The organism is Chishuiella changwenlii (genome assembly GCF_900142565.1).
Classification (GTDB): Bacteria; Bacteroidota; Bacteroidia; order Flavobacteriales; family Weeksellaceae; genus Empedobacter; species Empedobacter changwenlii.
The window spans coordinates 230686-288356 of the sequence record NZ_FRBH01000004.1 but is presented as its reverse complement, the minus strand read 5'-3'; the positions used below and the strand labels follow the sequence as shown (position 1 = coordinate 288356).

The following is a 57671-nucleotide window of genomic DNA, read 5'->3' as shown; positions in this document are numbered from 1 at the left end:
TAAAAGAATTTACAAGAGCTTCAAAACCAATAAAATCTAAAGGAAGTACTTCTTTCAGCTTAAAAATGGCTTTGCCTGGAGCAAAAGTTGAAGAACAAGCAGAAGAAATTTTAAGAGATGATTTACCTCGAGAAAAATTTAATCTCGATCAGGTAAATGAAGGTTGGAAGAGATTCTTGGATCGTTTAAAAGTTGAACATAATATACCATCTTATAATGCTTTAATGACAACAAAATTAGAAGTAGTAGAAGATGAGATTATTTTCGAATTTAGTTCACATTCATCTGAACAAGAGTTTGACGAATATAGAGATCGAATTAGAAATAGTTTAAGAGCTCATTTAAAAAATCATTACTTTACTATTCAAATTAAGTTTTCCGAAAGAGAAGCAGAGAACCATATTTTATCAAAAAAGGAAAAATTTGAAAAATTATTAGAGAAAAATCCAATTTTGTTAAAATTAAAAGAAGATTTTGGGTTAGATTTGTTTGAATAATGAAAGTTTATGACTAAACTTGCATATAAATTTACTATAAATAATGAAAAGAGTTCTTTTAGGGATTTTTGTTGTGGCATCATTAGTGTCTTGTAACAAAGGAAAATCTGTAGACAAATTAGAAAATGATGATCAAAAAGCATCATATGCATTTGGTACTGGGCTTGGAGAGCAAATCAAAGGTCTTGGAGGGCGATTAGTTGAAACTGATAGTATCAACTACGATCAATTAGAAAAAGGGATTAGAGATTATTTAAAAGCAGGAAAAGAAAGTAGAGAATCTTATGCAATAGGTCAACAAGTTGGTCAACAGATAGAAACTGTGATTAATCAACAACAATTAGATCAAATGGACAAAGATATTATTGTTCAAGGGATTATGGATGTTGTTCGTCACAAGAAATTGTTGATTACACAAGAGGCTGGTATGGGAATCTTAGATACTTATGCAAAAAATCACCAACAAAATTTGGTAAAGAAAAATGCTGATGAGTCTAAAAAATTAGTTGAAGAGAAGAAAAAAACTTCTGGAGCTAAAGCGACATCAACAGGATTAGTTTATGTTGTAGAAAAAGAAGGAACAGGAGCTAAACCAAATATTAACAGTGTTGTAAAAGTAAAATATACTGGTAAAATCTTAGCTACAGGTAAAGTATTTGATAGTACAGATAAAAACCCTGAAGCAAAAGGAGGTGTAGAATTTCCTTTAAACCAAGTTATTCCAGGATGGTCTGAAGGTTTACAATTAATGTCTAAAGGAGCAAAATATAAATTTTATATTCCTGCTAACTTAGGATACGGAGAAAATGGTGCACCAGGAGGACAAATTGGTCCAAACCAAGCATTAGAATTCGAAGTAGAATTAGTAGACTTTAAAGAAGGTCAACCAGCTCCACAAGGAGGTCAGCCAGGTCAACAAGGACAAGGTTTAACTGAAGAGCAAATGAAAGAATTACAAAAACAATTCGAAGCACAAGCTCAACAACAACAAGGTAAATAATCTTAGGATTTTAAATATTAAAAAAGCGATTCAGAAACTGAATCGCTTTTTTTGTTATTGAAGTTTTTTAAATTAATTATTCTATTTAATTAGATTGAATAACTGATTTGCCTCTACAGATCCCATCTTTTTTGCAACAAAATTTTTATCCTTATCAAATAAATAAAATGTTGGGATAGATGTTGGTTGGAAAATTGGTGCAAATTCGTAATTAGAATCATAAAGTAATTCTACATTTTTATTATTTAAGAATATAGGAGCATTTTCTTTTAAGAATGGTACTACATCTTTTGCTTCATATTCAGAAACTAAAATTATTTGTACATTTTTTAAATGTTCATCATAATTATTATTAAAATGATTTAAAGCTAATTTGCAATGAATACATGTTGGAGAAAATAAAACAATTAGTGTTTGTTTTCCTTTTTTAATGTCTTTAGAGTTGAAAATTCCTTCTGATTGCATTTTAATGAAAGAGAACTCTGGAATAGATTTTAATGCATTATCTGTATTTTGAGCAAAAGAGAAAAATGTAAAAAATACAAAAGCAAAGGTTGTTAATATTGTTTTCATTTATATAAATTATTTTGAGTGAAGTTAAGCTAAATCTTCGAAATAATAAAAGTAGCAGTTGATAAAACCATCAATATTAGTAAAAATACTTTTTGATGAAAAACAATACAGTTTCTAGTCATAAAAAAGCCGTTAAATTAATTTAACGGCTTTTTTATTTCTAATTGTATAAAAATGAATTTACTCGAAAAATGTAAAATGAACATTTCCATATTTTTTGTGTTGTACAAAATTAGGATGTTCATCAAAAGAAATAGAATCTGGATGTTCTAATACAAAATTTCCTCCTTCTTCTAACCACCCATTTTTAAAAATATCATCAAGAATTTTTTGATACTTTTCGACTTCTAGGTCATATGGAGGATCAGCGAAAATAATATCATACTTTTTAACAGGTGTTTTATCTAAATATTTTAAAACATCACTTTTAACTGTTAAAATTGTTTCGTCTAAATTTAATGCTTTTGCAGTTTCATCTAAAAACTTTACACATCCATAGAAGTTATCTACAGAAGTTACTTTTTTAGCTCCTCTAGAAGCAAATTCTAATGAAATACTTCCTATTCCAGAAAATAAATCTAGAACAGTTACTTCATCAAAATACCATTCGTTGTTTAAAATGTTAAATAATGCTTCTTTAGCAAAATCTGTAGTGGGGCGCACCGGTAAATTAGTTGGTGCTGTAATTCTTTTACCTTTTAATGTTCCTGAAATAATTCGCATTCGAATAATTTATATAATGTAAAATATTGTCCAAGAGATTTGTCTTCTTCGTTGAATGTAATGTTTCTGACATATTTTTTTAATGTGTCATAATAATCTGGTGAATGTAATAAATCACCAAAAGCAACTAAAGAAACAGTATTTGGACTAATATTTAATTGATTTAATGCATATAAAATATAAAACAAAAAGTCTTCTTTCGTTTTTGTTTCAAATAAATTGTAAAAAATAAATTCTCCTTTGCTTAAAATACAAATTTCTAATTTTTGATGCATTAAGTTGATATAAATTTCATCGTCTTTAGAATTAATTTTACCATAATCTATCAAGAATTTTCCTGAATGATATAACCTTGCATTTTGCAAATTTGGTAAAGACAATAAAACATCTTTCAATGGATAATGAATATTATAAACAATTGATGCTTCTTCATTTTGTAAAGGACAATCAATTGCTAATTGTATAGGATTATAATTAGAAATTGACAATAAGTCTTCTAATGGATGTTGTATTAAATGATTAGGTACCACATTTATAGAATTCGATAAAAAACAAATATGCACATGATCATAATTTTGTAATAACGTTAAATTAGAGCGCAATTCGTGTTCAATCTCAATTTCTGTTTTATTCTGATTTGTAAAATCAACCGAATAGTCATAAACATCCGAAAAAGAAGTTGTTTCTCCTTCAGTTATTTTTGTAATATAACTTAACGTGTTATGCGATAATAATATCGCTAACGAACGAACGGTTGTGTTTGACATATACTTTTTTTATCCTTGAATTTTTAACTCGCTGATTAAGACATAAATCAGTCCTAATGAAATCAAAAGTAATAAAATTTTGAAAGCAATCTTCATCTAGAAAATTTATTTTGGTAAAGATACTATATTTATTTTGTCCATTATAAATGCATTTCAATTCAAAGTACACTATTTTTATCGAAATTTGTAAATAAAAATAAACGTGAAAAAAATAGCCGTAATACCAGCTCGTTATGCTGCATCTCGTTTTCCAGGAAAATTAATGGAACAATTAGGAAATAAAACAGTTATAAGAACAACTTATGAAAATGTAGTTGCGACAGGATTGTTTGATGATGTTTTTGTTGTAACAGATTCAGAATTAATTTTTGATGAAATAGTTAAGTACAATGGAAAAGCAATTATGAGCATTAAAAATCACGAAACAGGAAGTGACCGTATTGCAGAAGCTGTAGAAAACATAGAATGCGATATAGTGCTTAACGTACAAGGAGATGAACCTTTTGTTAACCATAAAGCTTTAGCGGATATATTATCATCATTTGATGGAGAAGAAGGTGAAAAAGTAGATGTGGCAACTTTAAAAGAACATATTACGGCAGAAGAAGATATTCTAAACCCTAATTTTGTAAAAGTTGTTTCAAATTTTCAAGATTTTGCATTGTATTTCTCAAGATCACCAATTCCTTTTGCTAGAGATACTAAATTTTTTCCAAAATATTTTCGTCATATAGGGATATATGCTTTTAGAAAAAATGCATTATTAAATTTCTCAAAATTAGCAATGCGACAAAACGAAACTGCCGAAAAATTGGAGCAACTACGTTATTTAGAATATGGAATGAAAATAAAGGTTATCCAAACTGAATCTATCGGGGTAGGGATTGATACTCCTGAAGACTTAATTAAGGCAAATATTTATATGTCAACGAAATGTTAAATGCTATACTTTAAGTATTTATGCTTTATATTTGTGCTCGAAATCGATAATACTTTTGTAGCAATATAGAAATATTGTTTTTTTTAAATTTTTATTTTAAAAAACAATGTTTCGGTATGAATGTTGTTATGAGGGGTGTACTAAAAGTTAAAATTGTGATTATGAGTGATTCATGGAGAGAATATGAAGCAGAAGGATTAATTGAAAAAAGATCCTTTCTAGTGTCAAAAGAAGGTTTTGTAAAAAAACTTTATACAGGGCAAGACAAACATAAAATCTTAGAAGGAGCAATCAATAATGGGTATCGTGCAATTTGGGTAACAAAAGCTGACGGAAAACGTACAGCGAAATATGTACACAAAATGGTAGCAGAAACATTTTTGCCAAATACTGAAAAGAAAGAATATGTTGTGCACTTAGACCATAATAAATTAAACAATCATGTTGATAATTTACAATGGGCAACATTAGATGAATGGAAAGAACATAATAAAGATTTGTTCAGAATGATGAAAGGACGCTCTCGTTTAGATAGTATTCCAAATAGTAAATTAACAGAAGCGCAAGTTATTCGTTTAAAAAAGAAATTAATAGACCCAAATCGTAAAGCAAAAATTGCTACTTTGGCGAAACAGTTTAATATCTCACAAGGACAAGTTTACCGTATCTTAAGAGGTGAAAACTGGTCACATATCGAAGTTAAAAAAGATTAAAATAAATTAATCATATCATAACTTTGATGAAGTTTTTATATCTTGCTTTTTAATTTATAAAAACTAAAAGTTTTCATGTTTAATTTTAAACTATCAATGTTATTTGGTTTATTTTCTCTGATGAGTTTTGCTCAAGATGCAGAAAAAATTATTGAATCACATATAAATAAAACAGGAGGAGAAGCGAATTGGAATAGCCTAAATAGTATTATTCTAAAAGGAGAAGCTATAATTAATGTAGGAGATTCTTATCCCATGATTGTATATCATCAAAGACCTTACAATAAAAGAGTTGTTTTTGTTATGAATGGCAAAGAAATTCTAAACGAAGGTTATGATGGTAAAATGGGATGGACATATAGTGAGGTAACAAAGAAAAATGTTGTTATTCCTAATTATAAGCCAGATGCATTTGATGCTGATGTTTTAAAATATAAACAAAAAGGATTTAAAGTAAAATATTTAGGTCTTGATAAATATGATCAAAACAATAGTTGTTATAAAGTAGAATTAACAAAAAATACGAATTCGACAGTTTATTGTTTTGATAAAAATACTTATGAAATTGTAATGGAAAAGAATAATGAGGAAACTCTTTATTATTCTAATTTCAAAAATTATAATGGATTGTCCTTTGCTACTAAAATAGTAGGAAAACCCAAAGAAGGAGGCGAATATATCATTCAGTTTAATGATATAAAAATAAATCCTGCAATAGACAAAAAGAAATTTAAATTCTAAAATAAAAAAGTGATTCTTATTTAAGAATCACTTTTTTATTCATAATAATATTAAGTACTTAGATAAAAATAAGTTTTTTACTTTTGTACTTTGAATGAAGAAATTAAAATATGGCATTAGACTCTATTTTTGATCAAAATAAAAAATACGAAAAAACCTTTTTCCTTCGATTAATGGAAGAGGCAAGAAAAGAATATCCAGATTCAATTTCATTCATTGACGACATGATTTCAACTCTTCAAGAAAACAAAACTTATCGCTCTATTTTTTGTGAACATTTATACAGAGTATTTGGTGAGATTAACATCGTTGGTTATTTAGTTGATAGTGGAATTCATCTTGAAGATAGCTTTTTATCGCTATTTAGAAAAAAAATTATAGATTTTGTTTTACCCGATATTGAAGATAATAACGAATTAACTTCTGTTGTTAATGAGCTTTTTTACAATAATAAAAATCTAGAGAGAATAAGAATTATTCCTATTGATCGCTGGAAGAAATTTTACGAAGTTTTATATCAAGATGCTGCAGAAGAAAATCTAAAAAAATCTGTTAATAACATACAAGGTCAGTTATTACAATCCATCTCTATTTTAACTGTAAGAATTACGGGAGGTTTTTCTGATAAAGAAATGATTCGTTATAGTACTGAGGTTAATTATTTAGATAATCCCTTTTCTAAACTCTCTTTACAAGTAAGTAATATAGTAGAAAATCCTACCGCTGGTTTTGATATGCTCGAATTAAAAGAAAGTATATCTATTTGCAGAAGCTTATTAAATGATATTTTAACTCAGAAAGATTATAAAGGAATTTCATTAAAAGTTGCAGCGAAAATAAACCGTCTACAACAACAATTAGTACGTTTACAAAGTATTTTAATCAGCTATAATGAGTTAAAAACAAATGGAATAATTTCATTTTACAGTTTAACAACAAAAAAATGGATTGAATTCTATGCGCCTAAAAACTTTATGAGTGATCAATTAAGTTCAACACTTTATTTGATTACCTTTTTAGTAACTTATCATAATGGAAAAACAGGAGAGAAGTATATAACACAAACAGCCAAAGAATATAATAAAATGTTCTGGACAGCTTGTGGTGGAGGTTTTATTGTTGCATTTTTATGTTTTATAAAAACAGGAATAGGAAATATACATGATACTTCTCCTTTATTTAAAGCTTTTTTCTTCAGTTTAAATTATGCTTTTGGATTCTGTACAATTTATCTAACACACATGACGCTTGCAACAAAGCAACCATCTATGACAGCTGCTAGGTTGGCACAATCTCTTGTTCCTACATCAGGATCAGAATTGCGTGTAAAAGATTTTACAACTCTTTTTGCTCAATTAACGCGTAGCCAAATGATTGCTTTTTTAGGAAATGTTGTAGCAGGTTTCTTAGTTTCACTGGGATTATTTTATTTATTAAATAATGTATTTGGTATTGAGGTTTTAAAATATTCTAAAGCCTACCATTATTGGGAAGAGGTTGTTGTTATGGATTGGCATATATTTTATTTTGGGGGAATAGCAGGTGTATTTTTGTTCCTTTCGGGATTGATATCTGGAATAACAATTAATAGCCAACGTTTTAATAATATACCAGAAAGAATTTATCATCATCCAATTCTTAAAAAATCTTTTTCAGAAAAGAGAAGAAGAAAAATTTCTAATTGGTTCGAGAAAAACATGGGAGGAGTTGTAGGAAATATTGCTTTTGGTTTTATGATGGGTTCTGCATTTTTGGTTGGAGACTTTGTTGGACAACCATTTGATATTCGACATATTACATTTGTATCTGGAAATTTTGGAATAGGAATAGGAGGAATGGGATATCATTTTGATATCGGACCAATGATTATTGGTTTTATTGCAATATTTTTAGTTGGATGGTGTAACTTTTTTGTAAGTTTTTCGTTATCATTGTTTATGGCGATGCGTTCTAACAATATACCGTTATACAAAGTATTTAATATGATTTTTCATACAATAAAAGCATTTTTTCGTAATCCTTTACCATTTTTTGTTCCACCAATTTGGACTAAAAAAAATGAACAAATTTAATTCTGTTTATGGATAGTAATCTAGAAAAACAATTAAGATACGATAAAGCGTATCTAAGAATGGCTTTTGAATGGGCGAATCTTTCCTATTGTGAAAGGAAAAAAGTTGGTGCAATTATTGTGAAAAATAGGATGATTATTTCTGATGGTTACAACGGAACACCAAGTGGTTTCGAGAATAATTGTGAAGATGAGGAAGGAAATACAAAATGGCATGTTTTACACGCAGAAGCAAATGCAATTTTAAAATGTGCTAAATCAACACAATCGGCAGAGGGAGCAACGTTGTATATTACACTTTCGCCATGTAAAGATTGTAGTAAATTAATTTTACAAGCAGGAATAAAGAGAATTGTTTACATTCAACAATACAAAGATATTTCTGGACTAGCTATTTTAGAAAAGTCAGGGATAGAAATTCAACAAATTTCAGAAGAAGAACTATATAATTAAATGAAAATATTTTTTAAAATTATTAATATCATTTTACTGGTTGTAATTATATTTTTAGTAGGCTTTTTAGTCGGTAAAAAATACGATTTTGCACTTGACTCTAATAAAGATATAATCAGTTTACAATATTCAGATAACGAACATAAAATTCGTCGTCTTGTATCATTAATTGATAATGAATATGTAAGTGATGTTAATTCTGATAGCTTAGTTGATGACGCTATCAATTATATGGTAGGAAAACTAGATCCACACAGTACTTACATTAATAAAGCTTCTGTAGAAAAAGCAGAAGAGCAATTAAAAGGAGAGTTTGTTGGGATAGGCGTTCAATTTCGTGTTGTAAACGACACTGTTATTGTAGAAAGAACAATTCCAGGAACACCTAATTATGATCAATTACAGTTTGGAGATCAATTGATTTCTGCTAATAATCAATCATTAGTTGGTGTAGATAATGCTACTATAGGAAAAATATTAAAAGGTAAAAGAGGAACAGACGTTTCAATCTCAATACTTCGAGATAAAAATCCAATGACAATTAACTTAAAACGTACAATAGTTCCAATTGCTGCAGTTACAGGAAAACACATGTTAACAAAAGACTTAGGTTATATTAAACTAACTCGTTTTTCTGAAAATTCTGCTAAAGAAGTTAATGAAGCACTGGATTATTTACTGAGTAAAGGAATGAAAAAATTGGTTTTTGATTTAAGAGGAAATCCAGGCGGACTAATGCATATTGCTGAAGAAATAGCCGATGAATTCTTAACAAAAGACGAATTAATAGTTTACACACAAGATAAACAAAAACGAAAAAAATACATCTACGGAACAAATAAAGGACTTTTTGAAAAAGGTAAAATTTATGTTCTAATGGATGAAAATTCTGCTTCTTCTAGTGAAATTGTGGCTGGAGCATTACAGGACTATGGAAGAGGAATTATAGTTGGTCGTAGATCATTTGGAAAAGGTTTAGTTCAGAGAGAGATTAATTTAGGAGATGGAACAAAAGTTAGACTAACTGTAGCTAATTATTTTACTCCTTCAGGTAGATCAATCCAAAAACCATTTGATAAGAAAACAGCTAAGTATAGTGATGATCTATATAAAAGATTAAAATCGGGAGAATTATATAGTAAAGACTCTATTAAAATTAATAAAAAATTAGAATTTACTGCGCCATCAGGTAAAAAAGTATATGGAGGTGGAGGTATTATACCAGATGAGTTTGTTGCTTTAGATACAAAATCGGTTGCAAACTGGTTATATTACAATCAAGATTCTAATTATTTTAATGATTTCTTATTTAAAAAAATATATTCAATTCACGACTTTTTCATGTTTCATAATGAAAAAGCTTATCTAAAATATTTTAGTGCTGGTATGTATCGTAACGAGTTTTTAGGAGTTTTAGGAATTCCTACAAATGAATTTGATTCAGTTTATTCAACAACTGTTGATAACTACATGAAAGCTGTTATAGCAGAAGATTTATATGGATCTCGTGCTTTTTACGAAGTTTGGTTACCAGAAGATGAAATGATAAAACGTATTTTTGAATTAGAAAAAAATGTAAAATAAATGCAGTGGAAAGATGCGTTGTACGACTACCAAATGTATCTCAAATTAGAGAAGCGTGTTTCTGCTAATACAATAGAAGGATATCTGCTTGACATACAGAAATTAATTAATTATTCTGACAAGCAACCGTTAGATTATACACAAGATGATTTAAGAGATTTTATACACACTTTTGCATCTAGTGATTACAGTATACGTTCTCAGGCGAGAGTAATATCGGGTTTAAAAAGCTTTTTTGGGTATTTACAATTAGAAGATTTCCGAGAAGATAATCCCACTTCTTTACTTGAGACTCCAAAAATTGGAATGAAACTTCCTGATGTTTTATCAGAAAAAGAAATCGATAAAATGATCGAGGTAATTGATTTGTCTAAACAAGAAGGGCAGCGTAACCGTGCAATTATTGAAGTGCTTTATGGTTGTGGTTTACGAGTTTCAGAATTAATTAATCTTAAAATTTCCGATTTATTTTTTGATGATGGTTTTATTCGTGTCATAGGAAAAGGTAACAAACAAAGATTAGTTCCTATAAGCGAGTATACAATAAAATATATTAATTTATATAAAGAAACTATACGTGTTCATGTTCCTATAAAAGAAGATTTTGAAGACTTTTTATTTCTTAATAGAAGAGGTAAAAGTCTTACACGTGTTATGATTTTTACTATTGTAAAAGAATTATCGATTATAGCAGGAATCAAAAAAACAATTAGCCCACATACATTCCGCCATTCCTTTGCAACACATCTCTTAAAAAATGGAGCAGATTTGCGAGCAATACAATTAATGTTGGGACATGAAAGTATTACGACAACAGAAATATACACGCATGTAGATCAGGAATTTATTCGTGATGCAATTATTAAATTTCATCCAAGAAATAAATAGTTATTTATAAAATTATTTGGCTAACTTTAACTTGACCAATAAACACATGAAACCTTATGATAAAATCTTTTAAATATTGTCCTAATTGTGGTAGTTCTATCGATCAATTTAATTTTAGGAGAATGTCTTGTTCAACTTGCGATTTAGTATATTATCAAAACGTAGCAGCCGCTGTCGCAGTAATCTTAAAAAAAGACGATAAAATTCTTTTTACAGTTCGTAATAAAGAACCAAAGAAAGGAATGTTAGATTTAGCTGGTGGTTTTACAGATCCAGACGAATCAGCAGAAAGAACTTGTCAACGTGAGATAGAAGAGGAATTAGGAATTACTATTCCGATAGAAAATTTCAATTATTTTCTTTCTCGACCAAATGATTATGAATATAAAGGGATTCCATATAAAACATGTGATTTAGCTTTTGTAGCAGATTTTCCAGACGAGGAAATAATATTAGAAAAGGAAGAAATTGCAGATGTGAAATGGATTTCTATAAAAGATATTAAGTTAGAAGAAATAGGTTTCGATTCACTGAGAAGTGTTGTAGAAAATTATATAAAAACCTTATAAAATGATGAAAAGAATATTTTTTTTAAGTGTTATCATCTTAACTATTGTTTCATGTAACACACAAAAAGTATCAGTAGATTATGATAGAAATTTTAATTTTGATACAAATAAATCTTACACGTTTTCTAAAACAGATCGTGTTAGATTAAATGACTTGGATTCTGCTCGATTATTTAAATCGATAGAAAAAGGAATGTTATTTAAAGGATTTCAGAAATCTGCGGAAAATAATTTAGTTATTCATGTCGTTCCAGAAGAATACGTATCTAAAAAACAAACATCTAATGTTGGTTTAGGATTAGGAACAGGCGGAATCGGATTTGGAGGAGGAGTTTCGGTAGGAATTCCAATTACTTCTCAAAAACTAAATCAGAACTATACAGTTTCTATGTTAAATGAAGGACGTTTAGTTTGGCAAGGAATATTAAAACTTGAAATGCCTTTAAATGCTTCCCCAGCAGTGCGTGAAGCTAGAGTAGATAGTGGAGTTATGAAATTACTAAAGAATTTCCCTCCTAAAGCAAAATAAAAAAAATAGCTGTTTAATTTTAAACAGCTATTTTTTTATAATTTATAAACTAACTCGTTATCTTCGCTTTTAGTCAATTTAGACTTTTGTAAAAGCTTTAATGTTTCTGGTTGGTTTGCATTTGCTTTAGCAGCAATTTTATCTAATTTTAATTCATTTTTTGCATAATCTACAATAACATTTAGAACTTCGGTTCCATATCCTTTGTTTTGAAATTTACGCTTTAAACGAATATTAATTATTGCACCATATTTTGTTTGGCGTAAACCACCCCAACCAACAAATCTTCCACTTTTTTTCTCATGAACACCCCATAAGCCAAAACCAAATTCTTGGTAATGTTTAATCATATTCTCTATAAAGAAGTTTGCCTCTTCTTCAGATTTGTATGGTTTCTCATTAACGATTCTCATTAATTCTTTATCCGAATTCATTTGAAATAATTCGTATGCATCAATTTCGAAGAATTCGCGTAAAACTAAATTCTTTGTTTCACAAATAACTTTCATTAAAACTTTTTACTTGCTACAAATTTAGTTTGATTTTATGGAAATAAAAAAAGTCCTATCTAAAGAGATAGGACTTTTATAAAAATTATTTTTTAGCTGGCGTTTTCTTCGCTGGTTCAGCTTTTGCTTCAGAAACTTTTTGATTAATTTCTAATGTTAAAATTTGTCTTTTAAGATTAAAAATTTCAGTGTCTTTTGCATCTATCTTTTCTTCAAAATCAGTTATTTTTTGAGATAACTCTGTTACTTGTTTCTCTTTTTCGTTTAACTGACTGTAGAATAATTTTGATTTTTCTCCAGAACTGTTTAATGCAGAATATAATTCTTGTAAATTAGTATCATGCTCTCTCTGAGAAGCTCTAATCATAGCTTGTGCACCAGATAAAGCAGTATCTTTTCTGTACAATTCATTTTTAGAATATTCTAGATTTTGTTCTAGATTTTCTATTTTCAAATTAGCTAACTTTAATTCTTTTGCTGTATTTGATTGCTCGTCTAAAGCTTTGTAATAGTTTCCTTCTAATTCTTGATATTGTTTTTGTGGAACACAACTTGTAATTGCGAATACAGTTAAACAACTAAGTACAATTTTTTTCATTTATCTAATCTTAAACGTCTAATTCTATTAATATAGGACAATGGTCCGAATGTTTTGCTTCTGGTAAAATAGTTGCTCGTTTCATTTTATCTTCTAATGATGAGCTTACCATATTATAATCTATTCGCCATCCTTTGTTATTATTACGAGCATTTGCTCTATATGACCACCATGAATAATGATGAGGTTCTTTTACAAAATAACGAAAAGAATCTATCATATTACATTCTTCTATGAACGAAGATAACCATTCTCTTTCAATTGGCAAAAATCCTGAAACTTTTGCATTCCTTATAGGATCATGAATATCAATTGCTTCGTGACAAATGTTATAATCTCCACAAATGACAAGATTAGGATGAGAAATTTTTAATTCCTTTATATAATTCTTAAAATCTTCGCAAAACTGTAATTTAAAATCTAATCGATCTATGTTTGTTCCGCTTGGTAAATAAAGACTAATAACAGAAACATTATCAAAATCTAATCTTACAACTCTTCCTTCGAAATCAATATAATCTATTCCCGTTCCAATTTGAACGTGATTTGGTTTTATTTTCGAAAAAATTGCAACACCACTGTATCCTTTTTTATCTGCAGAATGCCAATACGTTTGATAACCTAAATCTTCAAAAGGTTTTGTATCCACTTGTTCTTGCAATGCTTTAGTTTCTTGTAAGCAAAAAACGTCTGGTTGTGCTGCTTCAAGCCACTCAACTAAGCCTTTAGTCATTGCAGCTCGAATTCCATTTACATTATAACTGATGATTTTCATAGACAGCGAAATTAATAAATTTTTATGACGATAAGTTTATTATCTTAATAAACTGAAAAAATAGTGTAACTTTTTTTTAATTTATGCATCTAATAAATAAACACATATTATGAAATATCTTATTCTTCCAGTTTTAGTATTCGGTTCGTTAGGATTTGCGAGCTGCTCTGTAGATTTAAATACAAAATCATCTCCTTCTAATTATTTAGATAGAGTTGAAGCTAGTGACAATTCTAGTATTCAGAAAAGAACAATTTCTTCTTTTGAAGGTATAGATATTAGTAATGCGATTAATGTAACAGTTACTGAAGGTAATTATAACGGTGAAGTAACAGTTGAAGCTCCTGACAATATTTTAGATCGAATTGTAACAGAGGTTGAAAACGGAATTTTAAATGTAAAAATTAAAGGATCTATTAATCTGAAAAATGAACAAATAAAAGTAAGTTTTCCTCATCAAAAATTACGCTCTTTTGATGTTTCTGGAGCATCTGTTGTAACAGTAATTCCAACACAAAAAGTAGAAAAATTAGCTGTTGATTTATCTGGAGCAAGTAACTTAAAATTAGATGTCGTTTCTAATTCTATTGCGATTGATAATTCTGGAGCATCTAGTATGAAAATTACGGGGAATGTACAAGATTTGGCTATTTCAGTTTCTGGAGCATCTACTTTAACAGCAAAAGATTTAAAAGCATCTACAGTTACTGTTGAATGTTCTGGTGCTAGTTCTACAACTGTTTGGGCAGTTAATAAATTAGTTGCTGATAGTTCTGGAGCAAGTTCTATTCGCTATGTAGATGAGGTTAATTTACAAACGAAAGTAGAAACTTCTGGTATGTCATCTATTAAAAGAATAAATAAATAATTAGAATATTTTATTAATCTTGAGTTTTAAGAAATGATACAAAAAAAATCGGATGAAAACTTCATCCGATTTTTTTTATATGTTATATTTCTTAGTTAGTTTAAAATTGCCAACCTAATGTTAGTAAGAATAAACTATTATCTAATTTAACTTTTGGAGCATAAGAATCATTTAATGTTACATAATAATTCTCTCCATCAATGTAATCTGTATTACCAATTAAATTCTGATATTTTTGTGTTTGATATTGATAAGCAGCGTCTATATAGAATCCTCCGAAATCATATCCTAAACCAAAACTTACACGGTTAATATCTCCTGCAAATGCATTTTTGATTGGTTGATTTGCAATAGAATTATTATTCTGATCAACTAAATTACTCATGAATATATCTTTGTAAGGAGAAGTTACATAATTATAACCAGCTCTTAATTTAAGACGATCTATACGATATTCCCCTCCAACTCTTACTTCGCTAGAATTTTTTACAAAATCATTTATAAAATTGTTTGACGAAGCAAATGCACCTGAAGGTTTAAATTTAGTATCATTGTTCATGTGGTAAGTATAATCTGCTCCTAAAGAGAAATTTTTACCAATAACAAAACCTAAACTACCTACTAATCTTCCTCCACGAGTCATATTATAATCAGAAGAGTATAAGTAATAAGTGTCTACAGTTCTATTAGCTTCATTAAAACCATTAGCAGCATAATAATCTTCAGAAACATTATACCAAACAGGAGAATGGTAAGCAGCACCTAAACGAACATTATGGTTTACTTTATAAATAGCTCCTAATGATAAAGAGAATCCTTGACCAACTTCACTAGCAGGAAATCCATTTCTATTGTAAACAAACATTCTATTTTGATTGTCATTAATTTCTCCATATTGTTCATAAGAAGAAAAATTAGTTTCATGGAAATTTACCCCAGCACCTAAATATAATTTATCATCATAACTAGAACCAAAATTTACAGAGAATTTAGATTTATATCCGTCCATACTTTTTGTGTATCCACCAAATGTCCAAGTATCACCTGTTCCATTAGCAAATTTGATATTTGGATTTGTTCCAATATTAGAGAAGTTATTTAATCGTTGATTAAGATAAGCAACTCCAACAGTAAAACGATTCCATTTAGAACCAGGATTTTCGAAAACGAAAGTTCCACCAAACTGTTGAATATTAAAATCGCTATCAGATTCTTTAAGATTTGTACCAAAATTAGTTTTGTTACTAAAGTTAGATACTCCTAATGTTATTTGTACATCAGAATTAATAGCAACACCAAGTCCAGCTGGATTTTGTTCAATAGAATTAATATCACTTCCTAAAGCACCAACGGCACCTGCTACACCAGTATATTTAGCATTCCCTACATTCATGTCTTGTGAATATAAGTTTATACCATTTGTTGGATATAAATTATTATATTCCTGAGCAAAAGTCAATGTGCCAGTTAAGACACAAAGACTAGTTATTATTTTTTTCATTGTTTATTTATAAATCAATTATCTTCTTCCTCCACGAGATCCACCTCCCATGCTACCGCTGCTACCACGAGATCCACCTCCCATGCTTCCAGATCCCATACTACTTCCTCTACTTGGAGAAGGAGAAGAATAAGAAGGACGAGAATTCATATTACCTCTGCTGTTATTGTCATAACTTCTACTAGGTTGTTGATATTCTCTAGTAGGACGAGTATCATATGTAGGTCTTTGTTGTCCTTGAGTTGCGCTAGGTCTTACTTCTCTCGTAGGTCTAGTCATACTAGGACGATTATCTATTTGTCCTTGATTAGTAGTTGGTCTAACTTCTCTAACAGGACGAGTGTTCATTTGTCCTTGACTAGTAGTTGGTCTAGATTCTCTAACAGGACGAGTATTCATTTGTCCTTGATTAGTAGTTGGTCTAGATTCTCTTGTAGGACGATTATTCATTTGTCCTTGTCCCATAGTTGGACGAGAATCTCCTCTAGTAGGACGAGTACTCATTTGTCCTTGCGCACCACTTGGTCGATATCCATTAGATATTTGTCCACGGTTACCGAATCCAGAAATAGGTCTGTTAGACATAGCTGTGTTTCCTCTTTGCCCTGGTTGAGTGTAAATACCTCTAGGTCTGTTCCATCCCCAACCACCGCCGTAGCCATAGTAAGGATTTCCATACCAGTTATTCCAACCCCATCCACCTCCGTAGAAAGGTCTGTTCCAACCCCATCCAGAAGAGAAACCAAAGCCGAAACCACCACCATACCATGGATCGTAGAAACCACCATAGAAAGGACTATTCATTCCCCAACCGAAACCACCTCCGTACCATGGATCATAGAAACCAAAGCGATATGGATTGCCGTACCAGTTGTTCCAACCCCATCCTCCATACATCCATGGAGAATAATTGTTCCAAATATTAATCTCTACACCATCATTTCTTCCCCAGTTGTATGGAGAATTATTATTGTATGAAAGAGTGTAGTCATTATTTCCAAAATAATTTAATCCACCTAACCCGTACTGATTCACGGTAACTTTAGAAGTTGGTTGTTGGGTAGCATTATTTTGTGAATTATCTGTTTCGTCTTGATAGAAAAATTGTTCAGCACCATTTCCTTCTGCATCGAAGTAGGCACTACCAATTTTAATTTCGCCAGAATTTTCTTGTGAATTATCAATTTGAGGATGAGCTTGTTGGTAGGTTTTATCTGTTTTTGGATTGTAATAAACACCATCACTTTCGTAACCACTTGGCTGATAAGTTGAACAAGACGAAATTCCTAATACAACCACCATAAAAAGAGTGCTTGTAGAAATTTTGCTAGAAATTTGATAAACTTTGTTCATAATTAATAAATTTACGTCATTTGTAATCTTTAAATTTGCATAAATATCGAGGCAATTTTTATGCCAAGTAAAGATACTAAAAAATACAAAAAACTTATCAACAAATATAGAAGATTATGGCAAAATTAACAACTCGTACTGAAGATTATTCTAAATGGTACAACGAGCTTGTTGTAAAAGCGAATCTAGCTGAAAATTCGAAAGTTAGAGGAAGTATGGTAATTAAACCTTACGGATATGCTATTTGGGAAAAACTACAAGCAGAATTAGACAAAAGATTTAAAGAAACAGGTCATCAAAATGCTTATTTCCCCTTATTTGTTCCTAAAAGTTTATTTGAAGCTGAAGAAAAAAACGCAGAAGGTTTTGCTAAAGAGTGTGCGGTTGTTACACATTACAGATTAAAAAATGATCCAGATAATAAAGGAAAATTAATTGTAGATCCAGATGCAAAATTGGAGGAAGAATTAATTGTTCGTCCAACATCTGAAGCTATTATTTGGAGTACTTATAAAAACTGGATTCAATCTTACCGTGATTTACCAATTCTAATTAACCAATGGGCAAATGTTGTACGTTGGGAAATGCGAACGCGTTTATTTCTAAGAACAGCAGAATTTTTATGGCAAGAAGGACACACTGCTCACGAAACTAAACAAGAAGCAATTGCTGAAGCTCAACAAATGCAAGATGTTTATGCAGATGTGGTAGAAAACTTTATGGCTATTCCAGTTGTCAAAGGTAGAAAATCAGATTCTGAACGTTTTGCTGGTGCAGATGATACGTATACTATTGAAGCATTAATGCAAGATGGGAAAGCGTTACAAGCAGGTACATCTCACTTTTTAGGACAGAATTTTGCAAAAGCTTTTGACGTTAAATTTACAAGTAAAGAAGGTAAACAAGAATATGTTTGGGCAACATCTTGGGGAGTATCTACTCGTTTAATGGGTGCATTAATTATGACTCATTCAGATGATTTAGGATTAGTTTTACCTCCAAAATTGGCTCCAATACAAGTTGTAGTTGTTCCTATTTATAAAACAGATGAACAATTAGAGGAAATTAGAAAAGTAGTTGATACTTTTTCTTCTGAATTAAAAGCTAAAGGTGTTTCAATAAAATTTGATGATGATAGCCAAACAAAACCAGGTTGGAAATTTGCTGAATACGAATTAAAAGGAGTTCCTGTTCGTGTTGCAATTGGACCAAAAGATTTAGAAAAAGGTCATGTTGAGGTTGCGCGTCGCGATACTTTAGAAAAACAATTTATCACATTAGATAATGTTGCGGTTGAAATAGAAAAATTATTAGAAGACATTCAAATTAATTTATTTGAACGAGCTAAAAATTTCCGTGATAATCATATAACAGAAGTTTCTACTTTCGAAGAATTTAAAACTGTTTTAGAAGAAAAAGGTGGTTTTTTATCAGCTTTATGGGATGGAACAGAAGAAACAGAGGAGGCAATAAAAGACGCTACTAAAGCGACAATTCGTTGTATTCCTCAAGCATTTGAAATTCCTACAGAAGGAGTTGATGTTTTCTCAGGGAAACCTGCAAAATATAGAGTTTTATATGCTAAAGCATACTAAGATTTCTTAATTCGAAAGTTTTAAATAAGTAAAATTTTAAAGGTCAGAAAATTTATTTTCTGACTTTTTTATTTTCTAATTACCACTCATATTTGAAGATAAAAAAAAAGAGCTATTACATAGCTCCCTTTCTATTTTGGTGTTTTTTAGCACGCAACTCTTTTAATTTTGCTTTTTGTTCTGGTGTAAAAACATTGTCTATTTCGTCAAATTCTTTTTTACGAATTTCCTTCATTTTTTTCTTCAACTCAAGTTTTTCCTCTTTATAATTGTCTTCAATCTGTTTGATTTTTAAAACTTGTGCTTCAGTTAAGCTTAAATCTTTTTTTAATTCTTGTAATTTTTGATCTCTTGATACTTCGTTATTATTTTTATCTTGAGCATTTGCATTTATTGCAGTAAATGCAAACATTCCTAAAACCAAAAATTTTACTACATTATTTCTCATAATCTATCAATTTTAAAAATTAATTAATACAACCTTTTGACTTTAATTTTAGAAAAAGGTTTAAATACATAAAATGTTAAATTTTTTTACATGTTCATGTAACATAAAAATAGAAATTTCGACTTATAATTTTTTATTTAAAATATTTTAAACGACAATTAAACCTTTAATAAAAAGGATTGTCAAATAGATTGTAAAATTTATAGAACTACAAAAGAAAAATTAAACAAATGAGGTTAAGAAGTTTATTTGCTTTGATGTTTATTGTAATCTGTGCAGGTTTAAATGCGCAAGATTTATTAAAGGTTAAAGGAAAAGTCTTATCAAGTGATAATAAACCTGTAGAATTTACTACAATTTCGCTTGAGAGTGCAGAAGAAGGTCTTGTTGTTGAAGCAGCAACCGATGCAAAAGGAGAATTTAATATAGAGGCAAAAGCTGGAACATATATTCTAGTTGTAGAACCTTTAGGTTACGATATAATAGAAAAACAAATTGACTTAAAAACAACAACTGATTTAGGAGTTTTTACAGCAAAAACTTCACAAACAGTTTCTTTAGATGCAGCAGTCGTTACAGCAGAAAAACCAATTTATAAAGTAGAATTGGATAAAAAAGTTTACGACATGGCAAACGATCCAATGTCACAAGGTCAAACGTTATCAGATGCATTAGCTAATGTACCATCTGTAGCAGTTGATGCAGAAGGAAATGTATCATTAAGAGGAAATGATAATGTGAAATTTTTAATTGATGGAAAACCTTCAGGAATGTTAGGTGTTTCGGATATTGGAGAAGCATTAAAAAATATTCCTGCAGAAAATGTAGAGCGTATAGAATTAGTTACAAATCCATCTGCTCGTTATGAAGCATCTGGTTCTGCGGGTATTATAAACATTGTACTAAAAAAAGGATCAAACACTGGTTTTAATGGCTCTGTTACTTTAAATGGAGGTATTCCAGAAATGGCCGGAGGTAATGTTAACTTAAATTATAAAACAAAGAAATATAATTTGTTTGGAAATTTAGGTACTCGTTATTCTAACAGAAAAGGAGAAGGTAGTGCTTTTAGAACTAATTTTGATGAATTAGGAAATGTTAGAGATTATTTATCTACAAACCGTGATAACGATCGTTTAAGAAGAAACTACAACATTCGTCTTGGTGGAGAATATTATTTAGATGATAAAAATACATTAGGATTATCTGCTGGTTACCGTTATAACAATGGTAATAATAATTCTTTTGTAAACTACAATAATTACGATGCTTTGATGGCATTTACAACGAACGATTTTAATGTTCAGGATGAAAAAGAAATCGAAAATAACTTTGATGTAGATTTTAACTACAAACACGAGTTTGATAAAAAAGGACATGAATTCTCATTTACAGGACGTTTTTCTACACAAAAAGAAGACGAAAATGGAAATGTCTTAAATAATGTTACTTCTAAAGACGGAAGTAATGAAATTACTCAAACAACAAGAATTACAGATAACTTAGAAAAACAAAATACAGTTGTTTTAACAGCAGATTATGTTCGTCCAATTGGAGAAAAAGGAAAGTTTGAATTAGGAGCTCGTGCAGATTTTAATAATAATAAAACAAATAATAGAACATTTAATTCTGGAGAAAATGGATTAGTTCCAGACGACCGTTTCTTTGCAAACGTAGATAATCAACAAAATGTATTGGCTGCATACACACAATATGGAAATGCAATAGGTGAAAACTTCCAATATTTTGCAGGTTTACGTTTAGAGAGTTCAGATATGCAAATTGATAACCATACGAATGGACAAAGTATCTCTAAAAAATATACAGATTTATTTCCTACATTAACATTAAACTATAAGTTTACACAAAAGAACGAATTACAGTTTAGTTATTCTCGTCGTGTTCGTCGTCCAATGGGATTCATGTTAATGCCATTCTTTTCACCTACAGATGATAGAAATATACGAAATGGTAATCCAGATTTAGATCCAACATATACAAACTCTTTCGAGTTATCTTATATTACAACTGTTGGTAAATTGATGGTAACACCAAGCTTATTTTACCAAAAAACAACAAATACAATTAATCAATTTGTTCGTACAAGAAAAGATCAAAAAACAGATGAGTTAGGTAATATCTATTACCAAGATGCATTAATCTCAACGCCTATTAATGTTGGTGATGAAGATCGTTATGGTTTAGATTTAACGGCGACTTATCGTCCATTTAAATGGTGGAATTTAATGTTTAATGTGAATTTATTCGGATACAATAGAACTGGTTTTCATCAAGAAACAAACTTGTCTTACAATGAACAAACAGGACAAGAGGAAATGAAAGTAGATTCGCAAGATTTTTCTGGAAATGGATTTAGTTCTCGTGGACGTTTATCTTCTAACTTTGTTTTACCAGGAGACTTTAAAGTACAGTTAGCTGGTAATTATATGGGAGGTATCAAAACAGCTCAACAAAAGACTGAAGATAACTTATCTATGGATTTCTCTTTATCAAAAGATTTCTTTAATAAGAGAGCTACATTAACATTTAATATTCGTGACGTTTTTGATTCTAGAAGAAGAGAAATGACAACGTATGCTGCAGATTACACAAATTACGAGAATATGCGATGGATGGTAAGATCATTTAATTTAGCATTTACTTACCGTTTTAAAAATACAAATGAGAGAGAACGTAATAAGCGTCCAGATGGAGGTGAAGAAATGATGGGTGGAGAGGAAATGCAAATTCCTGCTGCTTAATTATTTGTTTTTAATTAAATTGAAAGACTTAAACTGCGAGGTTTAAGTCTTTTTTTATAGCTATATCATGTATGATTTTCTATTGAAATAACTCAATAATAGAATTTAAATTAAAAATGTTCTATACCAATACAAAAAAATAAGCTGCTCATAAATAATGAGCAGCTTATTTGATTTTATAATCTTAATGTTTAAGAATTTTAATCTAATATTTTTAGAACTGATGTTGTTCTTGTTCTTGATTCTTTTACTAACTCAGCATTAGATAAATCTTTTCCGTGAGAAGGAATCATTTCTTTAATTGGTTCTTGCCAATTATTTCTCATCAATTCAGGGAAACATTTTGTTAGTAAATTCAACATAGCACTAACAGATGTAGATGCTCCTGGAGATGCTCCTAATAAAGCAGACATAGATCCATCTTGAGAAGAAACGATTTCTGTACCGAATTTTAAAACACCTTTACCATTTTGTTCTTCGATAACTTGTACACGTTGTCCTGCAGTTTGCTCAAACCAGTCTTCTAATTTAGCTTCCGGAAAGTATTCTTGTAAAGATTCTACTTTCTTTGCTTTAGATAACATAACTTGTTCAATAAGATATTTAGTTAAATCGATATTGTTTAAACCACAATTCATTAAGAAACCTATGTTTTCAAAGTTTACAGATTTAAATAAATCTAAATGAGAACCTTGTTTTAAGAATTTTGTTGAGAATGTAGCAAACGGACCAAATAATAAAGATTTTTTACCATCTATAACACGAGTATCTAAATGTGGAACAGACATTGGTGGCGCTCCTAATTTAGCTTTACCGTATACTTTTGCTTGGTGTTTTTGTATTACCTCATCATTTTGACAAACTAACCATTGTCCACCAACAGGGAATCCACCGAATTTTTTAGCTTCTGGAATTCCAGATTTTTGCAACATTAAAATTGCTCCACCTCCAGCACCAATAAATACAAAATCGGCATTAACAGACTTATTGTTTCCAGATTTTAAATCTTTTACTTTAATAGCCCATTTTCCGTTACTTAAACGAGTTAAATCTTTTACTTCGTTTTCTGTTTCTAAAGTGATTTCGTTTTTATCTTGTAAACCTTTAAAAATTTGACGAGTTAATTCACCAAAGTTAACATCAGTACCAAGATTCATGTGTGTTGCAGCAACTTTCTCATTTCCTTGTCTTCCGTCAACAATTAATGGAGCCCATTCTTTAATTTTATTTAAATCTTCAGAATATTCCATATCACTAAACAACGGATGTTGAGATAGTTTCTCGTATCTTTTTCTTAAAAAAGAAACATCTTCATCACCCCAAACAAATGACATGTGAGGAGTTGGACGTAAAAATTTCTCTGGAGAAGAAACGTAATTATTTTCAACTAAGTAAGACCAAAATTCTTTTGAAGTTTCAAATTGTTTTGCAATATCAATCGCTTTATCAATATTAACAACTCCATTTTTATCCATTGGAGTATAGTTTAATTCACAAAAAGCTGAATGACCTGTTCCTGCATTGTTGAAAGCCTCAGAACTTTCAAACCCAATCTTATCTAATTTTTCAAAAACAGAAATCTTAATAGCCGGATTTATTTTTTTAAGAAGTATGCTTAGGGTAGCACTCATGATACCAGCACCAATTAACACTACCTCTTGAGGTTGTTTTTCCATTTCTCAAAAATATATTTAGATTGCAAAGGTATTAATAAATAGGGTTTTTAACGAAATTATGTATAGAAAAAACAATGATTTATTACATAAAATAGCTCTATCAGTCGATATTTACCTCAAAAAATATATTATTCAGTTCTTCCGATTTCGTCGATAGAATTATTTTTAAACATTTCTTCTTCGAATGCTCTTTTTCTAACAACAGTAGTTTTTGATATTTTATCATGCCATCCGTTTTCTCCTAAGAATGTAAATGCGTCAAATGGTATGATTCTACATAAATTACGAACAAAATAGTCTTTTGTAGTTGGCTCTGTACCATCTATCATAACAACTTTGGTTCCAGTTATTAATTTTCCTAAAGATCGTCCTTTTGTTACAAATTCTATTAAAAAATAGATAATAACAACTAGTACGTAGATAAATAAATCGAACAAGATACTCTCTTCAGATATAGTTAAACCTAATGCCTCTGATGTGAATGAAATAGTTATTAAAACAATGGCTAAAATAAATATAACAGCAACAAGGTCTATTAAATAGTTTAGAAATCTTAATCCTTTATTTGCTTTGTGTTCGCCTACAGCGTAATCTTGATACATAATTTTTAATTTTATACAATGATTACAACTTCCGAATTTAGATATTATTGCGTTATTGTTAATATTAAATTTTATCCTCTATCCAGCGACGAAGATTAATGTAATTCGTATTTCGCTTTAGTAGTTCCTGATTTTCAGAATCTTTTAAGAAAGAATCTAATTCTCTAAACGCTTTTACTTTTTCGTGTGGGTATAAATCATTCAGTTCGATAAAAAATAAACTAATTTTTCTTGTAATGATATTGCTATTCTTCATCTTTTTACAAAACTGATGCGTTTTGTAAGTATACGTATCTAATTCTTGATCATTTCCAGAATCATACAAATTCATCATGATTAAAACATACGTATAAAATTGTAAATCGTCTTGAATAGAAGCTTCACTTTTTAAAATCTTTTGACAATATTCGAATGAATTTATCCAATCTTTTTTCAAAAAATAATAAGCAGCAATCTTTAAATACAATACTAAAATATGATGCTGATCAATTTTATTTTGATGAATATTAATTTCGCGTAAAATATCTTTTATTAAGAATGGACTGATATTCTCTTTAGGATTAATGAAAAAATAATTCAACTTATTATTAAATTTATTTACAAACCAAAGCGCTTCTACATTGTCATTTTGAGGCAAGTTAGAAGAAGCTTTTTCAAGCAAATCATACCAATATTTAAATTCTTCCGAATTTTTTTTCAAGTATAATATTTTTAATAGATAAGTATTTCCTTTTAAAAACCAAACAGGATGATGCTGAACACGTTCTTTTTTCTCGTAAAAAAGTTCTACCCATTTTTTAGAGAACTCATAAGCATTATCCAAATTTTGAGTTAACATTGCCAACCAAACATTTGCTTTGTAAAACCATAGTTTCTCTTTAAATTTTAGTTCTTCAAAAACAATATAATTGGTTTCCTTCTCAAAGAAATTTTGTATTTCGTTAATCTCATTTTCATCTTTAGCATATCCATTCTCTAATAAAATACTGTATAATTTAAGAGAGAGATTAGACAATTTACTAGCAGCTAAATTTTGCAGACTTAATTCTTCCGATTGCTGAATTAATTGATCCGCTCGTCCAGAAATACTTCGTGTAATAAATTGAGATTCGATAATTTTTTCGAGCTCAAGAATATCATAAGCAATTGCTTTTTCGTCTAATTGCAACGCTTGAGATTTTGCTTTATCTAATATTTTTAAACTTTGTTTATGTAAACCTTTCTGATATAATATAGTCGCAAAATCAAATTGTTCTCTCATTTGCATTCTATTATTCTGTTGAGAAGGGTTCATTCTCAAACTTGTTAAAATCTGTTTGTATAAATGAGCTTTAAGATTTGATAGTTGCTGTTTAGTTGTTATTTTTTTCTTTAAAATAGCAGTTTCATCATATTCATCTAACTTATCTAATGTATCAAATAATAACAAAAATTTTGCGTCTGCATTAATCTGCAAACGATTTACATAAAGCTTAAATTGTCTTTTTTCAGAACGATTTAATGACTTTATTAAACTAAATAAAGAATCTTTATTATGATTTGACATTGTATTTATTTGTTATTTAAATGGTTGTTTTATAATATTTTAAATTGAATATTAAAGGTTTTAAGAATTGTAATTTCTCTTCACTTTATCAATCATAAAATTAATACAAAATTAATTTTACAGAACAATAATAAAGAAAACAAATTGCTATGAGTGCCGAAAAAATTCAAATTTTTGATACTACACTGAGAGATGGGGAGCAAGTACCAGGTTGCAAATTAAATAAAAAACAGAAATTAGAGATTGCTGCTAAGTTAGATGAATTAGGAGTTGATGTAATAGAAGCAGGTTTTCCAATTTCTAGTCCTGGAGATTTTGAAGCAGTGAATGCAATTTCAAAATTAGTAAAAAATGCTACAGTGTGTGGTTTAACTCGTGCAAATAAAAAAGATATAGAATCTGCAGCAAAAGCATTACAATATGCTGTGAAACCAAGAATACATACGGGAATAGGAACATCAGATTCTCATATTATTCATAAATTTAATTCTAATAGAGATGCTATTATAGAAAGAGCTGTAGAAGCAGTTGCTTATGCAAAATCTTTTGTAGATGATGTAGAGTTTTATGCAGAAGACGCAGGAAGAACAGATAATGCTTTTTTAGCACAAGTAATTCAAGAAGTTATAAATGCTGGTGCAACTGTGGTTAATATTCCAGATACAACAGGATATTGCTTACCACATGAGTATGGAGCAAAAATAAAATATTTAAAAGACAATGTAATTGGAATTGATGATGTTGTGATATCATGTCATAATCATAACGATCTAGGTCTTGCAACTGCGAATGCTATTGCAGGCGCAGTTAATGGAGCTAGACAAATAGAATGTACAATTAATGGAATAGGAGAGCGTGCAGGAAATACAGCGTTAGAAGAAGTTGTAATGGTTTTTAATCAACATAAGGAACTTAATTTCTATACAGATATTAATACACAAATGTTAACAGAATTAAGCCAATTAACGTCTGAAACTATGGGAATGTTTGTACAACCAAATAAAGCAATAGTTGGTTCGAATGCTTTTGCGCATAGTTCAGGGATTCATCAAGATGGAGTGATTAAGAATCGTGAAACATACGAAATTATCAATCCAGCAGATGTTGGTGTAAACGAATCATCTATTATTTTAACAGCAAGAAGTGGACGCTCTGCTTTAGCTTACAGGTTAAAAGGAATAGGATTTGACACAACAAAGAATGAACTAGATGTAATTTACAATCAATTTTTAGAGATCGCTGATTCTAAAAAAGAAGTAGTCAAAGAAGATTTAATTCGATTAATGAATCAATTTAGACAACCATCAGAAATTAAAATCGCATGAGAACATTATTTGATAAAGTCTGGGATGCACACGTTGTAAGCCAAGTAGAGAACGGACCACAAGTTGTATATATCGATAAACATCTTATTCACGAGGTAACAAGCCCACAAGCTTTTGCAGAATTAGAAGCTAGAAATATTCCAATTTTTAGACCAGAGCAGATTGTAGCAACTGCAGATCATAATGTACCTACAATTAATCAGGATCAACCAGTTCGTGATCCTTTATCTAAACAACAATTAGAACAATTAGCAATTAATTGCGAAAAAAATAATATTACATTTTATGGTTTAGGACATCCCTATCAAGGAATTGTTCATATCATTTCTCCCGAGTTAGGAATTACTCAACCAGGAATGAGTATGGTATGTGGAGATAGTCATACATCGACACATGGAGCATTTGGAGCAATAGCTTTCGGAATAGGAACAAGCCAAGTAGCACAGGTTTTTGCAAGTCAATGTTTATTGATGAATAAACCAAAATCTATGCGAATTAAAGTGAATGGGAAACTAAATGCAAATGTTCAACCTAAAGATGTTATTCTATACATTATTTCTAAAATAGGAACCAATGCTGGAACGGGATATTTTTGTGAATATGCAGGAGATGTTTTTGAGAACATGTCGATGGAAGGTAGAATGACCGTTTGTAACATGTCAATAGAAATGGGAGCTCGTGGTGGTATGATTGCACCAGACGAAACAACTTTTCAGTATTTAAAAGATAAACCATTTGCACCTAAAGGAGAAGAATGGGATAAAAAAGTAGCTTATTGGAAAACTTTACCAAGTGATACTGATGCTGTTTTTGATGAAGAAATAGAATTTGATGCTGCGGATATTTATCCAATGATTACGTTTGGTACAAATCCAGGAATGGGAATTTCTGTTAAAGAAACTATTCCATCTAAAGATTCATTAAACGAAAATGAGAAAGAATCTTTTGAGAAAGCATTAAAATACATGGGATTTAAAGATAATCAATCCATTGTTAACTATCCTATTGATTATGTTTTTATAGGGAGTTGTACAAATGCAAGAATCGAGGATTTAAGAGAAGTTGCGAATTATGTAAAAGGTAAACAACGAAATGAGAATGTTGTTGCTTGGATAGTTCCGGGATCTAAACAAGTAGAAAGACAAGCAATTGAAGAAGGCTTAGATAAAGTTTTTGAAGCTTCTGGTTTTAAATTAAGAGAACCAGGATGTTCGGCTTGTTTAGCAATGAATGAAGATAAAATACCAGAAGGAAAATATTGTGTATCAACATCTAATAGGAATTTTGAAGGTAGGCAAGGTCCTAATTCTCGTACACTTTTAGCAAGTCCTTTAATGGCAGCGGCAGCGGCAATTCATGGAAAAATTGTAGATGTTAATAAAAATTAAATGTAAAAATGGATTCTATTAATCATATAAAATCATCAGCAGTTCCAATTAAAATAGAGAACATTGATACAGATCAAATAATTCCTGCACGTTTTTTAAAAGCAATAAGCAGAGAAGGTTTTGGAGATAATTTATTTAGAGATTGGAGATTTAATCAGGATAATCAATTAATTGAAGATTTTCCATTAAATAATAAAAAATTTGAAGGAAAAATTTTAGTAGCTGGAAAAAACTTTGGTTGTGGAAGTAGCAGAGAACATGCTGCTTGGGCAATAAAAGATTACGGATTTGATGTTGTAATCAGTAGTTATTTTGCAGATATCTTTAAAGGAAATGCGTTAAACAATGGGATTTTACCAATTGTGGTTAGCGATGAAGTTTTAAATGAATTATTTAAATTAATTGATAATGATTCTTCAATAGAATTTGAAGTTAGTTTAGAAGATCAAACATTAAAAATTCAAGATAAAATTATTCAATTCGAAGTAGATAGCTATAAAAAAATCTGTTTACTTAATGGTTATGATGATATTGATTTTTTAATTAGTCAAAAAGAAGAAATAGAAAAATACGAACAACGATATAAATCTCTACACAATGAAAACGCATAAAATAGCTGTACTTTCTGGCGATGGAATAGGACCAGAAGTGGTTTTTGAAACTGTAAAAATCTTAAAAGTAATTGAAAAGGTTTTTGACTATAATTTTGCTTTTGAAGATGCTCTAATAGGTGCAATTGCAATTGATGAAACAGGAAACCCTTTACCAGATAATACATTACAATTATGTAAAGATGCAGATGCTGTTTTATTTGGTTCTATTGGAGATCCTAAATATGATAACGATCCAAATGCAAAAGTTCGTCCTGAACAAGGTCTATTAAAATTGAGAAAAGAGCTGGGTTTATTTGCGAATATTAGACCTATAAAAGCTTATAACTCTTTATTAAGTAGAAGTCCATTAAAAAAATCTCGTATAGAGGGAACTGATATGGTTATTTTCAGAGAGTTAATTAATGGAATTTACTTTGGTGAAAAATTTACTGCAGAAGACTTTTCTTATGCATATGATACATGCTCTTATAGTAGAGCAGATATAGAGCAAATAGCACATTTAGCTTTTCAAGAAGCTACTAAACGTCGTAAAAAAGTAACGTTAGTAGATAAAGCAAATGTATTAGATACTTCTCGTTTATGGAGAAAGGTGACAACGGAAATTAGTAAAGAATATCCAGATGTTGAATTAGATTTCTTATTTGTAGACAATGCCGCAATGCAATTGATTCTTAACCCAAAACAGTTTGATGTTATTTTAACAGAGAATATGTTTGGAGACATAATATCTGATGAAGGGAGTGTAATAGGAGGAAGTATAGGGTTGTTACCATCTGCCTCAATTGGATTAGAGAATGCTTTATTTGAACCAATTCATGGTTCATATCCTCAAGCAAAAGGTAAAGGAATTGCTAACCCAATGGCATCTATTTTAAGCGCTGCAATGATGTTACGTTATTTAGGATTAGAAGAAGGAGCAAAAGCAATTGAAGATGCAGTAGAAAATGCAATCAATAACTTGATCGTAACTTCTGATCTAGATGAAACTAGTGATTACTCAACATCTGTTGTTGCCAATTATGTGATTAAAATATTATTGAACGAACATGACCATGATTCATATTTCAATTTTGAAAATATTATGATGGGAAAATCGACAATTATATAGTTTTTTATTTTATGACAAATGAGAAAGCCATCTTTTTAAGATGGCTTTTTCTATATCAATTGATGAGGTTTGATTACATCATTCCTGGCATTCCTCCACCCATTGGTGGCATTGCAGGCTCATCAGATTTAATTTCTGTAACAACAGCTTCAGTTGTAATTAACATACCAGCAACAGATGCAGCATTTTCTAATGCAACACGAGCAACTTTAGTAGGATCAATTACACCAGCTTCAATCATGTTAACATACTCGTCTGTTTTAGCATTGTATCCGAAGTCTCCTTGTCCTTCTTTTACTTTAGCTACTACAACAGAACCTTCTCCACCAGCATTGTGTACAATTTGACGTAATGGTTCTTCTATAGCACGTGTAACGATTTTAACACCTGTAGCTTCATCAGCATTTTTAGTATCAATCTCAGATAAATTAGATAATGCTCTAACAAAAGCAACACCTCCACCAGCAACAATACCTTCTTCTACTGCAGCACGAGTTGCATGTAATGCATCATCAACACGATCTTTAATTTCTTTCATTTCAACTTCAGAAGCAGCACCAACGTATAATACAGCAACACCTCCAGCTAATTTAGCTAAACGCTCTTGTAATTTTTCGCGGTCATAATCAGAAGTTGTAGTTTCTATTTGCGCTTTAATTTGGTTAACACGACCTTTAATTTGGTCAGCATCACCAGCTCCGTTTACGATAGTTGTATTGTCTTTATCAATTACAACACGTTCTGCAGTTCCTAACATTTCTAAAGTAGCAGTTTCTAAAGTAATTCCTTGTTCTTCAGAAATAACTGTACCTCCAGTTAAGATAGCAATATCTTCTAACATTGCTTTACGACGATCTCCAAATCCTGGTGCTTTTACAGCAGCAATTTTTAAAGAACCTCTTAAACGGTTAACAACTAGAGTAGCTAATGCTTGTCCTTCTACTTCTTCAGAGATGATTAAGAATGGACGACCAGATTGGGCAACTGGCTCTAATAATGGTAAGATTTCTTGTAAGTTAGAGATTTTTTTCTCACATAATAAAATGTAAGGATTCTCTAATTCAGCAATCATTTTATCTGTATTTGTAACAAAGTATGGAGATTGGAATCCACGATCAAATTGCATTCCTTCTACAACGTCAACATAAGTTTCAGTACCTTTTGCTTCTTCTACAGTAATAACACCTTCTTTTCCTACTTTAGAAAAAGCTTCTGCGATTAATGTTCCGATTGTTTCGTCATTGTTAGCAGAAATAGATGCAACTTGTTTAATTTTTTCTGATGAATCACCAACTTCTTCAGATTGCTCTTTTAAGTTAGCTACGATTCCAGCAACAGCTTTGTCAATACCACGTTTTAAATCCATTGGATTTGCACCCGCAGCAACATTTTTTAAACCTTCGCGAACGATTGCTTGTGCTAAAACAGTAGCAGTAGTTGTACCATCACCAGCAACATCGTTTGTTTTAGAAGCAACTTCTTTTACCATTTGTGCTCCTAAATTCTCGATAGGATCTTCTAATTCGATTTCTTTTGCAACAGAAACACCATCTTTTGTTACATGTGGAGCTCCGAAAGATTTCTCTAAAACTACATTACGTCCTTTTGGTCCTAATGTTACTTTTACTGCATTTGCTAATGCATCAACACCTCTTTTTAAAGCGTCTCTAGATTCTATATCGAATTTAATGTTTTTTGCCATTTTTTAATTTTTTATGTATTAAGTACAATGTACTTTGGTTTGTATATTTTAATAATTTAAAAGTCTATTAAATGATTGCTAAAATGTCAGCTTCACGCATAATTAAGTAATCCTTTCCTTCTAATTTTAATTCTGTACCAGAATATTTTCCGTAAAGAACTTTATCTCCAATAGCAACTGTCATAGGTTCATCTTTTTTACCATTACCAACTGCAACTACAATTCCTTCTTGTGGTTTTTCTTTTGCAGAATCTGGAATAATAATTCCTGATGCTGTTTTAGTTTCTGCTGGAGCAGGTTCGATAACAACTCTATCTGCTAATGGTTTAATGTTTAAATGTGACATATTTGTATTTTTTTATTTTTAATTATTACAATTAAATCAACTAAAAGTATGCCAACAGCCATTTACTGCCATTATGGAATGTTTAAATAAAATCTATAAAACAAAAATGCCAAGCTGTCAGAACAACTTGGCATTGGTAAATATTTAAATTGATTTTTTATTTTTTAATAATGATTTTTTTCGTGAAATGTTCATTGTCTAATTCTAAAGAAACGATGTAAACCCCGTTTGATAAACTAGATAAATTAATTTGTTGAGTTGCTGAATAATTTAATTGATTTGAATAAACAATTCGTCCAGTTATATCTACAATTCTTATCGCTCCTTTTTTGAAAAATTCTGGCAATCTAAGATTAATAATTCCATTAGATGGATTAGGGAAAATATCAAATTGATTATCTTTTGGATCTTCAATTTCTAATGAACTTTCAATTGAGAAATTTGTTGAATTAACAGCTAAGAAAACATTATCAATTGCTTTTATCATAATTCTTGCAGTATTAGTATTTCCTAAACCTCCAGGAACTGTAAATGTGTAAGATCCATTATTTGGAACAGATTCAGCTAAAACTTTGTCAAAACTTTGTCCAGCGTTTGTTGATAATAGAATTTTTACATTTTGAGTATTAATTCCATTTGCTGTCGTTCCAGCAACATCCCAATTAATAGTTGCTTGATTATTTTGTACCCAATTCTCATTTATTGTTTGTGAAGTAACTTTAAATGGTCCTGCCGCTGCTACAAAGTTTAAACTTACATTTTGACGAGTTGTATGACCAACGTTGGTATTATTATCACGAATAGTTACAGAAAAATTCATTGTTCTTGCAACGCTTGGAATTACTTCCCAATTATTTTTATCATAATCACTTGGAGAACGTAAATATGGATTTGTAGTAAAAACTAATTCATTTGTAAGGATTTTTTCTAATCTAGGGAAATAACGTATACCTTCACTTTTTGGTGGGAAAGATCTAAAATTTGGACCTCGAGTATTTGATGATAATGGAGGATTACCATATAATCTATTATTAACAGGTCCACTAATAACAGAAGTTTCTGAAATTTGAGGATTCATTTGTTCCCATGTGTAAGTTAACTGATCATTATTTGCATCTGTAGCAGATGTTTCTAATGCAAAAGCTGTTGAGATAGGTAATGAATAAAATGTTTTTAAGTTAGACGTAATAACTGGTGCTACATTAGTAGTAGGAACAAGTTGAGCACATGTAACTCTATTAAGCACAATATTTATTTCATCTATACTTCTTGTGTGATAATAAGCATCACTGTTTTGTTGTATGTTTGGTGGATTAATCCCTGTATATGCCATAATTGTTGAGCCACTACCTGGTTCCATTGCACTAGTAGAAGATCTATTAAAGTTATTGTTATATGTATGATTTGCACCTAACTGATGACCTAATTCATGTGCAGTAAAATCAATATCAAAAGCATCTCCTACAGGAGCAACTGTTCCTGTAACACCTCCAGCTTTTAAATTGTTACTACAAACAGCTGAAGTATTTGCTAAACCATTAGAATCATCAGCATTGTCTACTTTAAAAAATAAATGCCCAATATCATAATTAGAAACTCCTATAATATTATTTGTCACAATAACATTTTCATCAATCATTTGGTTAGCACTAGCTGAATTAAATGTATCATTATCTATAAAAAATAATTGATCTGTGTTTGGAATTAATTCTAAAAATACACCAACATCATTTTTCAAAACTCCATTAATTCTTGTCATAGACACATTTACTGCTGCTAAAATAGCTGCCTTCTTCTGTGCTAAAGTTCCATTGCTAACATTTGCTTGTTGAATAATATAATTTGAATATTCTGTAGTAGTTGTAATAGCTAATCTAAATTTTCTAAGATTTCCATCATTTACTGCTGCTATGCTAGAATTTTTAGCAACTTTTTCAAAATTTAAATTATCAATACCTAAATCATTTTCGTGGTCATCAACATGACATTTAAAGTTAGAGTTATCATTTACTAAATTACTCTTATCATAAATAATATAAGAAGATTTATTTTTAGTGTATGTATCAATTAAAATATTTTTATCACCATTAGTCAATGAACCAAAGAAACCAAATTGAGGAGATAAACTAAAATTAATTTTTTGATTAGGGTTATCGATATTATAACCAGAATAAGATCTTATATCAGCATATTGTTCTTGTAACTCATCAGAAAAGTTAGAATTTTCAGTTACTTTATACGTTATAAATTTTCCGTTTTCATCTGGGAATTTTAATAATTTAGATGCACCTTTTGCATTCATCTTCGTTAAATAATTAACTAAATTATCATAAGCTAAATCTAGCTTTATAGATTTTGTAGGTAAATGTGTACGAGCAATTAATTGTTCATTAGACTTACTACTTAATTGTGATGTTGCTTTCCAAAAATTTTGTTGAGCTAAAACATTTCCTCCAAAAAGAATTGTAGTAATAACGAGAATAGATGTTATTTTCTTCATAAGACTTGTTATTTTATAGTTAATTTTTCGATTGTCTTAGGAACGACAATCATTAAAAAATTAGATGGATCATTTTCTAATTCGATACCTTCTAATAACGATAAATGTAGTTGATAAATTTTATCATTACCAGAAATAAAATCAAGATTATAGGAATCGATATGATTTTTATACACAAGAACAACTTGTTTTTCATCAAAATCTACAACAATTCTTGGAGCAGATTTTATGAATGATTCATCAAGACTTTTATAAAAATTTTTTAATTCCGTTTCGTTTTTTAAAAAATGAGTTTTATTAATTCCGTCTAACGAGTAAGTACTAATTAGATTGTAATCATTTTCATTAATAGTTTGATATTTTTTTTGTGCAGAGCATCCAAAAATACAGATAAATGAAATAAGTATATAAATGTATTTTTTCATAGTAAGATAATTTGGTTTAAAGGTATTAAATATTATAAAGAAAAAGCCTCAAAATGAAATATTTGAGGCTTTAAATTGTATAAAATTTTAGAAATTACTTTGCTGGTTGAGCAGGTAATTGGTTTTGGCTAGCTCCGTTTGCCGCTGGTTGAGCAGGCAAGTTATTAGCTGGTGCTGTAACATTTGGTTTTACAGTTTTTATTGCATTTGGATTTTCATGCGTAACACCTGCACCAATAATTAATACAACAATAGCAATAAATAATCCCCAAGTTGTATTATCTAAAAACTTATTAGTTCTTTGTACTCCAAACATTTGACTACCACCTCCGCCACCGAAAGTAGAAGATAATCCTCCTCCTTTAGGGTTTTGAGATAAAACAATCAATACTAGTAATACACTTAAAATCATGATAATAATCATGAAAAACTGAAATAGTCCCATTTTATTATTTAGAGTTTGTTAAATTTTCAATTTCTTTAATTCGATTTGCAAATAAACCATTTTTTTCTGGATATTTCAAAATTAATATTTTATAAGCTTTAATAGCTTTATCATATTTCTTTTGTTCAATATAAATTTGAGCTAAAGTTTCGGTCATTAAATCCGAATATTCTTCACTATTCTTTCCAAAATTAGAAGTTGTATTTGGTGAAGGAATATCGACTTTTTTCATAGGAACGATTTTAGGATTTTTCTCCAAAAAATCATCTATTAACTTATACTTTATCTCTCTTTCAGCTATTTCCTGTTCTTCTTCTAATGTTTTTTGATCTTTTTGTTGAGAAGGAAATCTCTTTAACCAGTCAGAAAAAGAATGAGTAGAATCAGAATCAATATTTTCTGCTTTAATTTCTTCTACAATAGTTTCTTCTTCCTTAATTATAGGATCGTTAACAATATTTTTTTCCTCTTCAACCTCAATTTCAGAAGTTTGTTGTAAAGCATTTAGAATATCATCTTCAAGATTATTCTCTTGTTCCACAGGAACTTCCTCTATTTCCTGAATTAGTTCAATTGTTTCTTCTATATTTTCAATTTCAACAACATAATCATTTTCTTCTTTAGAAGCATCTGAAATAGAATTATCAACAACTTCTACTTCTTCTTGTTTCTCTTCTTCAATAACAGTTGGTGTAAATTCTTCGATAACTTCTTCTTTGACTTCGTTAATTACAGAAATGCTTTCTTCTTGTATTTTTTCTTCAAAAGAAGGTGTTTCATCAAGATTTGTATCATTTTTAAAATTATCTTTTTTCTCTATTTTTTCAGAATTTAGATAATGATATAAATCGACACGGTTACTACTGTGAATAGAAGTTTTATTAAGATAATCTTCAAAAGAAGGATGATTTTCTTTTTTTAAACCATATAAAAGCAATGCACGTAATGTATAGAAATAGGGGTATTTCTCAACTTCTTTTTTAAGAAGCGGAATGTCCGATTTCTCTACTTCGTATGGATGCGCTACTAAATATTCTATTCTGGTCATTGTTCAAATATAAGATTATTTCTACCAATCCATGGCAATGGAAGCAAAAACTTGGTCACGAAGATCATCAATAATTAATGGAACAATTGATGACTCTACAGTACTTAACATTGCATTTCCATCATACAATTGGAAAGCAGAAAATGTTCTATCGTAACTTTTAGATTCGTCTTTGTTATTAATATAGCGAACTTTTATATAAACTGTTAATCTATTTCTTGCAGCAATATCATTTGCTTGAATAGCCTCTGGAGTAATATCATAACCTGTAATTTCTCCTTCGATAATTAAATCAGAATTTTCATTAGAATTTAATTTTAACTTTGTTCTACTTCGAAAAATATCTTGAATAGATATTGTTAAATCCTGACTTAAAGTAGGATTTTGTTGTGGAGCATAATTAGGAAATGTTGCAACATAAATCGTATTCCAATCTGGTTGAATTGCAGCACCAGAAAGGGAATATTTTATACATCCTGTAATGCTAAAAAGAGCAAAAATACTAAGGATTAATACTTTTATTTTATTCATGATTTACAAATGATATTGTTTGATTTTACGATACAATGTGCGTTCTGAAATACCTAATTCATCTGCCGCCATTTTTCTTTTTCCTTTGTGTTTTTCTAATGCTAATTTTATCATTTCCTTCTCGTTATCTTGTAAGGATAAAGATTCAGGCTCTTCGATAGGACTAACATCATAAACATCGTTCGAATAATCGTATTGAGGAGGTTGATAAGTTTGTGTTTTAGGATTTGAAGGAACAACATTGTATTGACTTGGAATAAAATCGTTACTATCATCTGATTGTTCTTGGTAAACACGTTGAATTAATTCTTGTGTGTTTCCATTAAAATCATCAACATCTTTATTTTTAATCAAATCTAACGTTAATGCACGTAAATCGTTTAAGTCTTTTTTCATGTCTAATAAAACTTTAAACAATAATTCACGCTCCATAAAGTCTGATGAGCTTCCTTCTTTTTTACTTGTTACCGTTAACATTGTAGAATTATTTGGTAATAATTCCATAATTTTTTCTAACGTTATAACACGATCTTTTTCTATAACAGAAACTTGTTCCGAGAAATTTCTTAATTGTCGAACATTCCCTGGCCAAGGATAATTTGCAATATAATTCTGAGCTTCAGGAGAAAGTTCTATGTGAGGCATTCTGTATTTATTTGCAAAATCAGAAGCAAATTTTCTAAATAATAGATTAATATCTTCTTTGCGATCTCTTAATGCAGGAATGTCTATTTGTACAGTATTTAAACGATAGTATAAATCTTCTCTAAATTTTCCTTTTTCTACAGAATCTTTAAGTTTTACATTAGTTGCAGCAACAACACGAACATTGGTTTTCTGAATATCAGAAGAACCAACTTTCATAAATTCACCTGATTCTAATATTCTTAATAAACGAACCTGTGTAGAAAGTGGTAATTCACCTACTTCGTCTAAAAAAATAGTACCACCATCTGCAACTTCAAAATATCCTTTTCTAGTTTGTGTTGCACCAGTAAAGGCACCTTTTTCGTGTCCAAATAATTCAGAATCTATAGTTCCTTCTGGGATAGCTCCACAGTTAACAGCAATATAGTTATTATGCTTACGAGCAGATTGATTGTGGATGATTTTAGGAATAAATTCTTTCCCGACACCACTTTCTCCAATAACTAATACAGATATATCTGTAGGTGCAACCTGAACCGCTTTCTCAAGAGCGCGGTTCAAGACTACATTATTTCCAATGATTCCAAAACGTTGTTTGATTGTTTGTAAAGAATCCATTTTTATAGTTTTTTAAGGTTGTATAAACCGAATGAATATTCAATTTACATCAATTGAATTTGTATTGAGTTAGGTCAATATAAATTCTGTTATATTTTTTTAAGCTTCAACCATTTCACCAATAATGGTTGCAGTTGTACAGCTATTAGCTTTTACATTAACAAAATCACCAATTTTAGTTCCTTCTACTTTAGGGAAAACTAAAACTGCATTCTGAGTATTTCTTCCGTACCAGAAATTTTCGTCACGTTTAGAGTTTCCTTCAATTAAAACTTCATGAATTTTACCAACATAACTATTCATACGTTCAGCAGAATGTTTTTGTTGCATTTCGATGATTTCTTGTAAACGACGTTTTTTATCTTCAGGTAAAACATCATCTGGCATTTTCTTGTGAGCAGGAGTTCCTGGACGCTCAGAATAAGCAAACATATAACCGAAATCATATTTTACATATTCCATTAAAGATAATGTATCTTGATGTTCTTCTTCTGTTTCTCCACAGAAACCTGCGATCATATCATGAGATAAAGCACAATCTGGAACAATACGACGAATTTTGTCTATTAATTCAAAATATTCTTCACGTGTATGTTGACGATTCATTCTTTCTAATACAGTAGTAGAACCTGATTGTACGGGTAAATGGATGTATTTACAAATGTTTTTATGTTTCGCCATTACTTCCAATACTTTTTCTTCCATATCTTGTGGATTAGAAGTTGAAAAACGTAAACGAACATTTGGAAATTGAGTCGCAACCATGTCTAATAATTGACCAAAATCTACAGCTGTTGCTTTCTGAATATCAGTAGCGTTCTTAAATTCTTTTTTTGGACCACCACCATACCATAAATATGAATCTACGTTTTGTCCAAGTAAAGTGATTTCTTTATAACCTGATTCTACTAATTCTTTACACTCATTTAAAATTGAATGAGGATCTCTAGAACGTTCACGTCCACGAGTAAATGGAACAACGCAAAATGTACACATGTTATCACAACCACGTGTAATTGTTACAAAAGCAGTAACGCCATTTCCACCTAAACGAACAGGTGAAATTTCTGCGTATGTTTCTTCTTTTGATAATTGAACATTTATAGCATCACGACCATCTTCAACATCGTTAAGTAAATTAGGTAAATCGCGGTATGCATCTGGACCAACAACGATATCTACTAAATGTTCTTCTTCAAGGAATTTATGTTTTAAACGCTCCGCCATACACCCTAAAACACCAATTTTTAAACTTGGTTTTTGTTTTTTGATAGCATTAAGAGTTCCTAAACGTTTACGTACTGTTTGTTCTGCTTTTTCACGAATAGAACAAGTATTTAATAAAATTAAATCAGCTTCATCAACTTTTTGAGTTGTTTGATAACCTTCATTATTTAGAATAGATGCAACAATTTCACTATCTGAGAAATTCATTTGACATCCGTAGCTTTCTAAGAATAATTTCTTTGTAGCATTACGTGTTGGGGAAGTTATTAAAGCTTCACCCTGTCTAGCTTCATCTATATGTTTTTCTTCTGTATGCATTCTAAAATGATAATATATCGTGCAAAAGTAATAAAAGTATGTGACATATTGGCAGTAAAAATTTCTTTTGCATTTTATTAACATTATTGTAGATTTGAAGAACTAAAAAAACAACTATGGATAATAAAATGAAATTAAAAGTTGAGGAAATCAAGCAGAAAAGTATCAATGTAAATATTGGAGATACATTTTCTAAAGCATGGGAAATTTTCTCTGGAATTGCATTATATGCAATTAGTGCATTTGTTTTAACAATTGTAATCAGTTTTGCAGTAAACTTTATTTTAGGATTGTTTATCTCTGTACCATCAATGGTTATAACAGATCCAGACGATTTACAAAGTGCTTATATGAGTGCTTTAACACCAATGGCATTTGTAAGTAATATAATTAGTCTTGTTGTAGGTGCTGCTGTAGCTCCAATAACAATTAGTATATTTACGATGGCAAAAAAATTTGATAAACATCAAAATCCAGATTTTTCGGATTTGTTTATTCATTATAAAGATGGAAAATTTTTACCAATTTTTACAACGTATTTAGCTTTACAAATCTTAGGAATTATAGGAATTATTTTATGTATTATTCCAGGTTTCATTTTTTATATCACATCAATTTTAGCTATGCCTTTTATTGTGTTTACAAATTTTTCTACTTCAGAAGCTATTAAATCGAGTGTAAGTATTTTATTTAAAAACTTTGGAACTGCATTCGTTTTTTGTTTAGCATGTTTAGGTGTTGTAATATTAGGAGCATTAGTATGTGGAGTAGGTTTACTTGCAGCTGCACCTTTAGTTTATATTGCTACGTATGTTTTCTATAAAACAATTGTAGGAGATGACGATGACGAAATCAATGAAATAGACCAAATAGGGACAGATATTTATAACGATAATCCTTACATGAAATAAAAAAAATATGAAGCAGTTAGAAATCATTTTTGGCTGCTTCATTTTTTTGTTATTAATTTTGCATAAAAATTTAAGAAAACAATATGTCGAAAAATCTCGTAATTGTTGAGTCCCCAGCAAAAGCTAAAACCATTCAAGGTTTTTTAGGAAATGACTTTATCGTAGAATCAAGTTTTGGTCACGTAGTCGATTTACCCAAGAAAGGAATGGGAATAGATATAGAAAATCAATATCAGCCAATTTATGAAGTAACACCAGATAAAAAAGATGTTGTTAGTAAGTTAAAAAAATTGTCTTCCAAAGCAGAAACAATTTGGCTAGCATCCGATGAGGATCGCGAAGGAGAAGCTATATCTTGGCATTTGTACAATGTACTTGATTTAAAGAAAAAAGATACAAAGCGTATTGTTTTTAACGAAATTACAAAGAAAGCAATTCAACGAGCTGTTGCAAATCCACGTGTAATTGATGAGAATTTAGTTGATGCTCAACAAGCACGTAGAATCTTAGATCGTTTGGTTGGTTTCGAAATGTCTCCAATTTTATGGAGAAAAATAAAACCAGGATTATCTGCTGGTCGTGTACAATCAGTTTCTGTAAGATTGATTGTAGAAAGAGAAAAAGAAATTTTAAAGTTTACTCCAGTTTCATCTTACCGTTTTGTAGCAATTTTTGAAACAAACGAAGGAAGAACATTAAAAGCTGTTTTAACAAAGGAATTCTCTAAATTAAAAGAAGCAGAAGATTTCTTAGAAACATGTATAAATGCTGATTTTAAAGTAAATGATTTACAGAAAAAACCAGCAAAAAGAACACCTTCTGCACCATTTACAACTTCTACTTTACAACAAGAAGCTTCTCGTAAATTAGGTTTTTCGGTTTCGAGAACAATGCGAGTAGCACAACAACTTTACGAATCTGGACATATTACATATATGAGAACAGATAGTGTTAATTTATCTGATGATGCATTAACAGCAATAAAATCTACTGTTGAAGCAGAATATGGAGCTAAGTACGTAGAAATAAGAAAATACAAAAATAAAAATTCATCTGCACAAGAAGCGCACGAGGCGATTCGACCAACACATTTTGAAAATCAAACCATCAATGGCGATGATTCGATGCGAAAATTATACGACTTAATTTGGAAAAGAACAGTTTCATCTCAGATGGCTAATGCTGAATTAGAGCGTACAATTATCGATATCGATAACAATAAAAATAATTTTATCTTTCAAGCGAAAGGTGAGGTGATTGTTTTTGATGGATTTTTAAAAGTTTATCAAGAGTCTCATGACGATGAAGATGTAGATGATGATAAAGTATTATTACCAAGTGTTACGATTAATGAAAAACTGAAAGCTGATGAAATTTTAGGTACAGAACGTTTTACAAGAGCACCAGCTCGATATACAGAGGCATCTTTGGTAAAAAAATTAGAAGAACTAGGAATTGGTCGTCCATCGACTTATGCACCAACTATTTCTACAATTCAGAAAAGAGAATACGTAGAAATTGGAGAATTAGACGGACAAGAAAGACAATATAACACCTTAAAATTAGTAGATAATCAAATTAAAAAAGCACAACAAAAAGAAATTTTTGGTGCAGATCGTCGCAAATTAATGCCAACAGATATCGGTATTGTAGTGAACGATTTCTTAGTAGATTATTTTACAAACGTAATGGACTATGATTTTACGGCTCGCGTAGAAAATAGTTTCGATGAGATTGCTGAAGGTAAATTAAATTGGACAGAAATGATTGATGAATTTTATACAAAATTTCATCATGTCGTAGAAGATGTTCAAGAAAATGCTGATCGTGCAACAGGAGAAAGAGAATTAGGTGTAGATCCTGTTTCTGGTAAAAAAGTGCATGCACGTATTGGACGTTTTGGACCAATGATTCAGATTGGAGAAGCAGATGACGAAGAAAAACCACGTTTTGCTAGTTTACAAAAACACCAATCTATTCATAGTATAACTTTTGAGGAAGCAATGAAATTGTTTGAATTACCAAAAGTTTTAGGAGAATACAAAGGACAAGAAGTAGAAGTTAATGTAGGGCGTTTTGGTCCTTATGTTAAGTTTGATGATAAATATATTTCAATCCCGAAAGAAGAAGATTTAATGGATCTATCTTTTGATCGTGCAAAAGAATTAATTGAAGAAAAATTAAAGGCAGATGCGCCTATTGCACAATACGAAGGATATGATGTAACGAAAGGAAAAGGACGTTTTGGACCTTTCATTAAATGGAATGAATGGTTTATTAATGTTTCTAAAAAATACGATTTTGATCATTTATCTCAAGAAGATATCATTGAATTAATTGAGGATAAAAAGAAAAAAGAATCTGAAAGAGTTGTTCGCGAATGGACAGAACAAGAAATTAGATTAGAAAAAGCACGTTGGGGACGTTTCAATTTAATTCAAGGGAAAATAAAAGTTGAATTATCAAAAGAAACAAATCCAGAAGCGTTAACTTTACAAGAAGTAGAAAAGTTGATAGAAGCTGCGAAACCGAAAAAGAAAGTAGCAGCAAAGAAAACAACAGCTAAAAAAACTACGACAAAGAAAACGGTAACAAAAAAAAACGACGAATAAAAAGTAATGTATAAAGACTTTTTAAAACCAGTTTCTGAAGAGTTACAAGATTTTGCTAAATCTTGTAACTCTTTCTCTCTAGGAGCTTCAATTAAGTTTCAAGAAGATATTCTTGAAGAAAATGCTAACAAAGATAAAATTGCATTAATTGGAGTAACAGAGTCTCGATCAAAACAAAACGATTTGATTGAAGATGTTGATTTTAGCTTAATACGTACACAGTTATATGAATTACAATTAGGTAATTGGACAATTGATTTGTATGATTTTGGCGATATAAATTACGACGACAATAAAAAGGAGACAGAAAAGGTTTTTAGAGAAGTTATAAACGGATTAGTTAGCGATGGCTATGTTGTTATAATTCTAGGAGGAACACCAAGTTTAGGTTATCAACAATATCGTGCTTACGATGGAATAATAGATAAATTATACTATTTAACGGTTGATTCCAAGTTAAGATTAGATAAAGATCAAGATCAAACAACTGATGAAAATTACTTAACAAAAGTAATTTCTCACGAACCGTTTAATCTTTTGGATTACACAAATATTGGTTATCAGACTTATTTTGTTGCGCAAGAACAATTAGATTTAATTAATCAATTAAATTTTGAAACAATAAGATTAGGGCAAATTGCAGACAATGTAAAAGAGGTTGAATCTTATTCAAGAGACGTTAACGCAGCATTAATCAACCTTTCTAGTTTACAAGGATCGGATTTTTCTTCTTCAAAGAATATGACACCAAATGGTTTTTCTTCAAGAGAAATTTGTGCTTTGACAAAATATTTAGGATTTAGCAATAAAGTGTCATCTATTTACGTTTGTGATTATATTGAAAACTATAAAAAGTTAGATCACTTATTAATTTCACAGATGATTTGGTACTTTATAGAAGGAAAAAATCATCGTCCAGAAATAAAAAGTTTTGATGATGCACAATATTTTGATAAAATTTATGTTCCTACAGAAGGGTATAATTATATTTTTTATCGAAATGCTGAAACAAATCAATGGTGGATTGAAGTCGATTATACCGTTGATGATAAGTCGAAAAAAGAGATAATATCTTGCTCAGAAAAAGACTATGAGCAAGCACTTAAAGGGGAAGTTCCGAATAGGTGGTGGAAGTATTTTAAAAAATTTTACTAAAAAGTAATTAATAAATTAATAACCAATTGATAATTTGATTTAATTTGCATCGAATTACAATTGATACAAAAGTATAAAACCTGTATAAAATAAATCTATAGCAGAATGAATAGAATTTTGGTAAGTATATTATTAGTAACTCTTTCTTTATCTTCTTGTAAGATGTTGAAAAGTAGAGGTAGTGGTAATAGAAATGATGGGCAGATAGTTTCTGAAAGTTCTTCAGTTTGGACACCAGTTCGTCCAAAAGGGATGGTTCCAATTCCAAGTGGATCGTTTGTTTTAGGACAAACAGACTACGATTTTACAAAAACAAATGATGCTCCTGTGAAAACTGTTACAGTATCAGGTTTTTTCATGGATGATACAGAAATTACAAATTCTGAGTATAAGTATTTTGTAAATTATGTAAAAGATTCTATTGCTAGAACTGCTTTAGCTGATAAAGCAGAATCATTAGGTTTTGACCCACTTAATCAAAACCCAGGAGGTGATGATGGGATAGGTGCTTATGCATATATTTCTGGTTCTGAAGATGGAGAAGGAACTCCATACGATGAATACATGAGACAAGTTAATACAGGTAGGGATGGGCAAAATCCAATTAACGATAGAAGATTAAATAAAAAAATTCCTTTAGAGTGGGATAAATATAAATATCCAGATATTGACTATGCTGAGGCAATGGAAGGATTATACTATCCACCAGAAGAACGCATGAATGGACAAAGAACAATTGATACTCGTAAGTTAAATTATTCTTACGTTACAGTTGACCAAGATGCTGCTATTAAAAGAAAAGGTACTTTTAGAGTTGATTTCCGTAAAGAATTTAATTTAAATATTTATCCAGATACAACTGTTTGGGTAAGAGATTTTAATTACTCATACAATGATCCAATGCACCAAGATTATTTTTGGCATAAAGCTTATGCTGATTATCCTGTTGTAGGGATTAACTGGAATCAAGCTACTGCTTTTTGTGATTTCCGTACAAGATACCACAATGATGCACTTGCTAGAAAAAGTAAAAAAGGAAAAGCTGTAAAAGTAATTAGTTACCGTTTACCTACAGAGATAGAGTGGGAATATGCTGCTAAAGGAGGATTAGAAAATGCTCCATATCCTTGGGGAGGACCTTACTTAACAGATGATAGAGGTTGTTATTTAGCAAACTTTAAACCAAAACGTGGAGATTATTTAGAGATCAACGATGGTAAAAAAACAGGTTACATGTATACTGCTCCAATTAAAACTTTCCGTCCAAATGGATATGGATTGTATGATATGGCAGGAAATGTAGCAGAATGGACTAGCTCGCCTTACAACAGATCTACTTATACAATGTCATCTTCATTAAACCCATCAATTTCTGGTGTTGAAAAGAAGAAAAGTGTACGTGGAGGTTCATGGAAAGATGTAGGATATTTATTAATGATATCATCTCGTGATTGGGAACACAAAGATTCTGCAAGAAGTTTTGTTGGATTTAGAACTGTACAGTCTTATCCAGAAGGATCAAAAGTAAATTACAGAAGAACAAAATAAAACAATAACAAACTATTTAATTTTTTAAAAGCACTTTTATGGCATTACAAGCTTCAAAACAAGAACGTTTTACAAATTTTTTGTATAATTTCTTCGCCGCAGTAGTAATTATCGGGGCATTGTGTAAAATTACACACACAAATTTAGGTCCTATTTCAGCTAACGCAATCTTAACAGTAGGATTAGTAGCAGAGGCAATCGTATTCTTTTATTCTGCATTTTTCGATAAAGTGTCTGGAAGTTACGATTGGGAAAAAGCTTATCCAGAATTATTAGAAGGAGAGCCAGTTCAAAGAAAAACAGCGGCAGTAGCAACTGCAGGTAACAACTTAACATCTGAGTTGGACAAAGTTTTAGCAGACGCTAAATTAGACAAAGAAGTTTTCGAAAGATTACGTGGTTCTTTAGATAAATTTGGAGCAGCTGTTAATGAATTAAACACAACAACTTCTGCAGTAGCATCTACAGAGCAGTATAGTAATGAAATTGCAAAAGCATCAAATAACATTAATGCATTAAATGTTGTTTATGCTCAACAAATAGAAAATAGCCAAAAACAAGTAGAATTAAATAAACAATTTATCGAAGACATGCAAAAATCTTCAGGTAGTTCAGAGCAATTCTTAAAAGAAATGCAAGAACTTTCTGCTAACATTAATGCATTAAACAAAGTATACGGTGGTATGCTAACTGCAATGAAAAATAACTAATTCACTGCTAAGATAAATTAACTAATAATTATTAATTCTATAAAAATATTATGGCAGGAGGTGGTAAATTAACCGGACGTCAGAAGATGATCAACCTGATGTATCTTGTGTTCATTGCAATGATGGCTTTGAACGTAGATCGTGAGGTATTGAGATCTTTTGAAAGTATAAATACGTCATTAGAGTCAACAACAGAATTGACTTTTAAAAATAATGACTTATTTTATCAACAAATTGATTTAAAGGTAAAAGAAGATCCAACATATAGTGCTACTCAAGCAGAAGCTGCAGAGGTAAAAAAACAAACAAGTGAGTTTGTTACTTATATTGATGGATTGAAAAAAGAATTAGCTGGAGCAGATTTTGTATCTGGATCTGAAGAAACGGATTACAATGCATTGTCTAATACAGAACCAGTTGTATCTTTATTATTTAAAGGTAAAGGTGGTGATCAAGGAAATGAAAAAGCGCAAGAATTAGTATCTAAAATTGATGCGTTTAGAAATTTCATGATGAAATATGCAAAACAAAGCCCTCAAGCTAAAACTGCTGTAGCAAGTTTAGAAGAGTTCTTTGGAACAACAGCAAAAGCTAAGAAAAAATCTTGGGTAAATGAGAAGTTTTATGATCAACCAATGGTTGCCGCATTAACAAATTTATCTAAAATGCAGATGGATGCTCGTACACAAGAAGGTAACTTAGTGAGAGATTTATTATCTGGAAAATTAAAAGAGAAAATCGAATTGGATGCATTCCAAGGTTTATTCTTATCTCCAGGTGTAGTAAAAGTTGGTGACGAAGCAGTTCTTAATATTGTTTTAGGAGCTTATGACGGATCTATCAAAGGTTCTGTACAAACAAGTGTTGGTAATGCAGAAGTTGTAGATGGTAAAGCATCTATTAAATTAAATACTTCTACAGTTGGTATTAATCAATTAACAGGTAAAATTACGTACGTTTCTAACGGACAATCAAAAACTGTTGATATTGCACCATCTACTTACCAAGTTGTTGCACAAACATTAGATAAGAAAGCTGCTGAGATTATTGAAAAAGATCCAACAGGAGGTTCTATCGTAGCTGATAATTTACGTGTTGTTTACCGTGGAGTAGTTAACCCTATTTCTGCAACAATTAACGGAGCAAATGGACCTGTTAGTTTAGTTGCTTCTTCAGGAAGTGTTTCTGGAGCAGGAGCAAACAAATGGAACTATACTCCAGGAGGAGGAAGTGAAGTTGTTTTCACTGCAACTACTAAAGCAAGTTCAGGAAAAACGTTAACTGTTAGAGAAACATTCCGTATTAAACCAGTTCCACCAGCACGTGGGGTTATCTTAGGAAATACAAGTCCTTCTATACCAGATAATGGTGTAGCTGCACAAACAATTCGTGTAGATTGGCCAGATTTCTTATTCCCAGTATCAGGAGAAGTTACATCATTTAATGTAAAAGTTCCTGGTCAAGCAACAGTTCGTGTTACTGGAAATAAAATGAATGCAGCTGCAGGAGCAATTTCTAAAACGAAAAAAGGAGATGTGATTGGTGTATTTGATATTAAATACAAAACTAATTCTGGATTAACAGGAGAGGCATCATCAATCTCTATTCAAGTACAATAATATTTAAAAGTTAAAAATTTAGAATATGAAATATCTTTTGTTTGGTTTAATGAGTTTCTTCTCAACCCTTACAATGGCGCAAAATGTTCTTAACGCTGTAACGCCAGAGCAGTTAAGAAGAGACCGCGAAAATAAAACAAGAGTTGACGAAGCTGGAGATACAATCGACTTGGCTGTTGCCCCATTAGAATATGGTTTTATCGAAGATAAAGACATGTTATGGTCAAAAGTTGTATGGGAAGTTATTGATTTGAATGAACGAATCAATCAACCTTATTATTTATCTGGTGATGAATTAGTTCAGAATTCTAAATCTTTATACGATGTATTAGTTGATGGAATTCGTGATAAAAAGATTACAGAAGTTTATGACGATGAGTTCTTTTTAAACAAAATGAATTATGAGCAAATTATGGCTCGTAATGAGAAGAAAGATACTCAACAATTTTACTTCGATATGATCCAAGCTGGTGAAACACCAGACGAAGGAGCAATCTTTAATTACAAAGTAAAATCGGCTGATATTAAAATGTTAAAGACAAAAGGTCTTTGGTATATCGATCGTCGTTTAGGTGAATTAAGATACCGTTTATTAGGTTTAGCTATTATGGGACCTGATGCACAATCTTTAGGAACTGAGTTTGCTGATGAAGGAGGTTATATCGATTTATTTTGGATTTGGTATCCAGATGCTCGTAAAACTCTAGCAGAATACAAAGTATTTAATCCTAGTAATTCAACTTCTGCAATTACATATGATGAGTTATTAAATGCAAGACGATTTAATTCTGTTATTTACAAAGCTCAAACAACGTTTGGGGCAAAAGAAATAGGAGATTATATTCCAAAAGATTCTAAAGGTCAAATGGAAGAACACCATAGAATTAGAAACTCTATCATTCAGACAGAATCTGATATGTGGAATTATTAATTCTGAAAAGAAATATAAAAAAGAGATTAGTTAATTAACTAATCTCTTTTTTTTGTTCTTATTATAAAAGTGTTTAAACTAATTATTCTATTCTATGTTCAATCATGATTTTGTTTTTATTGCTGTTGCCATATTCATTTCTATGGAAAAACTAAGTATTATGTAATGATAAATTTAGTTTAAGTCAGGTATATCATCCTTGTCACATTGAGCCAAGTCGAAACTCATATCAGTTTAAATTAATGAGAAGCTGAAATGAATTTAGCTTGACATTCGTTGTTAATTTATCTAAATAGAATAATCGTTTTAAAGTAGCTTCAATATAAAATATAAATCAATAGAAGTTTTTAATATTAAAATTATGCTAAATAATAATTCTATCAAATAAAAAAGGTTTTAATGAGTTACTCATTAAAACCTTTTTTATTTAATTAGCGTTTCCCTTTTTTACGCCTTCTTCAATTTTTTCTTCAACCTCAATCTTTTCTTCTTGGTTAAGCTCAAATTCACCAGAGATATCATCGCTTCGTAAAACAACTTTTATACTTATAGGATAATGATCAGAACCAATATGAGGTTCTCTTATCATTTCTACTAAACGAAACTGAGAACTTAAGAAAAAGTGATCTAACGGCCAACGTAGAAACCAGTAATTAGCATGAAATGTACTAAACATTCCTCTTCCTCTACGAGGATCTAACATTTTACTTGTTTTTAAGAATAATCGTGTCGTTCTACTCCAAGCAACATCATTTAAGTCTCCAAAAACAATAGATGCTTTTTGATATTCTTTTGCTTTTTTACCTATTAATAATATTTCTGCATCTCTTTCTGTACTTTCTTCGTTTTCTTGAGGTACAGGTGGAGTAGGATGTAACCCATACATACGTATAGTTTGTTTGTTATATTCAATATCAGCAACTATTGATGGAATTTCATCACTAATTAAATAGTTTATTTCTTGATGCTTTACAGGTAATTTAGAATAGAATAAAAGTCCATAAGTATTTTCTAAAGGAACTTCTATTTTGTATTTATACTCATCTGTTGCCTCTTTAATACTTTCCATCCATTTTTTATTCGTTTCTAAAAGAAAAACAATATCAGGATTTCGTTTTTTTAATAGATCAACCAATTTTTGATATTCCTCATTATATTGTAATACATTATATACCATAATATCAAGAGGTTTTTCATCTGGTCTTAATTTTACTTCATCTATCATCTTTTTTCCGATGACAGTATAAGGAATTATAACCCATAAAAGATAAATTGCAGATACAAGTAAACTTGCAAACAACATAACAGTAAAATTATTTTTCTCAATAAAAATAAATAAAATACAAGCTAATGTTAATAAGGTAAACTTTTGTAATCTTGGGTAATCAAAAACTCGAATTGTCCAATGAGAATTTTTAAAATAGGGAATAATAACAGAAAGTAAAATTAGGCTAGAGAATATAATGTAAAATGTTTGCATTTACTTTTAAAATTTGGCTAAAGGTAATAAAAACCGAAACATTAGTTACCTTTGTAAATAAAATTTAATATTGAGAAAAGTAGATTATATCATAGTTGGACAGGGCGTTGCAGGAAGTTGCATGGCAATGAAGTTAATAAAAGAGAAGAAATCTTTTATCGTGATAGATCATCACTTTCATAATGCTTCTTCTATTGCTGGTGGAATTTTTAATCCTGTTGTTTTAAAAAGATTTTCTATTGTATGGAATGCTTCGAAGCAGATCGAACGATTAAAAGAAGTTTTTACTGATTTCGAAAATTTACTTCATAAAAAATATATTTATAATTTTCCTGTTTATAGAATTTTTAATGATGAACAAGAAAAGAAAACATGGCTAAAAAAAGCCAATTCTCACCCAGATTTAATTGATTATTTATCTATTGACACAGAACAATTAAATAATTTTTCTTCTATAGATTCTCCAATTGGCTCTGGAGAAGTTTTGCATACTGGTCGTATAGATTTAATGAATCTTATCAAAGATTTTAAAGATTATTTACAAATCAATGATTTGTTTATTAAAGAAGAATTCGACTTTAATTTATTAAAATTACAAGATAATAAAGCGAGCTATAAAAATATTGAAGCTGATAGAATTATTTTTGCTGAAGGATTTAATATTCTTAATAATCCATATTTTAAAAATTTACCAATTATTGGTGTAAAAGGAGAAGTATTAAAAGTAAAAACAAATGCTATTTTACCAGATGCAGTTGTAAAAGGGAAAGAATTTTTAATGCCTTTAGAAAATAACGAATTTTTTGTTGGAGCAACTTACGATAGAGATCATGTAAATTATGATAATACGATAGAAGCAAAAGAGTATTTAACTACTGGAGTAAAACAATTTTTAAAATCCGATATTGAAGTTGTGGAACAACATGCATCAATTCGTCCGACAGTTGTAGATCGTCGTCCTATTATTGGCGAGCATCCAGAATTTAAACAGTTAGTTTGCTTAAACGGAATGGGAACACGCGGAACGATGTTGGCTCCAGTTATGGTTGATGATTTATATAATTTTTTAGAGTTAAATGAACCAATAGATAAAGAAGCAGATATTACACGTTTTTATAATCGTTTTTAAAATTTTAACCACATGATGAAAAACTTTAATCTTAAAATAGCATCTATTCAATTAATTGCAAGTATCCTATTATTTCTTGGAATACAGCAATTCTATGTAATTGTCGAATTAGATTTAATAGAGTTAATACATTCCATAGGGAAAGATAATTTTAGCTATTATGTTCAAAAGAGCGATGAATTCGGAATTAGCGAAAAATTAAAACATCTATCTACTGTAAAAATGATTTTGAGCTTTATAGGAATTGCTTTAGGATATATTGTTTGTTCTATTATAAACTTTAAACGTCAATTAGATTGGAAGATTGCTGTTTTGATAGCTTTACTATGTTTCATTATTTTTCAGTTCAAAATTATTAATTTACCCATTCATTATATCGCAACAAAAAATTTAGCAATTGCTTATTTTGTTCCAGCTACAATTTCAATTTTATTAAGTTTTATTCTTTATTTTTTTAGTCTTCGAACAAAACCTTAAAGCTCTAAATTTTAAACTCTCGAAAAACATTGTATTTTTGCAAAATGTTATTAGTACAAAATTTAGGAGTTTATTTTGCGGGAAGATATTTATTTGAAAATGTTTCATTTCGCATCAACAAAGGAAATCGTGTTGGTTTAGTAGGTAAAAATGGAGCAGGTAAATCTACTTTGCTTAAAATTTTATCAAAGCGTCAACAATCATCCGAAGGTGAAATTGTTTATGAAGGTGAAGTAACAGTAGGATATTTATCGCAAGATATAGATTTTGTACAAGGAAGAACAGTTTGGCAAGAAGCAGATTCTGCATTTGAGCAATTAGTTGAAATACAAAATAAAATAGATTTTGTAAACAAAGAATTAGCTGAAAGAACAGATTACGAATCAGACGAATACGGAAAATTAATTGAAGATATTTCTACTTATACAGAGAGATTTGGTTTATTAGGCGGATACACAAAAGATGCTGAAATAGAACAAATTTTAATGGGATTAGGATTTAAAAATTCTGATTTTCATCGTCCAACAGATGAATTTTCTGGAGGATGGAGAATGCGTATCGAATTAGCAAAATTACTGTTACAAAAACATGATGTAATGCTATTAGATGAGCCTACCAATCACTTAGATATTGATTCTATTATTTGGTTAGAGGAATTCTTAAAAGATTATCCTGGTGCTGTAGTGTTAGTTTCTCACGACCGTCAATTCTTAGACAATGTTACCAATAGAACAATTGAAATTGCAAATCGTCATATTTCTGATTTTAAAGCGAATTATACACGTTATTTAGAATTACGTGAAGATCGTCGCGAGAAATTAGAACAAGCTCAGAAGAATCAAGAGCAAATGATAAAGCACACAGAAGAATTAATTTCAAAATTCCGTGCAAAAGCAAATAAAGCTTCTATGGCGCAATCTTTAATTAAAAAATTAGATAAAATAGAACGTATAGAAGTCGAGAATGAAGATGTTACCAAAATGAATATTCGTTTTGTAGATGCAGTTCAGCCAGGTAAAGTTATTTTCGAATTAGATAAAGTAGGTGTTGCTTTTGGCGATCATCAAGTTTTTGATAATGTTTCTTTTTATGTAAATAGAGGAGAAAAAGTAGCGTTTGTTGGTCAGAATGGTCAAGGAAAAACAACTTTATCTCGTGCAATTATTGATGAGCAAAAACACTCAGGTACAATTAAGCATGGTCATAATGTAGAGATTGGATATTTTGCCCAAAATCAAGCCCACGTTTTAAATGATAAATTAACGGTATTAGAAGAAGCGGAAAACTCTGCAACAGAAGAGACGCGTAAACTTGTTCGTGATTATTTAGGAGCATTTATGTTTGGTGGAGATTCTGTAGAGAAAAAAGTTTCAGTACTTTCTGGAGGAGAGCGAAATCGTTTAGCTTTATGTAAATTATTATTACGTCCATTTAATGTTTTAATTATGGATGAGCCTACGAATCACTTAGATATTCAATCGAAAGAGTTATTAAAGAAAGCATTACAAAAATATACAGGAACATTACTTTTAGTTTCTCACGACCGTGAATTCTTAGAAGGTTTAGTAGATAAAGTTTTTGATTTCCGTAACGGACAAGTAAAAGAATACCTTTCTGGAATTGATGATTATTTAGCACAAATAAAAGCAGGAAACTTCCGCGAAGTAGAAAAAGGAATTTTAGCAGCTCCAAAAGAAGAGAAACCAATTGAGGTTAAAATAGAACAAGCGAAAAGAGTTTTATCTTTTGAAGAAGAGAAAGAACAAAAACGTCTTAAAAATAAATTATCAAGAGTAGAAACAGAAATTTCTGAATTTGAAACTAAGATTAAAGATTTAGAAAATAAATTACATACGAGTTCTCAATCACAAGAAGAATTAGATTTATATTCTAAATTAAAAAATGATTTAGATGACAAGATGTTAGAATGGGAGGAAGTCTCAGAACAGATTATTTAAAATTATCTTCATATAATATTAAAAAAAGTGTTACATAACCGTAACACTTTTTTTATTGGAAATATCGTATATTCATCAACAAATTAAACTTCTATAAAATGAGTGAATATACAATTAGTCAATTTGTTGAAAAGACAAAACAGAATGACGCAGAACACGATTATTTTGAATTAGAGAAACCACAAATGTTGGAAATTAATTTAAATAATCAAGCTGTGTGGACAAAAGCAGGAAGTATGGTTGCTTATACAGGAAATATCGACTTTAAACGAGAAGGTATTTTGTCTGGTGGTTTAGGTAAGTTCCTGAAAAAAGCAATTTCTGGAGAAGGAGCAAAGCTAATGAAAGCAGAAGGTACTGGACGATTATATGTAGCCGATTCGGGAAAATATGTTCAGATATTACAATTAAATGAAGAATCTATTTGTGTAAATGGGAATGATGTTTTAGCACATGACCAGTCATTAAAAAGTGATATTACAATGCTGAAAAGTATTGCAGGTATGATGTCTGGAGGATTATTTCAAGTAAAATTATCTGGAAAAGGAATGGTTGCAATATCTACACATGGTCATCCTCTAACATTATTAGTAACACCAGATAGCCCTGTATATACAGATCCTAATGCAACAGTAGCTTGGTCTGGTAATTTATCTCCAGATTTAAAATCTAATGTTTCATTTAAAAGTTTAATCGGTAGAGGTAGTGGAGAAGAATTTCAAATGAAATTTTCTGGAACAGGTTGGGTTTTGATTCAGCCTTACGAAGAAGTATACTTTCAAGAAAAAGCTTAATGATTAAACAATCATTCTCTCCAATTATTGGTAAAGAACCTACAATACTTATTTTAGGTTCTTTACCAGGAGATTTATCAATAAAAATGAATCAATATTATGCGCATCCTCGTAATAGATTTTGGCAATTAATGTTTAAAATATTTAATCGAGATTATTCTGAAGATTACGCGGAAAGAGTACAATTAATAAAAGAAAATAACATTGTTCTTTGGGATGTTACATATTCTGCAATAAGAGCGGGGAGTATGGACAGTAATATGAAGGGTGAGATTCTTAATCTAATTCAAGAATTGTTAGACGAACATCAAACAATAAATAAGATTTTGTTTAATGGGAAAAAATCTGAACAATTATTTATGAAGAATTTTGAAAAAAATCCGTCAATTCGTTACTTTTCTTTACCAAGTACAAGTCCTGCTAATGCTAAATTTTCTACAGAAGATTTAATAAAAGTGTGGAAAGAAGCTATAGATTACTAATTTTAATTCTATTTTTTTGAAAAAAATAATTATTCTAAAAAACTAGAATAAAGATGATTAGTTACAGATGTAAATAAAACATTAAAAAAATATCAACTAAAAGTTTCATAATTAAAAAAGCTATCTTATATTTGCACTCACAAATCGCGGGAATAGCTCAATTGGTAGAGCGTCAGCCTTCCAAGCTGAATGTTGCGAGTTCGAGTCTCGTTTCCCGCTCTAACTTTTTATAAGTTGGATGCCTTGGTGGTGGAATTGGTAGACACGCAGGACTTAAAATCCTGTGTCCATTAGGACGTGCGGGTTCAAGTCCCGCCTGAGGTACTAAAAGCTCAAGAATTTATTTTCTTGAGCTTTTTTATTTTTTACCTTTTTTCTAAAATCTAAAATCTAATTTCTCAAAATTTAAATTCAAGAAGTTCAAAACACGAGCTTCTTACCTCGCACTTTAATTATAAAAAAAGAAGAAATAACATTTAAAAACAGAGAAAGTTTATTTAAGCAAAATCAAATTAAAAAAAATAGAGGATTCAAATATTTCAAAACGAATTTATTATAAAAAACTTTACAAAATATTACAAAAAGACTTGGTAAAGTCAATTTATTGAACTTATATTTGCACTCGCATTGCGGGAATAGCTCAATTGGTAGAGCGTCAGCCTTCCAAGCTGAATGTTGCGAGTTCGAGTCTCGTTTCCCGCTCTTTGAAATATTAAATTCAAAAATCAAATTTTGCCTTGGTGGTGGAATTGGTAGACACGCAGGACTTAAAATCCTGTGTCCATTAGGACGTGCGGGTTCAAGTCCCGCCTGAGGTACTTTTTATTTGATTTTTGCAATTTATTACGCGGGAATAGCTCAATTGGTAGAGCGTCAGCCTTCCAAGCTGAATGTTGCGAGTTCGAGTCTCGTTTCCCGCTCTTTGAAATATTAATTCAAAAATCAAATTTTGCCTTGGTGGTGGAATTGGTAGACACGCAGGACTTAAAATCCTGTGTCCATTAGGACGTGCGGGTTCAAGTCCCGCCTGAGGTACTTTTTATTTGATTTTTGCAATTTACACGCGGGAATAGCTCAATTGGTAGAGCGTCAGCCTTCCAAGCTGAATGTTGCGAGTTCGAGTCTCGTTTCCCGCTCTAACTTTTATAAGTTGGATGCCTTGGTGGTGGAATTGGTAGACACGCAGGACTTAAAATCCTGTGTCCATTAGGACGTGCGGGTTCAAGTCCCGCCTGAGGTACTAAAAGCTTAAGAATTTATTTTCTTGAGCTTTTTTTATTTTTTAGAATTAACATCGTTTGAAATAGTTTCTAAGAAATAATATTTAAATATTTCATAACT

At 30.3% G+C, this 57671-nt stretch carries 52 protein-coding genes and 8 tRNA genes; 38 read left to right on the top strand and 22 right to left on the bottom strand.

Going from position 1 to position 57671, the window contains the following annotated elements; genetic code table 11:
* Nucleotides 1-65 precede the first annotated feature (65 nt).
* Nucleotides 66-497, top strand: coding sequence for a hypothetical protein (locus tag BUA86_RS06210; RefSeq protein WP_072930823.1), 432 nt, complete (start codon nt 66-68; stop codon nt 495-497).
* A 43-nt stretch (nt 498-540) separates the two neighbouring features.
* Nucleotides 541-1497, top strand: coding sequence for an FKBP-type peptidyl-prolyl cis-trans isomerase (locus tag BUA86_RS06205; RefSeq protein ID WP_072930821.1), 957 nt, complete (start codon nt 541-543; stop codon nt 1495-1497).
* An 81-nt stretch (nt 1498-1578) separates the two neighbouring features.
* On the opposite strand, the gene BUA86_RS06200 is transcribed toward BUA86_RS06205, so the two are convergent.
* From BUA86_RS06200 to BUA86_RS06190, 3 genes are all read right to left on the bottom strand, one after another.
* Nucleotides 1579-2070 (bottom strand): TlpA family protein disulfide reductase, encoded by a 492-nt coding sequence (locus BUA86_RS06200; RefSeq protein ID WP_072930820.1) that lies wholly within the window; start codon nt 2068-2070, stop codon nt 1579-1581.
* Nucleotides 2071-2250: 180 nt separating this feature from the next.
* Complete coding sequence (locus tag BUA86_RS06195) at nt 2251-2793, bottom strand: RsmD family RNA methyltransferase (protein ID WP_072930819.1); 543 nt, start codon at nt 2791-2793, stop codon at nt 2251-2253.
* Entirely contained in the window at nt 2769-3560 is a 792-nt protein-coding gene (locus tag BUA86_RS06190) for a DUF3822 family protein (RefSeq protein WP_072930818.1), read from the bottom strand. Before BUA86_RS06190 ends, BUA86_RS06195 begins: the two co-directional genes overlap by 25 nt.
* A 202-nt stretch (nt 3561-3762) precedes the next feature.
* On the opposite strand from BUA86_RS06190, the gene kdsB reads away from it, so the two are divergent.
* From kdsB to BUA86_RS06145, 9 genes are all read left to right on the top strand, one after another.
* Complete coding sequence (gene kdsB, locus BUA86_RS06185; RefSeq protein ID WP_072930817.1) at nt 3763-4500, top strand: 3-deoxy-manno-octulosonate cytidylyltransferase; 738 nt, start codon at nt 3763-3765, stop codon at nt 4498-4500.
* Between the two features lie 161 nt (nt 4501-4661).
* Nucleotides 4662-5213 (top strand): HNH endonuclease, encoded by a 552-nt coding sequence (locus BUA86_RS06180; RefSeq protein ID WP_072930886.1) that lies wholly within the window; start codon nt 4662-4664, stop codon nt 5211-5213.
* A 75-nt stretch (nt 5214-5288) separates the two neighbouring features.
* Complete coding sequence (locus tag BUA86_RS06175) at nt 5289-5954, top strand: LolA family protein (RefSeq protein ID WP_072930816.1); 666 nt, start codon at nt 5289-5291, stop codon at nt 5952-5954.
* A gap of 110 nt (nt 5955-6064) precedes the next feature.
* The gene (locus BUA86_RS06170; protein ID WP_072930815.1) at nt 6065-8026 is read left to right on the top strand and encodes a site-specific recombinase Gcr; all 1962 of its coding nucleotides are present in this window, start codon (nt 6065-6067) and stop codon (nt 8024-8026) included.
* A gap of 8 nt (nt 8027-8034) precedes the next feature.
* Entirely contained in the window at nt 8035-8478 is a 444-nt protein-coding gene (locus BUA86_RS06165) for a deoxycytidylate deaminase (RefSeq protein ID WP_072930814.1), read from the top strand.
* Nucleotides 8479-10062, top strand: coding sequence for a S41 family peptidase (locus BUA86_RS06160; RefSeq protein ID WP_072930813.1), 1584 nt, complete (start codon nt 8479-8481; stop codon nt 10060-10062).
* Nucleotides 10063-10950, top strand: coding sequence for a site-specific tyrosine recombinase XerD (xerD, locus tag BUA86_RS06155; protein WP_072930812.1), 888 nt, complete (start codon nt 10063-10065; stop codon nt 10948-10950). It abuts the gene before it with no gap.
* 56 nt (nt 10951-11006) lie between these two features.
* A complete protein-coding gene (locus BUA86_RS06150) occupies nt 11007-11519 on the top strand; it encodes an NUDIX hydrolase (RefSeq protein WP_072930810.1) in 513 nt (170 codons plus the stop codon).
* A 1-nt stretch (nt 11520) separates the two neighbouring features.
* Nucleotides 11521-12048 carry a DUF4136 domain-containing protein gene (locus BUA86_RS06145; protein WP_072930808.1) on the top strand — a complete coding sequence of 176 codons (528 nt, stop codon included), beginning with the start codon at nt 11521-11523 and terminating at the stop codon, nt 12046-12048.
* A gap of 35 nt (nt 12049-12083) precedes the next feature.
* Here the strand turns inward: BUA86_RS06145 and BUA86_RS06140 are convergent, their stop codons facing one another.
* The 3 genes from BUA86_RS06140 to BUA86_RS06130 all read right to left on the bottom strand — a co-directional run bounded on the left by BUA86_RS06140 (nt 12084) and on the right by BUA86_RS06130 (nt 13930).
* Complete coding sequence (locus BUA86_RS06140) at nt 12084-12557, bottom strand: GNAT family N-acetyltransferase (protein WP_072930806.1); 474 nt, start codon at nt 12555-12557, stop codon at nt 12084-12086.
* A gap of 85 nt (nt 12558-12642) precedes the next feature.
* Nucleotides 12643-13155, bottom strand: a complete 513-nt coding sequence (locus tag BUA86_RS06135; RefSeq protein ID WP_072930804.1) for a hypothetical protein — start codon at nt 13153-13155, stop codon at nt 12643-12645.
* A gap of 10 nt (nt 13156-13165) precedes the next feature.
* Nucleotides 13166-13930 carry an exodeoxyribonuclease III gene (locus BUA86_RS06130; protein WP_072930802.1) on the bottom strand — a complete coding sequence of 255 codons (765 nt, stop codon included), beginning with the start codon at nt 13928-13930 and terminating at the stop codon, nt 13166-13168.
* A 109-nt stretch (nt 13931-14039) separates the two neighbouring features.
* Here BUA86_RS06130 and BUA86_RS06125 point away from each other — a divergent pair, with 109 nt between their 5' ends.
* Nucleotides 14040-14798 carry a head GIN domain-containing protein gene (locus BUA86_RS06125; RefSeq protein ID WP_072930800.1) on the top strand — a complete coding sequence of 253 codons (759 nt, stop codon included), beginning with the start codon at nt 14040-14042 and terminating at the stop codon, nt 14796-14798.
* A 100-nt stretch (nt 14799-14898) separates the two neighbouring features.
* Here BUA86_RS06125 and BUA86_RS06120 read toward each other — a convergent pair whose 3' ends face one another.
* The gene (locus tag BUA86_RS06120; protein WP_143147252.1) at nt 14899-16299 is read right to left on the bottom strand and encodes an OmpP1/FadL family transporter; all 1401 of its coding nucleotides are present in this window, start codon (nt 16297-16299) and stop codon (nt 14899-14901) included.
* Nucleotides 16300-16317: 18 nt separating this feature from the next.
* The gene (locus BUA86_RS06115) at nt 16318-17652 is read right to left on the bottom strand and encodes a hypothetical protein (RefSeq protein WP_072930796.1); all 1335 of its coding nucleotides are present in this window, start codon (nt 17650-17652) and stop codon (nt 16318-16320) included.
* Nucleotides 17653-17768: 116 nt separating this feature from the next.
* On the opposite strand from BUA86_RS06115, the gene proS reads away from it, so the two are divergent.
* The gene (gene proS / locus BUA86_RS06110; protein WP_072930794.1) at nt 17769-19247 is read left to right on the top strand and encodes a proline--tRNA ligase; all 1479 of its coding nucleotides are present in this window, start codon (nt 17769-17771) and stop codon (nt 19245-19247) included.
* 115 nt (nt 19248-19362) lie between these two features.
* On the opposite strand, the gene BUA86_RS06105 is transcribed toward proS, so the two are convergent.
* Nucleotides 19363-19695 carry a hypothetical protein gene (locus BUA86_RS06105; RefSeq protein ID WP_072930792.1) on the bottom strand — a complete coding sequence of 111 codons (333 nt, stop codon included), beginning with the start codon at nt 19693-19695 and terminating at the stop codon, nt 19363-19365.
* A gap of 230 nt (nt 19696-19925) precedes the next feature.
* Between BUA86_RS06105 and BUA86_RS06100 the strand changes: the two genes are divergently transcribed.
* A complete protein-coding gene (locus BUA86_RS06100; protein ID WP_072930791.1) occupies nt 19926-22457 on the top strand; it encodes a TonB-dependent receptor in 2532 nt (843 codons plus the stop codon).
* Between the two features lie 200 nt (nt 22458-22657).
* Here the strand turns inward: BUA86_RS06100 and mqo are convergent, their stop codons facing one another.
* From mqo to BUA86_RS06085, 3 genes are all read right to left on the bottom strand, one after another.
* The gene (gene mqo / locus BUA86_RS06095; RefSeq protein WP_072930790.1) at nt 22658-24133 is read right to left on the bottom strand and encodes a malate dehydrogenase (quinone); all 1476 of its coding nucleotides are present in this window, start codon (nt 24131-24133) and stop codon (nt 22658-22660) included.
* 128 nt (nt 24134-24261) lie between these two features.
* Nucleotides 24262-24735, bottom strand: coding sequence for an RDD family protein (locus BUA86_RS06090; RefSeq protein ID WP_072930789.1), 474 nt, complete (start codon nt 24733-24735; stop codon nt 24262-24264).
* A gap of 64 nt (nt 24736-24799) precedes the next feature.
* On the bottom strand, nt 24800-26281 hold the full coding sequence (locus BUA86_RS06085) for a hypothetical protein (protein ID WP_072930788.1): 1482 nt from the start codon (nt 26279-26281) through the stop codon (nt 24800-24802).
* A 149-nt stretch (nt 26282-26430) separates the two neighbouring features.
* Here BUA86_RS06085 and BUA86_RS06080 point away from each other — a divergent pair, with 149 nt between their 5' ends.
* From BUA86_RS06080 to leuB, 4 genes are read left to right on the top strand one after another with little or no spacing between them, the layout of a single operon-like run.
* Nucleotides 26431-27606: a 2-isopropylmalate synthase gene (locus BUA86_RS06080; protein ID WP_072930787.1), complete on the top strand. Its 1176-nt coding sequence runs from the start codon at nt 26431-26433 to the stop codon at nt 27604-27606.
* On the top strand, nt 27603-28994 hold the full coding sequence (leuC, locus tag BUA86_RS06075) for a 3-isopropylmalate dehydratase large subunit (protein WP_072930786.1): 1392 nt from the start codon (nt 27603-27605) through the stop codon (nt 28992-28994). Before BUA86_RS06080 ends, leuC begins: the two co-directional genes overlap by 4 nt.
* Before the next feature lie 8 nt (nt 28995-29002).
* Nucleotides 29003-29605 (top strand): 3-isopropylmalate dehydratase small subunit, encoded by a 603-nt coding sequence (leuD, locus tag BUA86_RS06070; RefSeq protein WP_072930785.1) that lies wholly within the window; start codon nt 29003-29005, stop codon nt 29603-29605.
* On the top strand, nt 29592-30716 hold the full coding sequence (gene leuB / locus BUA86_RS06065; RefSeq protein ID WP_072930784.1) for a 3-isopropylmalate dehydrogenase: 1125 nt from the start codon (nt 29592-29594) through the stop codon (nt 30714-30716). The genes leuD and leuB overlap by 14 nt, the downstream gene beginning before the upstream one ends.
* A 73-nt stretch (nt 30717-30789) precedes the next feature.
* Here leuB and groL read toward each other — a convergent pair whose 3' ends face one another.
* From groL to miaB, 9 genes are all read right to left on the bottom strand, one after another.
* Nucleotides 30790-32418 carry a chaperonin GroEL gene (gene groL, locus BUA86_RS06060; RefSeq protein ID WP_072930783.1) on the bottom strand — a complete coding sequence of 543 codons (1629 nt, stop codon included), beginning with the start codon at nt 32416-32418 and terminating at the stop codon, nt 30790-30792.
* Between the two features lie 67 nt (nt 32419-32485).
* The gene (locus BUA86_RS06055; protein ID WP_072930782.1) at nt 32486-32764 is read right to left on the bottom strand and encodes a co-chaperone GroES; all 279 of its coding nucleotides are present in this window, start codon (nt 32762-32764) and stop codon (nt 32486-32488) included.
* A 157-nt stretch (nt 32765-32921) separates the two neighbouring features.
* A complete protein-coding gene (locus BUA86_RS06050; RefSeq protein ID WP_072930781.1) occupies nt 32922-35264 on the bottom strand; it encodes a zinc-dependent metalloprotease in 2343 nt (780 codons plus the stop codon).
* Between the two features lie 8 nt (nt 35265-35272).
* A complete protein-coding gene (locus tag BUA86_RS06045) occupies nt 35273-35689 on the bottom strand; it encodes a hypothetical protein (protein ID WP_072930780.1) in 417 nt (138 codons plus the stop codon).
* A 94-nt stretch (nt 35690-35783) separates the two neighbouring features.
* On the bottom strand, nt 35784-36134 hold the full coding sequence (gene secG / locus BUA86_RS06040) for a preprotein translocase subunit SecG (protein ID WP_072930778.1): 351 nt from the start codon (nt 36132-36134) through the stop codon (nt 35784-35786).
* A gap of 4 nt (nt 36135-36138) precedes the next feature.
* The gene (locus BUA86_RS06035; protein WP_072930776.1) at nt 36139-37182 is read right to left on the bottom strand and encodes a tetratricopeptide repeat protein; all 1044 of its coding nucleotides are present in this window, start codon (nt 37180-37182) and stop codon (nt 36139-36141) included.
* A gap of 21 nt (nt 37183-37203) precedes the next feature.
* Nucleotides 37204-37713, bottom strand: coding sequence for an LptE family protein (locus tag BUA86_RS06030; RefSeq protein WP_072930775.1), 510 nt, complete (start codon nt 37711-37713; stop codon nt 37204-37206).
* 3 nt (nt 37714-37716) lie between these two features.
* The gene (locus BUA86_RS06025) at nt 37717-38979 is read right to left on the bottom strand and encodes a sigma-54 interaction domain-containing protein (RefSeq protein ID WP_072930773.1); all 1263 of its coding nucleotides are present in this window, start codon (nt 38977-38979) and stop codon (nt 37717-37719) included.
* 99 nt (nt 38980-39078) lie between these two features.
* A complete protein-coding gene (gene miaB / locus BUA86_RS06020; RefSeq protein ID WP_072930771.1) occupies nt 39079-40524 on the bottom strand; it encodes a tRNA (N6-isopentenyl adenosine(37)-C2)-methylthiotransferase MiaB in 1446 nt (481 codons plus the stop codon).
* Nucleotides 40525-40640: 116 nt separating this feature from the next.
* Here miaB and BUA86_RS06015 point away from each other — a divergent pair, with 116 nt between their 5' ends.
* The 7 genes from BUA86_RS06015 (at nt 40641) to porN (ending at nt 50010) form a co-directional block, all read left to right on the top strand.
* Nucleotides 40641-41435 carry a hypothetical protein gene (locus BUA86_RS06015; RefSeq protein ID WP_072930769.1) on the top strand — a complete coding sequence of 265 codons (795 nt, stop codon included), beginning with the start codon at nt 40641-40643 and terminating at the stop codon, nt 41433-41435.
* Nucleotides 41436-41518: 83 nt separating this feature from the next.
* A complete protein-coding gene (gene topA, locus BUA86_RS06010) occupies nt 41519-44047 on the top strand; it encodes a type I DNA topoisomerase (protein WP_072930767.1) in 2529 nt (842 codons plus the stop codon).
* A 6-nt stretch (nt 44048-44053) separates the two neighbouring features.
* Nucleotides 44054-45202: an arginase family protein gene (locus BUA86_RS06005; RefSeq protein WP_072930765.1), complete on the top strand. Its 1149-nt coding sequence runs from the start codon at nt 44054-44056 to the stop codon at nt 45200-45202.
* A gap of 105 nt (nt 45203-45307) precedes the next feature.
* Nucleotides 45308-46750 (top strand): T9SS ring complex lipoprotein PorK/GldK, encoded by a 1443-nt coding sequence (gene porK, locus BUA86_RS06000; protein ID WP_072930763.1) that lies wholly within the window; start codon nt 45308-45310, stop codon nt 46748-46750.
* A gap of 38 nt (nt 46751-46788) precedes the next feature.
* The gene (gene porL, locus BUA86_RS05995; protein ID WP_072930761.1) at nt 46789-47460 is read left to right on the top strand and encodes a type IX secretion system motor protein PorL/GldL; all 672 of its coding nucleotides are present in this window, start codon (nt 46789-46791) and stop codon (nt 47458-47460) included.
* Nucleotides 47461-47510: 50 nt separating this feature from the next.
* Nucleotides 47511-49079: a type IX secretion system motor protein PorM/GldM gene (gene porM, locus BUA86_RS05990; protein WP_072930759.1), complete on the top strand. Its 1569-nt coding sequence runs from the start codon at nt 47511-47513 to the stop codon at nt 49077-49079.
* Nucleotides 49080-49104: 25 nt separating this feature from the next.
* A complete protein-coding gene (porN, locus tag BUA86_RS05985; protein WP_072930755.1) occupies nt 49105-50010 on the top strand; it encodes a type IX secretion system ring subunit PorN/GldN in 906 nt (301 codons plus the stop codon).
* Nucleotides 50011-50437: 427 nt separating this feature from the next.
* On the opposite strand, the gene BUA86_RS05980 is transcribed toward porN, so the two are convergent.
* Nucleotides 50438-51490 (bottom strand): endonuclease/exonuclease/phosphatase family protein, encoded by a 1053-nt coding sequence (locus tag BUA86_RS05980; protein WP_072930754.1) that lies wholly within the window; start codon nt 51488-51490, stop codon nt 50438-50440.
* A gap of 70 nt (nt 51491-51560) precedes the next feature.
* Between BUA86_RS05980 and BUA86_RS05975 the strand changes: the two genes are divergently transcribed.
* The 13 genes from BUA86_RS05975 (at nt 51561) to BUA86_RS05915 (ending at nt 57570) form a co-directional block, all read left to right on the top strand.
* The gene (locus BUA86_RS05975; protein WP_072930753.1) at nt 51561-52619 is read left to right on the top strand and encodes an NAD(P)/FAD-dependent oxidoreductase; all 1059 of its coding nucleotides are present in this window, start codon (nt 51561-51563) and stop codon (nt 52617-52619) included.
* A 12-nt stretch (nt 52620-52631) separates the two neighbouring features.
* Nucleotides 52632-53096, top strand: a complete 465-nt coding sequence (locus tag BUA86_RS05970; RefSeq protein ID WP_072930752.1) for a hypothetical protein — start codon at nt 52632-52634, stop codon at nt 53094-53096.
* A gap of 44 nt (nt 53097-53140) precedes the next feature.
* On the top strand, nt 53141-55054 hold the full coding sequence (locus BUA86_RS05965; RefSeq protein ID WP_072930751.1) for an ABC-F family ATP-binding cassette domain-containing protein: 1914 nt from the start codon (nt 53141-53143) through the stop codon (nt 55052-55054).
* 98 nt (nt 55055-55152) lie between these two features.
* Nucleotides 55153-55848 carry an AIM24 family protein gene (locus BUA86_RS05960; protein ID WP_072930750.1) on the top strand — a complete coding sequence of 232 codons (696 nt, stop codon included), beginning with the start codon at nt 55153-55155 and terminating at the stop codon, nt 55846-55848.
* Nucleotides 55848-56330, top strand: coding sequence for a DNA-deoxyinosine glycosylase (locus BUA86_RS05955; protein ID WP_072930749.1), 483 nt, complete (start codon nt 55848-55850; stop codon nt 56328-56330). Before BUA86_RS05960 ends, BUA86_RS05955 begins: the two co-directional genes overlap by 1 nt.
* 146 nt (nt 56331-56476) lie before the next feature.
* Nucleotides 56477-56549, top strand: a tRNA-Gly gene (locus BUA86_RS05950).
* A gap of 21 nt (nt 56550-56570) precedes the next feature.
* Nucleotides 56571-56654 (top strand) — tRNA-Leu (locus tag BUA86_RS05945).
* A gap of 305 nt (nt 56655-56959) precedes the next feature.
* A tRNA-Gly gene (locus BUA86_RS05940) sits at nt 56960-57032 on the top strand.
* 32 nt (nt 57033-57064) lie between these two features.
* Nucleotides 57065-57148 (top strand) — tRNA-Leu (locus BUA86_RS05935).
* A gap of 29 nt (nt 57149-57177) precedes the next feature.
* Nucleotides 57178-57250, top strand: a tRNA-Gly gene (locus BUA86_RS05930).
* A 31-nt stretch (nt 57251-57281) separates the two neighbouring features.
* Nucleotides 57282-57365, top strand: a tRNA-Leu gene (locus BUA86_RS05925).
* Nucleotides 57366-57393: 28 nt separating this feature from the next.
* A tRNA-Gly gene (locus BUA86_RS05920) sits at nt 57394-57466 on the top strand.
* A 20-nt stretch (nt 57467-57486) separates the two neighbouring features.
* Nucleotides 57487-57570, top strand: a tRNA-Leu gene (locus BUA86_RS05915).
* Nucleotides 57571-57671 lie beyond the last annotated feature (101 nt).

Coding starts and splice junctions, on each gene's coding strand:
- porM (WP_072930759.1), top strand. CDS start 47,511: ATGGCAGGAGGTGGTAAATTAACCGGACGTCAGAAGATGATCAACCTG.
- BUA86_RS06200 (WP_072930820.1), bottom strand. CDS start 2,070: ATGAAAACAATATTAACAACCTTTGCTTTTGTATTTTTTACATTTTTC.
- BUA86_RS06145 (WP_072930808.1), top strand. CDS start 11,521: ATGATGAAAAGAATATTTTTTTTAAGTGTTATCATCTTAACTATTGTT.
- BUA86_RS06030 (WP_072930775.1), bottom strand. CDS start 37,713: ATGAATAAAATAAAAGTATTAATCCTTAGTATTTTTGCTCTTTTTAGC.
- BUA86_RS06130 (WP_072930802.1), bottom strand. CDS start 13,930: ATGAAAATCATCAGTTATAATGTAAATGGAATTCGAGCTGCAATGACT.
- secG (WP_072930778.1), bottom strand. CDS start 36,134: ATGGGACTATTTCAGTTTTTCATGATTATTATCATGATTTTAAGTGTA.
- BUA86_RS06175 (WP_072930816.1), top strand. CDS start 5,289: ATGTTTAATTTTAAACTATCAATGTTATTTGGTTTATTTTCTCTGATG.
- BUA86_RS06085 (WP_072930788.1), bottom strand. CDS start 26,281: ATGTCAAATCATAATAAAGATTCTTTATTTAGTTTAATAAAGTCATTA.
- BUA86_RS06205 (WP_072930821.1), top strand. CDS start 541: ATGAAAAGAGTTCTTTTAGGGATTTTTGTTGTGGCATCATTAGTGTCT.
- BUA86_RS06115 (WP_072930796.1), bottom strand. CDS start 17,652: ATGAACAAAGTTTATCAAATTTCTAGCAAAATTTCTACAAGCACTCTT.
- BUA86_RS05955 (WP_072930749.1), top strand. CDS start 55,848: ATGATTAAACAATCATTCTCTCCAATTATTGGTAAAGAACCTACAATA.
- BUA86_RS05970 (WP_072930752.1), top strand. CDS start 52,632: ATGATGAAAAACTTTAATCTTAAAATAGCATCTATTCAATTAATTGCA.
- mqo (WP_072930790.1), bottom strand. CDS start 24,133: ATGGAAAAACAACCTCAAGAGGTAGTGTTAATTGGTGCTGGTATCATG.
- topA (WP_072930767.1), top strand. CDS start 41,519: ATGTCGAAAAATCTCGTAATTGTTGAGTCCCCAGCAAAAGCTAAAACC.
- BUA86_RS06195 (WP_072930819.1), bottom strand. CDS start 2,793: ATGCGAATTATTTCAGGAACATTAAAAGGTAAAAGAATTACAGCACCA.
- BUA86_RS06050 (WP_072930781.1), bottom strand. CDS start 35,264: ATGAAGAAAATAACATCTATTCTCGTTATTACTACAATTCTTTTTGGA.
- BUA86_RS06135 (WP_072930804.1), bottom strand. CDS start 13,155: ATGAAAAAAATTGTACTTAGTTGTTTAACTGTATTCGCAATTACAAGT.
- porK (WP_072930763.1), top strand. CDS start 45,308: ATGAATAGAATTTTGGTAAGTATATTATTAGTAACTCTTTCTTTATCT.
- BUA86_RS06120 (WP_143147252.1), bottom strand. CDS start 16,299: ATGAAAAAAATAATAACTAGTCTTTGTGTCTTAACTGGCACATTGACT.
- porN (WP_072930755.1), top strand. CDS start 49,105: ATGAAATATCTTTTGTTTGGTTTAATGAGTTTCTTCTCAACCCTTACA.
- leuD (WP_072930785.1), top strand. CDS start 29,003: ATGGATTCTATTAATCATATAAAATCATCAGCAGTTCCAATTAAAATA.
- BUA86_RS05965 (WP_072930751.1), top strand. CDS start 53,141: ATGTTATTAGTACAAAATTTAGGAGTTTATTTTGCGGGAAGATATTTA.
- BUA86_RS06170 (WP_072930815.1), top strand. CDS start 6,065: ATGGCATTAGACTCTATTTTTGATCAAAATAAAAAATACGAAAAAACC.
- BUA86_RS06035 (WP_072930776.1), bottom strand. CDS start 37,182: ATGACCAGAATAGAATATTTAGTAGCGCATCCATACGAAGTAGAGAAA.
- BUA86_RS06140 (WP_072930806.1), bottom strand. CDS start 12,557: ATGAAAGTTATTTGTGAAACAAAGAATTTAGTTTTACGCGAATTCTTC.
- BUA86_RS06025 (WP_072930773.1), bottom strand. CDS start 38,979: ATGGATTCTTTACAAACAATCAAACAACGTTTTGGAATCATTGGAAAT.
- proS (WP_072930794.1), top strand. CDS start 17,769: ATGGCAAAATTAACAACTCGTACTGAAGATTATTCTAAATGGTACAAC.
- BUA86_RS06190 (WP_072930818.1), bottom strand. CDS start 3,560: ATGTCAAACACAACCGTTCGTTCGTTAGCGATATTATTATCGCATAAC.
- leuB (WP_072930784.1), top strand. CDS start 29,592: ATGAAAACGCATAAAATAGCTGTACTTTCTGGCGATGGAATAGGACCA.
- BUA86_RS06150 (WP_072930810.1), top strand. CDS start 11,007: ATGATAAAATCTTTTAAATATTGTCCTAATTGTGGTAGTTCTATCGAT.
- BUA86_RS06160 (WP_072930813.1), top strand. CDS start 8,479: ATGAAAATATTTTTTAAAATTATTAATATCATTTTACTGGTTGTAATT.
- miaB (WP_072930771.1), bottom strand. CDS start 40,524: ATGCATACAGAAGAAAAACATATAGATGAAGCTAGACAGGGTGAAGCT.
- BUA86_RS06015 (WP_072930769.1), top strand. CDS start 40,641: ATGGATAATAAAATGAAATTAAAAGTTGAGGAAATCAAGCAGAAAAGT.
- BUA86_RS06100 (WP_072930791.1), top strand. CDS start 19,926: ATGAGGTTAAGAAGTTTATTTGCTTTGATGTTTATTGTAATCTGTGCA.
- BUA86_RS05980 (WP_072930754.1), bottom strand. CDS start 51,490: ATGCAAACATTTTACATTATATTCTCTAGCCTAATTTTACTTTCTGTT.
- BUA86_RS06055 (WP_072930782.1), bottom strand. CDS start 32,764: ATGTCACATTTAAACATTAAACCATTAGCAGATAGAGTTGTTATCGAA.
- BUA86_RS06165 (WP_072930814.1), top strand. CDS start 8,035: ATGGATAGTAATCTAGAAAAACAATTAAGATACGATAAAGCGTATCTA.
- BUA86_RS06210 (WP_072930823.1), top strand. CDS start 66: ATGGCTTTGCCTGGAGCAAAAGTTGAAGAACAAGCAGAAGAAATTTTA.
- BUA86_RS06005 (WP_072930765.1), top strand. CDS start 44,054: ATGTATAAAGACTTTTTAAAACCAGTTTCTGAAGAGTTACAAGATTTT.
- BUA86_RS06180 (WP_072930886.1), top strand. CDS start 4,662: ATGAGTGATTCATGGAGAGAATATGAAGCAGAAGGATTAATTGAAAAA.
- porL (WP_072930761.1), top strand. CDS start 46,789: ATGGCATTACAAGCTTCAAAACAAGAACGTTTTACAAATTTTTTGTAT.
- BUA86_RS06080 (WP_072930787.1), top strand. CDS start 26,431: ATGAGTGCCGAAAAAATTCAAATTTTTGATACTACACTGAGAGATGGG.
- BUA86_RS06090 (WP_072930789.1), bottom strand. CDS start 24,735: ATGTATCAAGATTACGCTGTAGGCGAACACAAAGCAAATAAAGGATTA.
- groL (WP_072930783.1), bottom strand. CDS start 32,418: ATGGCAAAAAACATTAAATTCGATATAGAATCTAGAGACGCTTTAAAA.
- BUA86_RS05960 (WP_072930750.1), top strand. CDS start 55,153: ATGAGTGAATATACAATTAGTCAATTTGTTGAAAAGACAAAACAGAAT.
- BUA86_RS06105 (WP_072930792.1), bottom strand. CDS start 19,695: ATGAGAAATAATGTAGTAAAATTTTTGGTTTTAGGAATGTTTGCATTT.
- xerD (WP_072930812.1), top strand. CDS start 10,063: ATGCAGTGGAAAGATGCGTTGTACGACTACCAAATGTATCTCAAATTA.
- BUA86_RS06045 (WP_072930780.1), bottom strand. CDS start 35,689: ATGAAAAAATACATTTATATACTTATTTCATTTATCTGTATTTTTGGA.
- BUA86_RS06125 (WP_072930800.1), top strand. CDS start 14,040: ATGAAATATCTTATTCTTCCAGTTTTAGTATTCGGTTCGTTAGGATTT.
- leuC (WP_072930786.1), top strand. CDS start 27,603: ATGAGAACATTATTTGATAAAGTCTGGGATGCACACGTTGTAAGCCAA.